The sequence below is a fragment of the Pelatocladus sp. BLCC-F211 genome, from assembly GCF_041928655.1.
In the GTDB taxonomy this organism is placed as follows: Bacteria; Cyanobacteriota; Cyanobacteriia; order Cyanobacteriales; family Nostocaceae; genus Pelatocladus.
Window position 1 is genome coordinate 1 of sequence record NZ_JBHFLM010000146.1, and the last position, 56,087, is coordinate 56,087.

A 56,087-nucleotide genomic window follows, 5' to 3' on the forward strand; every position below is an offset into this window, starting at 1 on the left:
GAACTGTAGTTTTGTAGGTTGAGTGTAGCGACAGCGAAACCCAACATTATAGTCTGGTTAATGTTGGGTTACACTCCGTTCCACCCAACCTACATAATGTCCTTTTTGAAAAACTCCTCTTTTCAAGATGGACGAGGTTTACTTGTATAATTATGAGGTAACTAAGCTCTAATCAGCCACCTATGCAAGCAAAAAACCATCTTTCTCAAGAGCAGAACGAACGAGTAATAAAAACGTTAAAAGAGCATTAAAATTCATCTCTAGGAGATAAGGTTCTGATTATATGATTGATGAATGATGGAAAAACTTATCAGTAAATTAGTAATTTTTTAGATATTGCATATGCAACAGTAGCATATTGGGTAGTTCACGATGATCCAGATAACAAAGATGCGTTTTTGAGATGGAAGATTGATTGAATTAGTTTGGCATTCAGGTTAGATAGATAAAGAGATTTGACTATAAATTCTCAGTTAGCAAAATATGAAAAAACTTATCAACGATCCTCTGAATTTTGTGCGCGAAAGTTTAGAAGGTATGGCGATCGCCCACCCAAATTTAATTAAAGTCAATTTTGATCCTAATTTTGTCTATCGAACTGATGCACCGATCAAAGGCAAAGTAGCAATTATATCTGGGGGCGGTAGTGGACACGAACCAATGCACGCTGGTTTTGTGGGGATGGGAATGTTGGATGCTGCTTGTCCTGGGGAGGTTTTTACTTCGCCTACCCCTGATCAAATGCTCGCAGCAGCTAAGGCTGTCGATGGTGAAGCGGGAATTTTATACATCGTGAAGAACTACTCCGGCGATGTGATGAATTTTGAAATGGCAACAGAATTAGCTAGAAGTGAAGGTATCCAGGTGCTGAATATCTTAATTGATGATGATGTTGCTGTTAAAGATAGTCTTTATACCCAGGGACGTCGGGGTGTTGGAACTACGGTACTAGCAGAAAAAATCTGTGGTGCAGCAGCCCAAGAGGGATATAATTTACGACAACTAGCTTCTTTGTGTAGGCGCGTCAATTTGCATGGACGGAGTATGGGTATGGCCCTGACTTCCTGTACAGTACCAGCCAAAGGAACACCAACATTTACACTTGGGAACCAAGAAATGGAGATAGGTATCGGGATTCACGGTGAACCCGGAAGAGAACGCATGAGTCTAAAATCAGCAGATGAAGTTGTTGAGATGTTAGCGCTATCAATTATTGAGGATGCATCCTATACGCGGACACTACGAGAATGGGACGAAAAAACGGGCGAATGGCAAGAAGTGGAACTGGTAAACGCAAATTTTGCCAAAGGCGATCGCCTGTTAGCTTTTGTTAATAGTATGGGTGGTACGCCGATTTCTGAGTTGTATATCATCTACCGCAAACTCGCAGAAATTTGTCAAAAGCATGGACTACAAATAGTGCGAAACTTGATTGGTGCTTATATTACTTCCTTAGATATGCAAGGTTGCTCGATTACACTACTTAAGCTAGATGACGAGATGATTCGCCTATGGGATGCACCTGTAAACACCACAAGCTTGCGCTGGGGAATTTAACTCAACTATTAAAACTCTTACCAATAACAAATAACAAATGACCAATGAAATTACTCTTTAAAACCTGTATAAAACATTAAAACTCTACCATTACCTGTGTATCTACCAGGAAGTTGATCTTTCATCAGCTTTTTAGTTTGTTTTCCTCGTGTTTCTTCTACCCATATTTGGTAGGTATCATTATCAAAATACGCTTCAGCAACACCAATAAAAGTAGCAGAAGCATTAGTAATACGGAAAAGAGGATCTTGGGGCTTTTGTTCACCAGCAGCATAAACTAGTCCACCCAAAAGTTCAGTTAAGCCGCCGTTTTTAGTTTCAATTTTTGTCTTACCTTGCTCTGTTTTAAAACCGAGAATCCACAATTTTGCTCCATTATTAATTATATTAGTTTCTGAACCACTTTCGGGATTGACTTGGCGTACCCAAATATCTTGAGCAGGATTTAAAAACCTCAGTTTACCCATAACAGCATCATCAATAAACATATCTCCAGTACCGTTACTTTCTAAACTTAGATGACTAATACTGCGATAAACAACAGTTCTCTTCGCCACATTTTTCCATCTCAACTTAGAACCAAAATCAACAAAGAAGTTTTCAATAATCAGTGTTGGTTTAGTCCCGTTATCGGCTACTATTTCTCCTTTGCCATTCATTACTCCTCCTGTACTAGTAAATCTTTCTACTTTACCTCGTAGTCGCAGAGAACCGTCAATTATAAATGTTCCTTTTCCACCAGGTACAACTACTGTTGTGGCGCCAGAATCAATTGCCTTTTGGAAAGCAGCTGTATCATCTTTATTATCGTTGGCAATTGCGCCAAATTTCTCAACGTTAACCCACTTTTTAGGATCATCCCATTTCAACTTAGGAAACTTTTTAATGGGAAGTAGCAGTGACTTTGATGGTGAAGAAAATAGTGAAATTTTGGAGTGGGATGTATATTCTTTCAAATAGGAATGTTTGACTATATTTTGTCCTTCTCTTGTCTTATTTAAAAGAATTTCTTTATATCCAGAAGAGACTACATTTCTAGTATAAATAAAACCAGCCGAAGAAATTCCTGGGAGCTTATTAGCGCGATCGCGACCAAGTAATTTAGCATTTACTAGCGTCAAAGTACTACCAGGATCGACACCCCCATTGGGATCAATACCATTGATAATTGCCGATACAGAATTAATGCTATTAAAACCCTCCAAACTCATTGCTTGTCCATTATTAAAAATACCTGCAAAATTTTGATCGCGGACAGTAATATTCTGCATGGTAATGCCATTAATAGCGTTATTGGTACGCACACCATAATCAAAACCAACAATTTCTACATCCTCAATCAAAAGAGGGCCAACTTCACCATGAGTTAAAGCTAAACCAGTAGTTCCCTTTTTATCTTCAGAGATAATCTTGACGCTTCTGACTGCTCCTTGATTATTAGCAACAAAATTCAATCCCTCTGCACCGGGATTATTTTTTCCAATATTAATAGTCAGATTTCTTAGAGAATTACCAAAACGTTGAGCCGCTATACTTGCTTTAAATTCTTCTGAATTGGGATCTAAATCTGGATCGAATCCTGTGGAAATGACTGGTCGAGGTTTGTTGGCGTCCTGGAATAAAGGAGATTGATCTTGAAGGCGAATAATCACGCGATCGCGACTTTGTCCTTGTAGTGTAGTATATTTATAATCGGAGCGGTTACGCTCTCCAGATGGCCAATGTAGACTATTAGAGATATCATAAATACCGTTTGGTAAGTAAATAATTCGTCCTTGAGCAGGAAATTTATTGAGCGCTTTTTGAATAGCCTTTGTGTCATCTTTGCCATCATTGGGTATAGCTCCATATTCTGGTGCAGTAACATCTATTACCCCTATATTTTTGGGAAAAACAATATTTTCTGGCACACCTGGGCTAGCTTGCGCGATTTGAATCTCAGCATTTTTGGTATATTCAGCACAAGTAGAAGTGACAACAGCCACAAAAATCAAACAGGGAATTTGTTTTAAAATAGAGGCTTTAGCAAAAAACACAAGCTGATGTTCTCTTAGATACTTTACTACTCCCTTTTACATTTGTTAATTGCCAAAACCGTAAAAACTCGGATATTTTTTATGATATCTGCGTTCAGCAGGAGGTATAAAGATGGTGACAACAGAGCAGATTTTGCAGTGGTTACAAAGATTTGCAACAACAGTCGAAGCAAACAAAGACTACTTAACAGAATTAGATGCAGCCATAGGTGATGCTGATCATGGTATCAATATGGAACGTGGCTTTAAAAGAGTAATTACTCAATTGCCAACTGTTGCAGATAAAGACATCGGTAGTATTTTGAAAACGGTGAGTATGACCCTAATCTCCACAGTTGGTGGTGCAAGCGGCCCGCTTTATGGCACATTATTTCTACGAGCAAGTACTATACTAGCTGGCAAACAAGAACTTAGCGAGCAAGATATGCTGGCTATGCTGCAAGCGGGATTAGATGGTGTAATTAGCAGGGGAAAAGCACAACTAGGCGATAAAACAATGGTGGATTCCTTTTCACCAGCTGTAGCAGCTTTTGGACAAGCTGTCACAGGAGGTGAAAATACATTGTCAGCAATGCAACAAGCTGTAGCAGCAGCAGAAAAGGGAATGCAAGATACAACACCTATGCAAGCTAAAAAAGGTCGCGCTAGTTATTTGGGAGAACGAAGTATGGGACATCAAGATCCAGGGGCGACTTCTGTTTATTTAATGTTGCAGAGTTTGCTAGATGTTATTCAGTGACATAAAACTTTCAGGAAAAAATCACATTTCCTACCAATAATGCGTAGTTATTCTCTTGATTTTTGAGCAGCACGCATGTAATATAACTCACAAATCAAAAAATTACTATAAGCCGACCGACTAATAGTAGATTTTATGTAAACGGGGTAAATCGAATGAGTTCGTGGCAGCGTATTATTACAAAATCAAAACAAACCTTATTAAAAATCACTAGTGGGGTGAGAGTTAACTCAATTAAAGGTTTTCTATCACTTGCTTTGGTTGGAGTGAGTCTAAGTGTGGCGATCGCATCCTGTTCTGGCGGTAATGGCAACAATACTGCTAGTAACTCCACAGCTAGTCCTGTTTCAGCAGCAAACAACAAGCAAGACGTCGAAGTAACTCTCGTTTCCTTTGCCGTTACTAAAGCTGCTCACGATGCTATTATCCCTAAATTTGTAGAAAAATGGAAGCAAGAGCATAACCAAAACGTTACCTTTAAGCAAAGCTATGGCGGATCTGGTTCCCAAACTCGTGCAGTGATCGATGGTTTGGAAGCAGATGTAGTTCACCTAGCGCTTGGCTTAGACACTCAAAAAATTGAGAAGGCCGGACTTATTGAACCTGGATGGGAAAAAGAAATCCCAAACAATGCGATCGTCTCTAAGACTGTTGCTGCTCTCATCACTCGCTCAGGGAACCCAAAAAATATAAAAACCTGGGAAGACTTAGGAAAAGGCGACATCAAGGTAATTACTGCTGACCCTAAAACATCGGGTATTGCTCGTTGGAATTTTCTCGCACTATGGAACTCAGCCATTAAAACCGGTGGAGGAGAAGAGAAAGCCCTCGATTTTGTCACCAAAGTCTACACTAACGTACCAATCTTAACCAAAGATGCCCGTGAAGCTACTGATGCTTTCGCCAAGCAAGGTCAAGGAGATGCCTTAATTAACTACGAAAACGAAGTGATTCTGGCACAACAGAAGGGTGAAAAAGTTGATTATGTGGTTCCAGATGTGAATATTTCCATCGACAACCCAATAGCAATAGTAGATAAGAACGTTGATAAGCACGGTACTCGTGAAGTAGCAGAAGCTTTTGTTCAATACCTCTTCACTCCAGAAGCACAACAGGAATTTGCGAAATTAGGATTCCGACCTCTAGACGAAGCAGTAGCCCAAAACAAAGAACTCAAAGCACTTGCCGATAAATATACAAAAGTCAATAATCTGGGAAATGTTCAAGACTACGGTGGATGGGCTGAAGTGCAAAAGAAATTTTTTGCAGATGGAGCAGTTTTTGACCAAATTCAATCAAAAATCAAGCGTTAGTCAATAGTCAAGGGTCAATGGTCATTGGTCATTGGTCAATGGTCATTGGTCATTGGGAAGAGACTTGTTAAATAATTCTCCCTTGTCCCCGATCCCCCTTATCCCCAATCCCCGATCCCTGATTCCCGATCCCCATGACCGTATCCTCTCCTTCATCACCACCTCAGCAAAAAGCTAGAAGTAAGACTCCTGACTGGAAGAAATTTTTGGATCAATTTTTCCATCTTCCTTGGACATGGCGAATTACCTTGGGATATCTAACAGTAATGTTAATTGTCCCGATCGCCGCCATGTTTTTGAAAGCGGCGACTAAATCTCCAGCTGAGTTTTGGCAAATTGCTACTAGTCCCATTGCTTTGTCAGCGTATACCGTCACTTTTGCTACAGCTTTAGTAACAGCTTTACTCAATGGTGTTTTTGGTACTTTGATTGCTTGGGTATTGGTTCGTTATGATTTCCCAGGCAAAAGATTTATTGACGCCACCGTAGATTTACCTTTTGCATTACCAACAGCAGTAGCAGGTTTAACACTAGCTACAGTCTACAGCGATAATGGCTGGATTGGTTCGCTGTTTGTCCCTTTCGGTATTAAGATTTCTTTTACTAGTTTGGGTGTAGCGATAGCGATGATTTTTATCTCGCTACCTTTTATCGTACGGACAGTGCAACCCGTACTCCAGGAAATGGAGAAAGAAATAGAAGAAGCTGCTTGGTCTTTGGGTGCATCCCAATGGCAGACTTTCTGGAAAGTGATTTTACCGCCTTTATTTCCCACAATTTTGACAGGTGTAGCCTTGGGTTTCTCCCGTGCTGTTGGCGAATACGGCTCGACGGTGATTATATCTTCCAACACTCCCTTTAAAGATTTGATTGCACCTGTATTGATATTCCAACGTTTAGAGCAGTATGACTATTCCGGTGCAACGGTAATTGGCATGGTACTACTAGTGATTTCCTTGCTGATATTGCTAGCAATTAATTTTTTACAAAGTTGGGCAAGAAGATATGACACAAAATGAAGAAGCCTCTTTTCCACAGCCCCATTTTCATACAACAGAAGCTAACCCCAACAAACAAAAGCCAACCAAAACAAAGAATTTTGTTCCTGTCATACTAATTGGGGTGGCGCTGGGATATTTAGCATTGATGCTATATATTCCTGCTGTCAACGTTTTTTACCAAGCATTCAAAAATGGAGCTGGGCCATTTCTTTCTAATCTGACAGAACCAAATTTTCTGAATGCGGCAAAGTTGACAGTATTATTGGCTTTAATCGCTGTACCAGTAAATACTATATTTGGTTTATGTGCAGCTTGGGCGATCGCTCGTCACAAATTTCCTGGCCGCACTTTAATTTTGAGTATCATAGACCTACCCTTTTCAATTTCTCCAGTAGTTGCTGGTTTAATGCTTGTGCTGCTCTACGGACGAAATGGGTGGTTTGGGGGCTGGTTGCAAGAACATGGAATCAAAATTATTTTTGCTTTTCCTGGTATGTTACTGGCTACAGCTTTTGTCAGTATGCCTTTTGTGGCGCGTGAAGTCATTCCGGTGTTAGAGGAGTTAGGAAGCGACCAAGAAGAAGCAGCACAAACTTTGGGTGCAAACAGCTGGCAAACATTCTGGCGTGTAACATTACCGAATATCCGTTGGGGTTTGCTTTATGGCTTAATTTTGACCAACGCCAGAGCAATGGGTGAATTCGGCGCAGTTTCAGTAGTCTCTGGAAACATCGCTGGTAAAACCCAGAGTATGCCTCTATTTGTAGAGGATGCTTACAAACAGTATGAAACAGAAGCAGCTTATTCAGCTGCTGTAATCTTAGCGCTGCTTGCAGTCGTAACTTTGGTGTTGAAGGGGATCTTAGAACGGAAAACAGGAATCAAATCATCAAAAGGTCATTAGTCATTTGTTATTTGTCATTTGTGAGGAAGAGAAACTAATGACTATTGTACAGACGCGATTAATCGCGTCTAATAACTGATTAATTAAAAGTGGAACAGGAGAATTCAATATGGCTTCTCACAATACCCTTACCAACAAACGAATTCGCGTCAGAATTCCCAAAGACTATCGTCAGGAACCTGTTATATCTCGCTTAGTTTCTGACTATGGTCTTACAGTAAATATCTCTGCTGCTATTCTCGGAGCTAATGCCATTGGTGATGGTTGGTTTGACCTAGAGTTACAAGGAACACCTGAACAAATTGATGGTGGGCTGAGTTATCTCAAAGAATTGGAACTGGAAATTTGGGAAGACAACAACATAGGTAATTGGTAAAAATAATTGTTTGTTGGTGTTTGGTTGTTGGTTGTTGTGTGTTGATTGTTTCAAACATCAACAACTAACAACTAATTACTGTAAGAGCATAACATTTAAACATTTGGGATGCTCGCTGCGCTCCTGCTATTAACATTTATATTTTCCACTATTTTGTATGACGACCTTTAAATCTAGAACTGCAAAAATACCTCCAGTCCACGTTCGGATTCGAGTTCCTCAGCATTATCATCGGCAACCTGTAATTTCTCGATTAATCTCCCGCTATAATCTCACGGTTAACATTAAAGCAGCTTCTCTCACAGTAGATATTGATAGTTGTGGCTGGTTCGATTTAGAACTTCAGGGTAATCCAGAACAAGTTATTAATAGCCTCTCCTATTTGCAACGAATAGGTGTGGATCTTATGCAAATAGGCATTGTAGGAAATATTCTAACTAGTGAAGACTCTCAGTCTTTTCCAATTTCAGATAATCATATAAATCACAGTGAACATAATGATTTAGTAACAAAATGGGAAGACCAAATCTATCCGCACATCTCCAACAATCAAACCAATATACTACGGTTGCAACTGTGTATCTCGAAAAATCACTACCACACACCTGTCATTTCTGAATTAGTTTCTCGCTATGGAGTAACAGTTAATATTACCGGAGCTTTACTAAAACCGGATATCCAAAATGATGGTTGGTTTGACTTAGAAATTTGGGGAAGACAAGATCAGCTTTTTTCTAGCTTTAGTTATTTGCAAAGTTTTTTTATTAATAATTGATAATATATAGCAATCTTAAAGGAATTTTGAAAATTGAGAAAATCCAAAAATGTTGGATTTTAGATTACCCTGCGCTTCGACACGTAGACGGACGAAGTCCGGCTTCTTGTAGAGTAGTGGCTTCTGTTCCCTGAAAGGGTTCCCGAAGGGTAAGTAGCCACAGAAGCGTCTATGGATTTTAGATTGACTACCAGGATTTATCCGAGAGATTGCGGATTGATTCCAGTGATAAATACGCTTTCTTTTACTCTGCTCGGAATTACCGATTAAATCCCTGACTTTTTGAATAAGTCGGGGATCTCAATAAAAGTCATTATTAAATAAAGAAAATGAGGATATTCAATTATCGCCAAAATCTCAAAAAAACCAAACTATCTCTGTTCGATAAAACATCAAAACACAACACTAATACTCAAATTCGTCTTCGTCTTTATATTCCTCAATGCTATCAAAACCAACCTATAATTTCTCAATTAATTTCAAAATATGGTTTGGTTGTAAATATTACTGGAGCTAGTTTAGAAAAAAATGCAGGCAAAGAGGGATGCTTTGATGTACAACTCAAGGGAGATATATCACAAATTTCCTCTGGGTTAAGTTACTTGGCATCTCTAAATTTAAAAATTATAGGTAAGCCAAATGCTGATGGAGATAGTTGGTATTGTTAGTTGTTAGTTATTATATGCTAGGAGTTTGGAAGCATCAACAATCAATAATCAACAATCAATAACCAACTACCAACAATCAACAACTAAACACTCATCACTAGATACTAATCATACTCCTAGCTAGATTTCATAGTGCCATATCTGTTCTTCTTTCAAGACAATTCGATGCAAAGGTAATCGGGAAATTAATCCTCTTTCCTCTAAATTAGTGAGAACTCTCGTAATCGTCACACGAGTTGAATTCAACATTTCTGCAATATCTTGATGAGTTAAACGTAAATCAATTAATTGTCCAGTTTCTACTGCACGACCAAACTTTTTAGCTAACCAACTCAGCAGTTTAATTAGCATAATTTCTACTGTTTTATAGCTGCGAATCATCATCAATGCTTCTGCTTGTTCTATTTGTGCTAGTAAGATCTCTGTGAGTTCATATGATTGATTTACAGGAAAAATACTAACTTCTACTTTGGTTAAGCATTCTATTTCATATGGTTCTATTTTTGATAAGCTTCTACCAATAACATCTCCTGGTCCCCAAATTCCTAAAGTGACGAGTGTACCGTCTTCATGCCAGGTTAAATTTCGTACTACTCCTTTTTCAATCTTCCAGAGTATATTCGGTGGAAGTGGTATAAAAGAGCGCTGTTTCAAATACCGAGTAATAATTTTATGAGAATAATTTATCAAAGGAGAAGAGGGAGATACCACGGCTTAACTACTGCTCAACGATAGATTAACCGTAGTTTTAAAATATCTCAATTTTGGAGCAATTGATATAGATCAACTTGAAATTTTAGATTTTCAAAGATGATTAGTGGCAAATAACTGATACTATGCATCACAATCAAGATTTCTCAACCATCCACTCAATCGTGTTGTTAGGTGTACTGTTACCTATTTAGAACCAGAATTTTCAAGAACGATTCTCTGGGTCTTCATAGGGGCCAAGGAATCTCTCCCCATTGAAATGAATCATATGATCAGGTTGATCTGCGACCCAAACTTCAGTTTCCCAAGAAATCTCAGCAAGATACCGAGTCATTTCCCTACGGCTTGGAAAAGCAGTAACAAAAACTAGTCCTTTACCACCAGACTGAAACAGATGCCTTAATTCATTGTGACGTTTCAAGTTGACCGGACCATGACTAGTCACAGCTTCTATCAATACAAGCCAATCTTTCCGTTGATAGTGAACTACAATGTCTGGCATTTTACCGTGAGGATCTAACTCAATCCCCATTTCTCGGAATTTCTGAGTTTCATTAATAATGAACTTATCCCCGGCATCGCCCACATAGAGAACTCTACCTCCAGGTGTAAATCTCGCACAGAAGCTTTCCAAAATGTCTTTTATTAGTATATTTTGTCCGCCTGATGATAGTTGAATAGCTTGACCGTCAGGCAAGGTTACGGGAATCATCGGTATATTGCGATTCCTCGCCTGCAATAAATTTGTGACTGAACAGCATAATTTCGACAAGCCTCTTCCCACTGTTCAGAGCCATAGGATTTCAGAAGTGATAATGCTTGTTGATGAAGTTGATAACACCATTTGGGGCTATTAATTGGTCGGTCTGGTCGATCTGGATTCTCAACAACTATCCCCATCTGTACAAACTGGTGCATCGTTTGGCGTCGAACTGTTTCGCGTGTATTTGGTGCGTATTGTTTCCCATAGTAATCGCGAAACCAATCCATCATTTCTGTAATTCCGCGTCTTGGTGCTGTTGCTTGATTCCAAGGTGTTTCAGGCCGAATGTCTGCCAATGCGAGTAAGCAAAGTGCTGATCGTTCGTTCTGTTGCTCTCTTGGAGCAGAAATATCTTTGAGAATTGCAAGAGCCTCCTCAATTCGTTTAGCAGCCCGAACTGCATTTGTGACTTCGCTCATAATCGACAAAGTTTTATGTACAACCCGATCAAGTTGCTCCTGATCAAACTGAGAATCACCAATTTGGCTTCCTAATCTGATTAAATCATCTTTGTAAGGGTACTTAATTCTACGCAAATCTGTTGCATTGACTTGTGTGTGTCCACTAAACTGCCGGAAGTAATTATCAAATAAAGTTGAATTGAGGAATGCTGCTAAACCTCGTGCCAGATCAGGGTTCATTCCCTGACCTTTAGCATGGTAGTAGTTAAGATGATTTTCTATACCTAGCGCTGGCGCGTCTAAAGGAGAACAGACAGCAGCAACAACACGACGCTTTTCCTCCTTAGCAGAAAAACGCTTGATCAAAACGTACCAACCTGATTGAACTAACCATTTACTTGTTTGCTGGTTTTGCTCAATTGCGATCGCCTTACGAGGATTGCTAGGTGGAAATAAAATTTTCCCTGGCTTCACAGTTTCTGGGTACAGTAGTGGAACATTCTGCTCATCCAAGCAAGTTCTTAAAAACGATTTGAGACGAAAATCGACAACCGGACCCGTCGAAACTTCTAAACCCATTTCATCCAAAGTAGATGAGAATTTATCCATTTGCACTCTCAAAGAATCTTCAAGAGAGTTTGTCACAATATGAATAAAACTCTCGGAATCATTGGCTTCAACTACTTTACTGTAAGGAATATATCTTAATTCTGAAAATTCATCTAATTTAGTTTCAAAATTCCTAGTTATTTCTACATAATCAGGCTTAATTTTAGTTTTACTAGCATGAAAAATAATATTTTCTTGCAATACGTTATCCTCTGCAAAAGCTGCTGAACGGCTCTCAAAAACATGAATTTTTTTTAGCGCCATGCTTTCTAGGAAAGTTTTCCGGAAAGGACGAAAATAGGTACCATTACAGAAACTTCTGGGCGTGATTGCAACTATCTCTCCATCTTCGGCAAGCTGTAACATAGTAAGCCAAACAAATGCACTATATAGATTTCCTGTTTCAATTCCAAGCTTTGAAAGGATCTTCTTTTCTATTGATTGGCTGTGAATTTTTTTATAAGGTGGATTCAGAATTGCATGAGTAAATTTGATTGATGGCGTAGTAAAAAGTGGTAAATTTATTTTTTTAAAAGCTTCTATAAAACTTTGTTCATGCAAACAATAATTTGCTTGAATTCCTCTACTCTTTAAAGCTGTACAACACTCTATAAGACATTGCCTCAAAGAGGATATGAAGGCTGATTCAACTTCATATGCTGTTATCAAGCAACTTTTAACCTCGTTAGGATTTGCCAATAACTGCTCTACAAAAGCAGCAGCTAATGACCCAACTCCAGCACCAGGATCTAGAAGATTGATGTGACCCGATAGACTACTAAATTGTCTAGCCATAAAACGGGCAACTGGGGCGGGAGTAAAAAACTGACCCAACTCGCTACGTTGCTTCAGATTTAACCTTGAAGAGAAATGAATCCTAGTGATGTCGGCAGAATCTGTAAGAAACATCGTCATGCAACTATTATACATAATCGGAAAGCAATGGGAAAGCGAGCAAAGACTCTCCTCAGCATGTAAGCTACAAAAAACCGTGGTTATCAGAGGGATAACCACGGTATAAATTACAAAAAATCAGTTTTTCTACTAGATATGCTTAGTCACGACCATTTAGGGCGATCAACAGCCTCAAAATGAAGATGAAAAGGTTGATGTAAGTTAAGTACATCGACAAAGCCGCAGGTAGGTATTGGTCATTGCGGTAGGTGCGTGGCAGGATGTAAAAATCGACTACGGATGCTCCAGCAAACAGAAATACTCCCAAAGCAGAAATGCCAATTTCTAACCACCCTGGAGTATAAACACCGAACAAAGCAAAGACAAATTGCAAGCCTACAACCACGACCAAGGCAATAATACCCAGATTGATGGTTTTTGTCAGAGCCATACCGTCAGTCTCAGAAAGATTTGAACCAATCTGACGAGCGGCGATGAAAGTGATCCCACAACCAAGAGCTGCTATACCAATTCCCTGAATACCCACACCCTCTGTTCTTAGCGCCACAAATACCAAGCCGCTGAGAGTATAGCCAGACAACAGGCTATAGGCTGCTAATAGAGGTAGTGCAACGTTATTTTTGCCCTTTTCAGCAACATTTTGGGCAACAAAGAACAAAATTAATTCCACAATCACTGCACCAATGAAGGTGGGAAAGAACAGTCCGGGATTAGCACGGATCACTCCCAAACCGCCATAAGTTCCCAATGCTGTTAGGATCAGGCCGCCTCCCAGATAAGGTAGAGCATTGGCTATGACATTTGGCCCCACTAGGGCGTGGGTTTTAGCCTCACGGATGGCATCACGGAAGTTGCTAGTATTGCTCATATTTCACAATTCAGTTTTTGAATGACGATATTACTGACTAATTCCATTCTTACCTAGATTTTTAGCTCATAATTGAGAAATGAATCCATAGAAATCCTGTTTTGAAAGCGCTGGGCCATATTTATCAAGGTCTTTGATGACCTTGCACTGCACAAGGATAGATCCAAACTAAAACTTTTTGTTACACAACCATCTCTGCATCTAACAGGTATGGGGACAAAAAATACGTGAAAATACTGATCTACAAAGTGAGACTCTATATAAGTTCAGTGAAACAACGAATGGTGTATCAAAGCGTTACTAAGGAAAATAATTACAGCTTAAGTGAAGTTTACGCAACTCCGTTTTTTAGGGAATAGGAGTTACCAAAAAGGAATTTCTATGGCAACAAGTCAGTCCTCTATGCGGTCTGATGGTATGGAGTTATTGCAGTTATATCATCAGAATCCTTCTATTGAACTTCGTAATCGGCTTGTAAAATTACATACTGGTTTAGTACGGAAAATGGCTCATAAATTTAGCCATCAATGTAATGAGCCTTATGAAGACTTAGAGCAAATCGGTTACTTCGGTTTAATCAGGGCAATTGAGCGTTTTGATCCCAGTCAAGGATACGCTTTTAGTTCCTTTGCTGTTCCTTACATTCGGGGCGAAATGCTGCACTTTTTGCGCGATCGCAGTACTCTGTTAAAGATCCCCCGTCGTTGGCAAGAACTCTACAATGAGGGGCAAAAAGTGCGTAAGGAATTAGCAGAGATTTTAGGGCGTCCCCCCAAAGATTCAGAAATTGCCAAGCAACTCAAGGTATCTGTACAAGAATGGCAAGAAACCAAGTTAGCTGCTCAAAACCGTATGCCTTTGAGTTTAGATGCTACAGTAGTTAACTATATCGATTGTCAAATTACTTTGGGTGAGGCGCTTCCTTGTCCCCGTTCTAGCGTTCAACAGCAACAACAAGAAGAACGACAACAACTACAAGGGGCAATTAGCATGTTAGAAGAAAAGCCCCGTATGGCAGTAGAGTTAGTATTTTTAAAAGAACTTTCTCGCAAAGATGCTGCTAAGAAAATTGGCACTAGTCCAATGACAGTCACACGGTATCTGCAAAAAGGAGTTCAAGATTTGATGTCGATGTTGCAAACACAGGCTTTATCAACAGGCTGAAAATGCATTCACGAGCAAGCAGTAAAGTTTAGGCTGGGTACTATCGGCGAGTCGGGAACTTGTGCCAACGCCTCTTGTACCACAGCATAACCTACTCCCAGACGACAAGAATTTTCCGTCAGATGACGCTTCCAAACTCGACTACCCGGTTGTCCAGCAAACAGTTGCAACATGTGGCGGGTAATTTTGTTGAGCTTCAGACCTTTTGTAACCCAGTAATCAATATAAGAAAACATCGCTTCAGCAACTTCATGGCGAGATGGAGGTTGCATCGCCTCGCCGTAGATTTCACTATCTGCTGTGGCAAATAAGTAGGGATGATCATAAGCTGCACGTCCAATCATCACCGCATCTACCGATTGTAAGTGCTGTCTTACCTGATCTATGTTAATAATTCCACCATTGATTTCAATAAATAGCTGGGGAAATTCTTGTTTAAGACGATACACATCACTGTAACGTAGGGGTGGAATATCACGGTTTTCTTTTGGGCTTAATCCCTGTAACCAAGCTTTGCGGGCGTGGACTGTAAAACGTCGGCAGCCTGCTTGTGAGACAATGCGAACAAAATCTAGCATATCTTCGTAGCGATCGCGATCGTCAATCCCAATCCGGTGTTTCACACTCACCGGGATACGAGTAGCATTGATCATCTCGGCTACACAGTCTGCTACTTTCTCCGGGTGTGCCATTAAACAAGCGCCAAAATTGCCATCTTGGACACGACTACTCGGACAACCGACATTAAGATTGATTTCATCGTAGCCCATATCCTCAGCAATCCGGCTACATTCAGCTAATTCCTTGGGATTATCGCCCCCGACTTGCAATACAAGGGGCTTTTCTTGTGGGGAAAAACCAAGTAGATATTCTTTGTCACCATGCAAAATCGCGGCAGTTGTCACCATTTCGGTATAAAGCAAAGTACGGCGGGTAATCTGCCGCATAAAATACCGAAAATGGCGATCTGTACGATCCATCATTGGTGCAACACTCAGAAGATAAGCACCATGAATCATGGATTGGGGCAAGGTAGCTGGATTTAAATAAGTCATGATCACGAGTCTAGCTTAGAGATAAGCTTTTTTATAAATTCCATCCAGTGATTTGTTAGGTACTGCTCGGATGGGATTTATGTGAATAAACGTATCAACCAGTTGGTGAATCTGACTGCGACATCTGTGTGGGGACGAAGAGCTTGGCTTGTTATTGCTTTTCCTAGAGGATAGCCGGGTTCATCATGCCAAGCAAGATATGTATGAATCACCGCTTTACTAATATGTACTTCTTTGAAAGTTGTGATTTTCCTTCCGTGTGCCTGTTCTACACATTCTCGTGCGAATGTGAGCGATACAGGTTCTGCAAGTTCTGCACAAAAGTCTTCTAACATCCCAGAATCCTGGTTGTTTGGCATGAGCCAAAATCCAAGTTTAGGATTATCTGCAACACTTTCAACTACCGTCCCATCAGCATCAGGAGTTGTCGGAAATGGATAACTGTAATGTTTTAATTTACCTTTTATGCTCTGCCATCTTCCTTCAAGAGAAGGTTTGTCAGCATCAAGCATAACGCCTATTACTTGAGGAGGATTGGGGCGTAGAATTAAAGCATTCAGTCGCTTCAAAACCCCGACATCTGAACCACATTGGTATATACCAAAAGTTTCAGGAACAGTATGAGCGGCACACAAAGCCATAACGACGTGACAATCGTTATCGCCTTCAACTAGCAATACTTTATCTCTATCTTGCCTACAAACATCGCTCATACTACTCACCGCACTTCAACATCCATGTCAATAGCATCAGTGAGTGTCTCAGATGTATATTCTGTTGCCTTGATTGACCCATTCTTGACATCAAGCCTAAAGAAAGCACCTAGTTCAGGATATTTATTCCATATACTCTCAAACCCTTTTATACAATCACGGCTATGTGTTGTGGCAAAAACTTGAACATTAAGCCTTTTTGAGAGCTGAAAAACAATGTCCCAAACTTTAGGTTGCACACTCCAATGCAATCCATTTTCAAATTCATCAATTAACAGAAGCCCGTTTCTAGCATTTACAAGAGCAACAATTATATGAAACAAACGGGTAATCCCATCTCCCATACTCTTGAGAGTTAATGGTTCATCTATTCCTTTAATTTTTACTAAAGGAATACGATTGTCACTTGCACGACCTCTACTAATATCCTCTACAAAGGCGACTCCAGAAACTCGAGTATCAATCAGGCGAAGCGCAGAAATAACCTCCGACTCTAAATCGGTCAAGCTCGTTAAATCCCAAAGAGCAGCTAATTTTCGATTGGGCATATTTTCTGTTGAAACAATTTGCCATGTGTATTTCAACTCAGATTCCTGTCGTTCATAAAGAATTCTAGAGTGACGTCGAATGTCTCTCACATCCCTATCTAACCTAAAAAGTCTCCTAGTTCTTTCGCCTTCTTTTGCTACGAGAAAAACTTCAACATTAGATAGGTCTTCATCAAACTGAACATCAGAAATACGAATTTTCCTGATTGTGCCTTCATTATCATTTTTATTTTGATATGCGGCAACACCAATATGAAGCTTTATGTTTGAGGAGACTTCCCCAAGAGAAATACCTTCTTCTCCTATTTTGGGCAATTCGTGACCGAAGAAAAGATGTCTCACAGGATTACCGAGAAAATTTTGAGAATGTGGTTGAGCTTCACTAAACCAAGTCTGTTGCCTAGACTCTACAAGATCAAGAAGGACGGTAGAAGAAGCATTGCTGGCATAAAGTTCTATTGCTTCGAGAAAAGTACTCTTGCCAGCATTATTTCTGCCAACAAGCAAGTTGACACGACCTAACCTTTTAACTTCAAGGTGTTGAAAGAGCCTAAAGTTATTTATCTGAAAGGACTCCAGCATACAATATCTCCGTAATCCCTTCCAACTAGCTTACAAGATGCCTGACTTACAAGCATTGCTGAAAAATTGAAAGTGTATTTTTAAGGATATCCAAAGGCTAGAGTTAAAAAACAAAATAGCTTAAATAGCTAGGGGCAAAGAACTTGCGATAAAATTCTCAGGTTACAAAAATATATCATCCTATACAATGCAAATTAACTGGCAAAGTGTCAAAACCTACGAAGACATTCTTTATGACAAAGCCGATGGCATTGCCAAAATTACCATCAATCGCCCCCACAAGCGCAATGCTTTTCGTCCTAAAACTATCTTTGAACTATATGATGCCTTTTGTGATGCTCGTGAAGATACTAGCATAGGAGTTGTCTTATTTACAGGTTACGGGCCGCACACAGATGGTAAATATGCCTTTTGTGCTGGCGGGGATCAAAGTGTACGGGGACACGCGGGTTATGTAGATGATAGCGGTATTCCTCGGTTAAATGTATTAGATTTACAACGCCTGATCCGGTCGATGCCAAAAGTTGTAATTGCTCTGGTGGCTGGGTATGCGATCGGGGGTGGACACGTTCTACATTTAATATGTGATCTGACTATTGCTGCTGACAATGCTATTTTTGGGCAGACAGGTCCGAAAGTGGGTAGCTTTGATGGTGGTTTTGGTGCTAGCTATCTGGCGCGGATTGTGGGACAAAAAAAGGCGCGAGAAATTTGGTTTCTCTGTCGCCAGTATGATGCTCAACAAGCGCTGGAAATGGGGTTGGTAAACTGCGTTGTACCTGTGGAAAAATTAGAAGCAGAAGGTATCCAGTGGGCTAAGGAAGTTTTAGAAAAAAGTCCGATTGCGATTCGTTGTTTGAAAGCTGCATTCAATGCTGATTGTGATGGACAAGCTGGTTTACAAGAACTTGCTGGTAATGCAACTTTACTTTACTACATGACTGAAGAGGGAGCCGAGGGTAAACAGGCGTTTTTAGAGAAACGTCCACCTAATTTTAGGCAATATCCTTGGCTACCGTGAGAGGGAAGGCTGACAGGTGTAGGTTTTTTACGCTTTGCCCAAAAAATACTGGTTTTAGGGTGTAAGGGTTTAAGGGTGTAGGAATTTATGAAACGATGATTATTCTGTTAGTTTTACAGTCACCACTCATTGCTTTATTAAAAACCTACACTTGTCAGAGCTTGGGAGAGGGATTTAGGGTGAGGGTAAAAATTCATGCAAGAGGCCTAATGTTCAAAAACCCGCCTCCGATTTTAATCGCAGTCTCATAGCTAAACTCTGCTTCAGCAGACTGTTTGATTTGTTTTTGATTTGTTTTAGTGCGATCGCTTGTTCAAATTCTCTATAATTGTGCAATCGCATTCCCACGCATCAAAAAGCGATCGCACTAGGTATTAAAACTATTTTAAGTTCGTAGTAAGGACTTTAGTCCTTATTTTGAGGACTAAAGTCCTCACTACAAACAAATCGGCTGTAATTGCACTCACACTTATCAAGAAAGCGTCGCAGGGATAATTCCCCGCAATTTTACTTTTATTTCATTTTTTCTAATGCTTGGACTATAACTTCAGCATCTTTGGCAAAAAAACTTTCTTTTTCACCATTACTCCAAATGATGACGCAGGCAAACTGCCAAACCATGTTATAGTTTATCTTCCGAAAGCAAACTTTGCGAGCGTAAGCTAAATTTACAAAGCCTCTGGTAGGTGTTTGGCAAAAAATTGGTTGTGTCATTGCTACAATTTTAAATAATCAAAATGATGAACAGTTGTTTTGAGATAGAGAGGCGCTTGAGATTGGTAGTCGGGAGCGCCTTCTCTATATCTTTAATACTACACTAAAAATTTTTAGTGCGCAAGCTAAAAATTCATAGTTTTTGATAATAAATTACCTGTATTGGGTGCGATCATTTGTTCAGGTTCTCTATGATTGAGCGGTGTTTGGTGACAAGCTGCTGTTTAATTAAAATACTGAGGATTATTAAAGTAAACAACCCTAAAATCCTTACCAATGACTAATGACTAATGACGACCCCAACAAGTACCAGACTTTCGTATTTCGCGTCTGGTACATTTGTGCTGAGTTGTAATAAACATCTTGCCTATACCAACAGAATTTAATTTAATGCAAGTATGTAAATAAAAAGACCTGAGTCAGGTTACAAATATGAAGTATTTTTACAGTCTTTCATCTGTATTGATAGGCGCGTCTATTGTGTTGATGCAACCATACATCGCAGTTGCTTTATCTTCTCAAGAGGTAGAAAACATAGGTAGAGAAATTACAGTCCAGATTGTGGATGATCAGACTCCTCCTGCTACGGGTTCGGGAGTGATGATTAGACGTTCTGGTAATATTTATACAGTCTTGACTGCTTATCATGTGGTCAAAGAGAGTAAAAAATACCAAGTAATTACACCAGATCAACAAAGTTATGCAGTTACCAACGTCAAACACTTGCAAGGATTAGACTTGGCAATTGTCGAGTTTAGTAGTAGCAAAGCTTACAATGTTGCCAAAATCGGTAACTCTGATCAAGCGACAGCAACCACAACTGTATATGTAGGTGGGTTCCCAGCCAAAACAGCAGCTATTTCTAATCCCTACTTTTCTTTCAACAAAGGACAGGTAAACGCTAACGGTGCAGCCCAGCGTGATGGTTATAACTTAATATATGAAAACAAGACGCTCAATGGGATGAGTGGTGGCCCTGTACTCAATGAAAAAGGGGAATTAGTAGGTGTTCATGGTAGAGCTGATGAGCAAGAAGTTGGTATAGGTACAACCATCAACGTTGTTTTGCAAAAAATGGTAGCAGTTGGGATCGATGTCGGAGGACGTTCATACAGTAGAAATAGTACTACTCCGACTGCGCCGAAAGCAGATGACTTTTTTATCAAAGCTTATGATCTTTATCGCAATCAAGACTATCAAGGAGCGATCGCCAATTATACTGAAGCAATTCGCCTCAATCCCAAATATGCTAATGCCTACTATAACCGGGGTATAGCCCGCTCTGATATGGGAGATAAACAAGGAGCGATCACTGACTATACTCAAACTGTCAAGCTCAACCCCAGACATGACGATGCTTACTACAATCGGGGTTTAGTCTATTATGAATTACAACAATACCAAGCAGCGATCGCTGATTATAACCAGTCGCTCAAAATTAAGCCCAACGCAGAAGATGCTTACCTGAACCGAGGTTTAGCACGCTATGAATTAAAAGATACACAGGGGGCGATGAAGGATTATAATCAAGCCCTCAAGATTAATCCCAACTATGACAAAGCTTACTATAATCGGGGTTTAGCTCGCTCTGCATCCGGTGATCAAAAAGGAGCGATCGCCGACTATAACCAAGCGATCAAGCTCAATCCCAACTATGACAAAGCTTACTACAACCGGGGCTTAACTCGGTATCAATTAGGAGACAAACAAGGGGAGATTGATGATTACAGCCAAGCAATCAAGATCAATCCTAGCTATGCTCTTGCGTACTACAATCGGGGGGTAGCTCTTTCTGAAAAGGGAGACACTCAAAAAGCGCTGGATGATTTCAATCAAACGATCAAGCTAAAACCCGATTATACCGACGCCTATATTTATCGAGGTTTAACCCTTTATGATTTGGGAGATAAACAAGGAGCATTTAATAATTTTAATCAGGCGGTCAAGCTCAATCCCAATTATGACAAAGCTTACTATAACCGGGGATTAACCCGTTATGAATTGGGAGACAAACAAGGGGCTATCACTGATTACAATCAAGCTATCAAGATTAATCCGAACTATGCCAATGCTTATCTTAACCGGGGTTTAACTCGCTCTGATTTGGGAGATAAACAAGGAGCGATCGCCGACTATAATCAGGCTATTAACTATAAACCAGGTTATGACAAAGCTTATTATAACCGGGGTATAGCCTACTTTGACTCGAAAAATTTGCAACAGGCACTTGCTGATTTTAATCAAGCTATCAAAATTAATCCGAACTATGCCAATGCTTACTACAATAGAGCGCTAACACGTCGCGATTTAGGAGATAAAAAAGGCGCTCTTACTGATTTTAAACAAGCCGCAGAGCTTTATCGGCAACAAAATAACAATAACTATTACGAGGATACACTGATTCAGATTAGAAAATTAGAATAGTAGAGCTGTTTCCCAATACTGCAAGGGATAGGATTTTCCGTCATAATTTTGGATATGTAGAGACGTGCCATGGCACGTCTCTGGTGAGTTTAAATGTCAAGCGATTTGTCTTATCCGAGCAGTATTGAGCTGCTTCGCAAAATTCAAAACAATCAACAATCAACAAACAAAAATCACTCCTTTGATAGAGGAGCGATTTTTGATATATATCAAGGTTGTTTTTAGACCCATAATCATGAAAAAGCAAATTTTATCTTCTAATTAGCAAAGCTCAATCCTCTGCTGTTCATTTTTTCTAAACCATTATCCGAAAAGTTGACTGTAAAGGGGTCTGAGTTTCATCTTGCCTTGATGGATGTATAAAAACTATAGAATTTATGCTTCTACTACTTGACTGAATCCCAGATCAGTAGTCAAAAGCTAATGTATCATAACTTTTGCTTTTGTATGTTCAGAAGTACAGCTAGCTACTTCGTTTGTAAGAGTTGCAGATTTATTCATATCTGAAATTAAGACTGGGGTAGCATCTGGTAAACTCCAAACATCTTCCAATTTTTCCCAAGAGGGAGCAAATGGTGGTAGCGCAAAGGAACAAGCTTTCCAAGAAGCTTGTACTGGCGCTCCTAACTGTTGACATATACCACCACGACGCCCTTCTGGCTGGTAATAACGACAATATTTACAAGCAGAAGTTAAGTATTTAATGTTTTTCATATATTATGGTGCCTTCTAAGGCTTATTCACATGATCTAATTTTGCATACACCTATCAATGCTGTTTTGTACCAAAAAGCATATTTATATATGGGTTATAGCGATCCCCAAGAGAGATTTTGCTTTAGGTTTTTTTTATCTTCGTGTTATGTTTGTCAATATATTTAGTTAACAATACGACACACAATAATATAAATTGACATATGCCTAATTTTAGATAAAACAAGTTGGGGATCAAGGCTAAAATAAAAACTATTGAGGCGTGAAGATTTTTAATTTAGCAGCAATATATATACCATAAGATGATTTTTGTATATATTCTGGCATAGGAGATAAATAGAAAACGTAGCATAAATAACCTTTGAGGACATGGGTAGTTTGTATGCACTCAAAGTGTCAGCTTAGATATTGAATAACGAGGAGGATTCTAACAGATCTTCGGGACGGATTTTCCCCTACACCCTCACACCCCTACACCCCAGCAGGGGTTTGTTTCAATTCAATTTGTGAAGTTTTACGTAATTAAAGCTGTTTGTGCTGAAATAGTCCTTTGAATGCTTATGTAGAATTTTAGTAACCGCTCAATAATGATTATTGAGCGGTTACGAATTTTACAACTACTACATATTAATGTGATGTATTAAACCAGTACACGCCTTACGCAATCAATAAACGAGGGTGATATGCCAGAAGAAGACCGCAGCGCCAAACTAGGAGGGAGTGCTGACAGCAGTGCAATTATTACTGGAGATAGCAATACTACTACTATCACTATCATCAACTACAATTATTACCATGAAAATACAACGGTAGTACCTATTGAATCTACAGATGCTGCTGACGAAAATCTTCCCTGTCCCTATCGCGGTTTGTTTCCCTTTGGTCCGAATGATGCGGAGTTTTTCTTTGGACGTGAGGTATTTGTAGAAGAACTATTCGCGGCGACTCAAAACCGTAATTTTATACCTGTGTTAGGTGCGTCGGGAAGCGGTAAATCTTCCGTGGTGTTCGCGGGATTAGTGCCAAAGCTGCAAAAAGAAGATTGCTGGAAGTTTACGTATTTTCGTCCGGGTTCAGAACCATTCCATGCTCTGGCTGAATCGCTGGTTCCCCTTTACGAGCCTGATAAAAATGCTACCGAACAAATGCATCAAGCTCGTCAGTTAGCTGAATACTTTGTTAATGGTTCTGTTCCTCTTCAAGATGTTTTCTCCAAAATTCAACGGAATTATCCCAATCATCGGGTGTTGCTGATTGCCGACCAATTTGAAGAACTTTATACTCTGTGTGCGGATCAGAAAACTCGCCATAGTTTTTTAGATATCTTATTAGCCAGCTTTCAATCTTCCCCTGGCAAGTCTAATGTGTTAGTTGCAACCATGCGGGCGGATTTCTTGGGAAATGCTCTGTCATATCCCGCTTTTGGAGATGTATTAAAAACTGATATCAAGCTCAGGTCGATGAATCATAATGAACTTTCACAGGTGATTGCAAAGCCTGCTGAAATGTTGGGGGTGACATTTGAAGGGGGACTGGTGGAACGCATTTTGGATGATGTGCAAGATGAACCGGGGAATTTACCTTTTTTGGAGTTTGCGTTAACCCAATTGTGGAAGCAGCGCCAGGGTAAACAGTTAACTCATGCAGCTTATCAGCACATAGGTAAGGTACAAGGTGCGTTGGCTCGTCATGCAGATCACAATTATGGTAAGTTGAGCGCAGCCCAGAAAGAACAGGTACGGCGGATTTTCATCCAATTAGTGCATCCGGGTGAAGACAGACAAGATACGCGACGAGTGGCGACGAAAGCCGAATTGGGTGAAGCAAGCTGGAAATTGGTGACACAGTTAGCGGATGATCGATTAGTCGTTACCAGTCAAAATGCAGCTAACCAAGAAACTGTCGAAGTTGTTCATGAAGCGTTGATTCGTAATTGGGAAGAACTGCGACAATGGATGAATGCAGACCGTAGTTTTCGCGCTTGGCAAGAAAGGCTGCGGTTCTCAATGCTGCAATGGCAAAAAATGCAACGGGATGAAGGGGCATTGTTGCGGGGTGCAGTGTTAAAGGAAGCCGAAGAAAAGCTGGAACAACGCCGAGAGGAACTGAGCAAAGGGGAGAAAGAATTTATCCAAGCTAGTGTAGCCCTGCGTCAACGTAGTAAGCAGCAAATTTACTGGAGTTTAGGAGGGGTTGGGAGTATCCTTTTACTGGCGCTGGGGATTTGGGGGTGGTTGAATTATACAAGTTGGGGGCAATTGACTCAAATTCGCTGGGAATTGACTGATGTGAGTCAAAAGGTAAGTGATCAGTATCAATCAAAAGCGGCTGTTGCCTTTCTTAAGGATGAAAATTCTGCTCAAGCCTTGAAACTTATCAGCCAGATTCAGGATGCAAATGCCTTAAGAGCCATAGCCGAAGCCTATGGCAAGCTGAACCAACCAGAAAAAGCCGCCCCCTTGCTCGATAAAGCGATCGCCTCTGCTAACCAGATTCCGGAAGCCTTAAGAGCCATTGCGGTCGCCATTGGCAAGCTCAACCAACCCGAAAAAACCGCCCCCTTGCTCGATAAAGCGATCGCCTCTGCTAACCAGATTCCGGAAGCCTTAAGTGCCATTGCAGTCGCCTATGGCAAGCTCAACCAACCCGAAAAAGCCGCCCCCTTGCTCGATCAAGTGAACGTCTCTGCTAACCAGATTCCGGATTCCCCATACAAAGCCCATGCCTTAAGTGTTATAGCCGAAGCCTATGCAGAGCTACAACAACCCGAAAAAGCCACCCCCTTGCTCGATAAAGCGCTCGCCTCTGCTAACCAGATTCCGCATTCTTCTAACAAAGCCTCTGCCTTAAGAGCCATAGCAGAAGCCATTGGCAAGCTCAACCAACCCGAAAAAGCCGCCCCCTTGCTCGATAAAGCGATCGCCTCTGCCAACCAGATTCCGGATTCCTATTACAAAGCCGATATCTTAAGAGCCACAGCCGATGCCTATGGCAAGCTCAACCAACCCGAAAAAGCCGCCCCCTTGCTCGATAAAGCGATCGCCGCTGCTAACCAGATTCCGGATTCCTTTAACAAAGAATTTCCCTTAAGAGCCATTGCGGTCGCCGCAGCGAACCTGAAAAACTGGGGACAGGCACTGAAAGCTACGCAACAATGCCCCAGTGACGATTGTAAGGTAGAATCGCTGGCGAAGGTTTTAACGGTTCATGCCGAGCAGCAGCATCCTGAGTTGAAGGAGGAGAAGGAGGAGAAGGAGGAGTAAATCATTCGTAGTCCCAACAAGTCGGGTTTCGACTTCGCTCAACCCTCAGCCGTCGAGGGTTGAGCGAAGTCGAAACTCGGTTTATTGGTAGAAACCTTGAAAATGGTGCGTTGCGCGACAACACACCCTACTGGACTAGCTTAATGTTTGCAACCAAGAAACACCCGTCAGATTGCTATCGACTGTAGCTAATTTCAAATTGTAGTGAACTGCTGTAGCTGCAATAAATCTATCCGCTGGGTCTTGCTGCGGTAGTTCAATATGGCGACTTAAAATAGCAATTTGATAAACAAGGGGAGCCTCAAGAATTTCTAGAGTTTGTAAGGCTAAATCGATCCATGCAACTGCATCAGGTTGTAAAGAGATTCGTCCTTTTTCTGCTAGGATTAACGTTTCCCAGATACTAATAGGACTAAGCCAAAGCTCGGTTGTTTCCTCTGCAATTAAGGTTTGGAGGTTGGTAGATAGACGTTCGTCACCCAGGAGATACCAAAGCCAGATGTGGGTATCTAGTAAAAGTTTCACTGAAGCACTTCCCAAGTCCTAAGGGAAACTGCTGGAGTTATTAAATCTCCAAAAATTTCTCCGCTTCCTTTCATTGCTCCAAAATTTGCACGTTTGGGTTGAGTTGTCGCAGGAGATATAATTACTAATGGTTTGCCTTCATGGGTAACAGTTAAGGGTGTTTTAGTACGTTGTACTTCTGTTAATAGTTTCTGGAGATTTTCAGGTAATTCGTTGGTACTAATTTGTTGCATTTTGGGTCTAATAGCTTAGTTTATCTTTTTTATCCCCTTTCTATCTGTATGGTACTGCAAAAATCCTCTCCTTAATTTCCTGCAACACATCACCATATCAAATAACACTGTGAAAAAAATCCTCATCCTCTCCGCCAACCCTAAAAACACAAGTAATTTGCGCCTAGATGAAGAGGTGCGGGAAATCAAAAACACACTGCAACTCTCTCCAAATCGAGAGGAATTTCAAATCATCACAGAATCTGCGGTACGAGTGGATGATTTAACTCGCTTTTTGTCTCACCATCAACCAACAATTGTTCACTTTTCTGGACATGGCTCTGGTACTGATGGATTAGCTTTAGAAGATAATTCTGGACACATACAACTTGTCAGTACACAAGCCCTGGCAAAGCTATTTGATTTGTTTGAGTCACAGGTTGAGTGTGTTTTACTCAACGCCTGCTACAGCGAAGAACAAGCCACAGCAATTCACCAACACATTGATTGCGTGGTGGGGATGAATCGGGCGATTGGAGATAGGGCGGCGATTAAGTTTAGTGTAGGATTTTATACAGTTTTGGCGGCGCTCAGGAATTATGAAGATTGTTTTCACATGGGTTGTACCTCCATTGATTTGCAGGGGATTCCAGAATCTTTAACCCCAGCAATCAAAATTAGGCGACGGCGTTATCAGACAGTACAGACAACAAATCCAGTAAAATCTGACAAGGATAATGGTGTGAGTAACGAGAACAAAGGCGGGCAAAACCGCTCAGTTTCGATTGGGGGTAGTGTCACTGGTAGCGCGATTCAAACAGGAGACAACAACACTGCAAACGTCAATTTTCAACAAGTCAGTTTACCCGCACCTGAAAGCGTCAACATACAAGCAGAACTCAACGCCTTACGTGAGATACTGGCGAAGTTAGAAACCTCAGACCGTCGTAAAATTGATCATGCCTTTGAAGATGCCCAGGAAGAGCTAAATAAGCCACAGCCAGATAAAGATGAGGTGGGTGATGCATTAAACCGAGCCTTAAAATATGCCAATAAAGCCCAAGGGTTTGCCTCTGCGATCGCCAAACTTCAGCCACCTCTGACTAAAATTACTGCATGGCTAGGTGCTAATTGGCACGAGTTGTTAAATTTGGTGAATTTAACAATTTAACTTTTAATTTAACTTTTAACGAGAAAACTTTTTAGCAGCACACAAACAACAAACACCCCAACGTTGGAGTTCACCGGGGGGTGTGGGACATTCACATTGAGGACAAAGGGGTAAATGGTGCGATCGCGCTTGTATTGCCACTGCCCAATCTGCAAAACTCGTATTAGCATCAGGAGCATTGCAGTTGACATCATCATCATTTTCCGTAGCGATTTCTTTACCAAGGTAGCTTGGATGCTGGGGATTTACAGATGAGTTTGGTTGATGAGCAACTTGTTTGCTAGAGTGCCACTCAGCAGTCGAAAAGCGAATATCTACTAAAGGAGTAGGTAGTACTGCATTTAACTTGATAAGTAGCCGTTGACGTTCAAAAGTCAAGTTCTGCGCCCAAGCAGCACTAGAAGTTGCCACCCATAAAACGTTACGCTGAATTGACAATGGACGAGTATGAGCTGCTACTGCTGTTCCTACAACTTGAGACCAACATTTGAGCAAACGTTGAAATGGTTGCTCTTGTAGTTTAGTCTCTAGTTGGAGAACACTTAAGATATCATTAACAGATTTAAACGACATCCTAGTATATGGCCGTCACAATTAAATTTGGTTGATGCATCAAATTCAAATATATGTAAATGTACGATAGTGTTGGTACAAAGACATTTTGAATCAATAGAACAATTGGCGATCGCAATTGGCTTTTTTAGTTTACTCTGGCAGTCTAGGTTTGAGGCAGATAGGCAATGAGTCAAAACCCTGTGATAGATTCGGGTGCAAAATCCTCCAAAACACCTGAGTTAAAGCCAGTACTTGCAGCAGCACTGGCGAGTTTAGAAGTACAACTGGATCAAGAGTTGGCACGTTATCGGCGTACACGATTTACATACAAGACACTTAGTCAAACTCGTATGGGTAATCCCATCAGTAGTAAATTTCAACAGATAATTGCCACTTCTACAACTGAAGTCACAACCCAATCACCAGTCACTAACAGTACTAACAGTACTGAGGAAATATCCTTATCACAGTTTTCCACCACCGCACCACCAACATCTGAAGCAGATACCGAAGAACAAGAACAAGTACCAACGCCAATCAAGGAAGAATCTACACAGCAACAACACACTTCCACCATTCCCTCTCCACCTGCACCAAATTTCGCTAGTATTGTGCCTGCGTTCATTAAAACAGATGAGAGTGAGAATCTTGTCAAACCAGACGATATCCCCAAACCACCTGATGAATATTTAGAATCGTCAGAAGCACTGCTGCGAAGTTTAACAGAAGAACAATCACCGACCCAGAAGCGTAATAATTCTAATGACAGTCTGCTCTCACCTTTGGGTATAGGCTCAATGCTACTGCTGTTGATGGCAAGTCTGAGCCTGAGTTATGCAGTATTCAATCTGAAAAATTTGCCGAATTTGGGTTTCGGCGGTTTATTTAAAAAAAATACCCCTAATAACCAACCAACAACAAACAACCAACCAACAACAAACAACCAAGCAAAAATTACCGCAGTCGCAGAACCAGAACTTACACCCATACCTAAAATTCCCAATCTAGAGACGGGCGAATTTCCAGAAGTTAAAAATCCCAATGATGTTGTTGGTTTAACACCAAAACCCAAGCCAACACCTGTAAAAGAATCTAGCCAAGTTGCTCAAAATCCGACAATTGCACCTGAGACGACTACAGAAGCACAACCAACATTCTCGCCGATTGCATCACCAACTGTTGCTGCTAGTGTGATTCCTAACACGCCAAAAGCAACACCAAGTCTACAAAATATTGATGATCCAAGAATAAAACCATCGACGGATGGATTTTTTCACATTATTACAGATAATCAAGATGAAAAAACCTTCACTACAATCAGGCAAGCAGTTCCTGATGCTTATTTATCAAAAGATAAAAAATTAATTTATCTGGGAGCTTTCAAAACTAAAGAACAAGTCAAAAAACAGATGGAATTTTTACAAAGTCAGGGAATTACAGCCAAAGTGGAGTAGCCAATACGGTTTGGTTAAAGAGAAAAGGGTAAGTGTTAAATACATCCTTACTTCTGCAAGAAGTCTATTCAGGATAGGGTGTAGGAGAATAGGAGAAAGGTAAGTCACGCATTCAAAAGTAAAAAGAATATTAATTATTTCTTTTTACTTTTTGCTGGTTTGGCTTTTGAACTACCCCTAAAACGTAGATGGAGGGCGAAATGGGACTAATTGATCGGATTGGGCGGGTAATTCGTGCTAACATCAACAGTCTGATTGGGTCTACGGAAGATCCAGAAAAAATTCTGGAAAAAACCGTTTTGGAAATGCAGGATAATTTGGTACAACTGCGACAGGCGATCGCCGCTGCGATCGCTAGCCAAAAACGTACAGAACGTCAAGCAGCGCAAGCCCAATCCGCAAGTGAAGATTGGTATCGTCGCGCCCAATTAGCATTACAACAAGGTAACGAAGCTCTAGCACGCGAAGCCCTCACTAAACGCCGTGCTTACGAAGCAACAGCCACAGGGCTTTATAATCAAGTAGAAGAGCAAAGTAGCGTTGTCGGTCGGCTCAAAAAAGATATGCGATCGCTAGAGCTAAAGATTACCGAACTGAAAACTAAAAAAGATATGTATATTGCTCGCGCTCGTTCTGCGGAAGCTAGCGTCAAACTTCAAGACTTGCTAGAAGGCGTTTCTGGGACAAGTAGCTTGAGTGCTTTTGAGCGCATGGAAGAAAAAGTTCTCCAATTAGAAGCTCAAAAAGAAGCAATTGCGGTTACGGGAACAGATGAATTGGAGAAACGATTTGCAGCTCTTGAATCTGAAGTAGATACCGAACTGTCACAGATGAAAGCAAAATTACCTAGCAGTACGGAAAATACACAATCAACACCACAGCAATTACCCCAAGGTGAGAATTAAGCGCGATTGGGCAATTTGTAAATTAAAAGCATATCTTAAGAATAAGGGTTTATTAAGGATTAAGGATGAAAGGGAAAGGAATAAGGATGAAGGGTGAAGGTTTAAGGGTTAAGGGTTAAGGGGAATGAGAACAGAATTAGTCTGAAAAGATTAAATTTAAATAAGTAGTTTTCATGAACTGCGTACGAATAAGAATATGACTCCAAAAATTTCTACCCTAATTCCCCTTTCCCCTTTCCCCTTTCCCCAATCCCCACTTTCACATCCAGCTAATTGCCAAAGTCGCGCGTAAATCTTTCAAAGGAAAAACAAAATTATGGGATTATTTGATCGTATTAGGCGAGTAGTCGGCGCCAACCTCAATGATTTAGTCAGTAAAGCCGAAGATCCCGAAAAAATGCTGGAACAAGCAATCCTGGAAATGCAGGAAGACTTAGTTCAGTTGCGCCAGGGAGTAGCTCAAGCGATCGCGGCTCAAAAACGCACTGAAAAACAATATAATGACGCTCAAAATGAAATCAATAAGTGGCAACGTAATGCCCAACTTGCACTGCAAAAAGGTGACGAAAATTTAGCACGCCAAGCTCTGGAGCGCAAAAAGACTTTTACCGAGTCAGGAAACGCTCTCAAAGCCAGCTTAGAGCAGCAAACAGTTCAAGTTGACAGTCTCAAGCGTAACCTAATCCAGCTCGAAAGCAAAATTTCCGAAGCTAAAACTAAGAAAGAAATGCTTAAAGCTCGGATTACTGCTGCTAAAGCTCAAGAGCAACTCGAAGGTATGGTGCGAGGTATGAATACCTCCTCAGCAATGGCAGCTTTTGAGCGCATGGAAGAAAAAGTCCTGATGCAAGAAGCCCGCGCCCAATCAGCAGCAGAGTTGGCTGGTACAGATTTAGAGCATCAATTTGCGGCTTTGGAATCTAGTAGCGATGTAGACGATGAATTGGCAGCTCTCAAAGCTTCCCTTGCTCCTGCTAGTCCCCCCAATCAACAAGCACTACCACCCCAAGAATCTACCACTAACACCCAGCAACCAAACACTTCTAAATCTAACAATGAAGTGGTTGATGCTGAGTTAGAATCGCTACGCAAGCAACTAGACCAGATGTAACACTTTGATCATACTTTTGAAATTGATCCCACACCTTTATGGATGTGGGATTTTGCGTCAGGTGATTTGTGGAAATCGGGGAGCGGGTATTGGGGACAAGGGGAGCCAGTGCGTTGCGGAGGTTCCACGCCACCTGCTTTATGCCGGGGAACCCGTCCACCGCAGTGGCTCCTCCGTTGTAGCACCTGGCGTGGACAAGGGGTTAGAAACTGTAACTTAATCCCTACCCAACTCTACCCATTGCTACTCATTTTTGGGTAGATTTTCTCTTGCCATACGTTCTATAACATCACTCAGGCTTGATGCTTTCATATCTAGTTGTTTTTGCTCAAGCCATTTAATAGCTGTTTGTGTCAATGTCATGGTGAATCTTCTTTTTTCTTCTGAGTAAATTTTCTTTCTAGCCATGTTGTCAATTTTCAATAGCTCATATATAATATGAGGATAACAACATTGTAAGGTCGATGCAATGCAATTAGTAGAAAAATACGTGATTAACCAACAACATAAGTTTTGGAAAGAGTGCGATTATTTAGCTTTACAGTCTAAACATCTTTACAATGCTGCCAACTACATCCAAAGACAATACTTTTTTGAAACCAAGAAGTACTACAACTCTATTGATATCTATCATCAAACTAAGAGTTTAGAAGCTTATAGATATTTACCAACTAAAGTTAGTAAGCAGATTGTACGTAGAGTATCAGAAGCTTGGAAGGGATGGTTAGCAGCGTTAAAAGATTGGTCAAAGTATCCTGAAAAATATTTAGGTAAGCCAAAAATACCTGGATATAAACATAAAGAACGTGGTAGAAATGTTGTTATTTATCCAATAGACGCAATATCTAAACCTGCATTGACCAAAGGAATAGTCAAGCTTTCTCAAACCTTAATTGAGTTAAAAACACAAGCGAGAAATGTAGACCAAGTACGGATTGTTCCTAAGCTTGACCATTATGTGATTGAAGTTGTTTACACAGTAGAAGATGCTATGAAATCCAATGGCAAATACTCTGCTGGTGTAGACCTTGGTTTAAACAATTTAATGGCTATAACATCCAATCATCCCGGTATAAAACCGTTGTTGATTAATGGTAGACCGCTCAAAAGTATTAACCAGTTCTTCAATAAACGAGTAGCCAAGGCACAATCAATTGAAGCTATTAGACAAATCAAACAGCTAAATAGCAAGCGGGATAGAAGAATTGATAACTACCTCCATACTGTTAGTCGTAGAGTTATTGATTGGTGTCAAATCAATGATATTGGTCAATTAATTATCGGCAATAACCAAGGATGGAAACAGGAACTCAATATTGGTAAAAAGAATAATCAAGAATTTACCAAGATTCCTCACGCTAAGTTAATCAATCTGTTGACATACAAAGCACATTTAGCTGGTATTCAAATCGTTTTAACTGAGGAGAGCTATACCAGTAAAGCGAGTGCCTTAGACGGTGATAAACTCCCCGTTTATCAATCCAAAGCTGAAATTAAACTTGTCTTCACTGGAAAGCGTGTAAACCGTGGTTTATACAAAACTTCCATCGGTAGAACAATTAATGCTGACACCAATGGAAGTCTGAATATAGCTCGTAAAGTAATCCCAAACTTTATGGATGGGATAGTGGGATTGCCGTTTATCCCTGTGGTTTTAGGACTTTGGACTAAGATTACAAACGTGGGTGTCTAGCTTTGTCTACTCTTGGGTAACTTTGTCTAGGTTTCTATGAACGGTAAAGAATTTAAAATTATTAGTATATTGGTTTAATGCATATATTGTTGTAATTGTCAATATTTATTTGTTGATAATTACAAATAGTTTATAGTGGTAATAATTATTAACTATTGACTATAGATGATTGACTAGTTTGGGATAGAGTAATTTTGTGTGTCAACTGATAACGATACCACCATTAGGAGACGGGAATGAGTAAGGGTGTCAAAACCATAACTGATGCTGAGTTTGAAACCGAAGTTTTGCAAGCCGAGGAGCCAGTATTAGTTTACTTTTGGGCTTCTTGGTGTGGTCCTTGTCAATTGATGGCGCCACTAGTGAACCTTGCTGCTAATACTTATAGCGATCGCTTAAAAGTAGTAAAAATGGAAATTGACCCTAATCCAATTACTGTTAAGCAATACCAGGTAGAAGGGGTTCCCGCCCTCAGGCTGTTCCAAGGTGACAATATCTTGGCATCTGCGGAAGGAGTTATCGGTAAAGATAAATTAATTAGTTTCTTAGATACTCACTTAAACTAGTCATTGGTCATTGGTCATTGGTAGACGCGATTATACTCTTACCTTGAAGCCGCTCTTACGAGCGTCTACGCGTCTGTATTTTAGACAAATGACCAATGACCAATGACAAAGGACAAATATTCAGATGCAATTTGCCAAACGTTTACAGCCCTTACAATTTAATGTATTTGCCGATATGGATAAAGCCAAGGCGAAAGCTTTGGCTACCGGACGGCAATTAATAGATTTATCATTGGGATCTGCGGATCTGCCAGCTGCCTCACATGTAGTAGATGCGATCGCTCAGTCTCTGTATGATCAAAGTACCCACGGCTATTTGTTATTTCACGGTACTCAAGCCTTTCGCCAAGCTGCGGCGCAATGGTACGAGCAAAAATTTGGCATTGCTGTAGACCCAGAAACAGAAGTACTACCACTGATTGGTTCTCAGGAAGGGACAGCCCATTTACCCTTAGCTATCCTCAATCCAGGGGATTTTGCTCTGTTACTTGATCCGGGTTATCCTTCCCATGCTGGGGGAGTTTACTTAGCTAGTGGTCAAGTTTACCCCATGCCACTACACCCAGAAAATGATTTTTTACCCGTATTTGCTGACATTCCCACACCCGTACTAGCACAATCACGGATGATGGTGTTGAGCTATCCACATAATCCTACCAGTGCGATCGCACCATTATCTTTCTTTCAAGAAGCAGTCGCCTTTTGTCAGCAGCACAATCTTGTTCTAGTTCACGATTTTCCCTACGTTGATTTAGTCTTCGAGGAAAAAGAAAAAGAGAATCCAGGAGAAACCCCCAATCCAAAATCTATCGCCCCCTCGATTTTGCAAGCAGATCCCCAAAAAACCGTCTCGATAGAATTTTTCACACTTTCCAAATCCTACAACATGGGCGGTTTTCGGATTGGCTACGCCATTGGGAATGCTGAGTTAATTCTTGCTCTGCGTCAAGTCAAAGCAGCAGTTGATTTTAATCAGTATCGTGGTATTTTAAACGGTGCGATCGCGGCTTTGGTTGGGCCACAAGATTTAGTCAAAGCCTCCGTTGACAGATTTCGTCAGCGTCGGGATGTCTTTGTTAATGCTTTACATCGCATCGGTTGGCAAGTTTCTACACCCAAAGCCACAATGTATGTTTGGGCAAAATTACCGGAACCGTGGAGTCAGAATTCTATGGAATTTTGTACCCAACTAGTAGAAAAAACAGGGGTTGCTGCTTCTCCTGGTGCTGGTTTTGGCAAATTTGGGGAAGGTTATGTTCGTTTTGCTTTGGTACATGAGCCAGCCATCTTAGAAACTGCTGTCAGTAGAATTGCTGAGTTTTTGTAGCAAAATTAAGAATAAATTAAACTATATTAAGTTCGTAGTAAGGACTAAAGTCCACCCTATGGGAAGCCGCTCTTACGAGCGTCTACACTACAAACCATCTTCCTTGTCCCTTGTCCCCGATCCCCTAAAAAGGTAAAAACTGGAGTAACACTGAAGTCACACTTCCAAAAAAGTCCATAAAACTGGGTTTTCCACGATCTAGCTGTGCTGTTTGGGGTGTTTGTAGTTGTTTAATAAAAACTTGTGCTGTTTGTATTCCATTACCATCATTTTGATTTGTAAATAATTTTTCTGCCGCTTGGGCGTCTTGGAAAGCACCTTGTTTATCGAATAATTGGTAACGAGCCACAGCACGAGCCAAATAAGCACCAGCATAGTCTGGTTTGAGTGCGATCGCTTGATTAAAATATTCTAACGCCCGCTGCTGATTGCCTTTTTGCGCTTCGGTAACACCCCAAGCATAAAACTCTTCTGGTTTGGCAATTTGCAACGGGATACCATAAGCACCTTGCAAGTTGGCGCCGTTGAGATTTACTCCTGTCAAATCTGCATTGATGAGATAAGTATTTCTCAAGTCTGTACCCATGAGAATTGTCCCAGTCAACTTAGCACCACTGAGGTTTACGCCAAACAAACTAGCACCACTCAAGTCTGCACCAGCTAAATCAGCACCACTGAGGTTAGCACGGCTAAGATTCGCACCACTGAGGTTAGCTCCTTTGAGATTTGCATTGCTCAAATCAGCCATTACCAACCCTGCACCGCTAAGGTCACAGTTTTCACACTGTTTACTGGCTAATAACTGTCTGATGTGTTCTGAATTTGCAGCTAAAACAGTTTGATTCCAGCTGATTGTAGCTATAAATGTGGCTATGGCTAGGATTTGGCTTTTCATTGCTTATACTGAATTCTCAACCTTACCGTAGACACATTTATACTCCAACTAAGATTTTTCAGCCAACCCCGCCTTTGGAATTAAAAATTAAAAATGTAAAATTAAAAATTTGTTCAATATTCATGTAGAGACGTAGCATTGCTACGTCTCTACAATGTCCAATGCTATTAGAATCACCTATTAATTCCCCGATGGATGAGCAGCATGAACTAAATCTGGTTCTTCTTCGCTGGCTGGAATTTGAATTACCTGTTGGCTGGTTGGTCTTGTTTTTTCTGTAAACTCATGGAGTTCTACAGTTTTACCTGTTTGTGCCGATGCAAGAATGGCACGAATAATACGAACATCCGCTAAACCTTCCTCTCCTGATGGTTCTGGGTCTTGATCATTCAGTATGCAGTCTGAAAAGTAAACAATTTCGGCAGCAAATTGATCACCAGCAGGATAAGATTGCTCCTGAGTTTGGTTATCAATAGTAATTTGTTGCTTCAGTTCTCCTTGATAGGAATAGGCGGAATCCATTCGTAGATTGCCTTTTGTTCCTAATATCTGCAAAGTAGAAACTGGTGCAACACCAAAACTAGAAGTAAAAGTTGCCAATTTATCATCAGGAAAACGTAGAATTGCACTTGTCATTTCATCAATTTCTGCAAAGCGTTGCTCACCATTATTTCCACAAAATGCAACTACTTCTATGGGTTCATCTTGAAAAAGATAACGAGCGGCATTTATGCAATAAATTCCCATATCATAAACTGTACCGCCACCATGAGAAATTGGCTTTAAACGCACATTACCTTCGGCTACTTGCTGAGAAAAGACAGAGTTAAAAATGCGGGGGTTGCCAATTTTCCCTGATTTCACTATTTCTACTGCTTGCATGTTGGCTTGATCAAAGTGCAAACGATAGGCAATCATCAATTTGACATTATGATTACGGCAGGCATTAATCATTTCTTCACATTCTTGTTCTGTGACTGCCATAGGTTTTTCACAAAGTACATGTACTCCTGTATTGGCAGCTTTCACTGTGTATTCACAATGTAAATGATTAGGCAGAGCAATGTAAACTGCATCCGCAGCCCCGCTTCTCAGAAATGCTTCGTATTCTTCGTAGGTAAAAGCGGGAACATGGTACTTTTCACTCAGATCATGACGCTTAACTAGGTCATCAGAAAATAATGCGACTAATTCAGAGTTTTTTGCATTTTTAAAAGCAGGTAAAACTGTTTCTTGAGCAATCCAACCCAGCCCAATTACAGCATAACGTACTTTGCCATTTTTCTGATTTGGAATAGATATCATAATCTTTGTCTCCGTTTGATTATATTGATGGTCTGTTATTATGCTTGTGTTTTATTTTTGATAATGCGTTAATAGTTATCTAAATGCAAATATTGTAGGGATGAATTATTTAAATATTTTCTATTTTTTCTATTTTATTTATGAATCAATCGGGTTCAGTTAAGTCCAACATTATTTGTAGAGATACGCCATGGCGCGTCTCTACATATCAATTTTTGGTACAAAATCTTATCTGAACCGTATTTGTTAATGAATTATGAAAATTAAATTTTGACTAATTCGATAATTGAAGAGGAACAGCTTTAGATAAATATTTCAAATCCGCTTTAGTCTCCCTCACCCATACCAAAAAAGAGAAGACATGTGTAACGGAAACAATATCTCAAGCCGTCCCTATCAGTTAATCTTTATTTCCAATAACTAATGATGAATATGAATTCATCGTTGGCGTTCAAATCAACTACCACCAAATTCTATTGCCATTTTCATCAACTCTTGCTTGGCGAATGACATCAGAAATTTCTTCAGCATCCTTAACGTGATGGAGTGCCTTTTTTTCTCCATCTGGTTCTTCCACTATAAAGTAGGTAGGAACAGTTATTTGGTCTCCTGTAATGTCAGGAGAATCTACAGCTACTTGTTGACTTTTTTCTTCGATTGTTTGAGGTTCATCAGCAATGCGATCGCCAGGATTTGCTGTTAAATTTCTTTCTTTAACGTTTGGCTCGTCTTTGGAATGCCAATCTTTACTTACTGGTTGATTAATTTGATTTTCTTGTTGGTCTGTCATAGTAAAATCTCTTTCGTTTTTAATTGATTCGTTACTAGGACTACTTTAGTCAATCAAAACCTTGATTTGCTCCTTCGTCAGGAGTAATCTCGGTTTATGTATATTGATATAAATTTCAGAGACGATAGTTAAGAGTGAATGATTAATTGCCCGTTATTGCTTGATTCTTCTCAACAGATATCAGCGATAAACTAATCTCTTCTATACAGAGTGGTTTATCCATGATTTTTCCTGGTGCAATCATGAGATAATTACTAAAATCAATCTCTTTTAACTAGCAACTAGCAATTCAATTCTCCAAATCAAACAAACAAATAATAAAGATTGTTTATCCTCATTCTAAAGATAGAAGATTTTGTCATAAAATCTGAATCGTTAGAGATACACTTAAATTAAAATATTGTATATTTTACAGATATATAAAAATGCCCGACTTTGAGCAGCCCCGACAACCGCTAACGGATGAGAAATTGTCTCAGCAGCCGCAGGTATCTGAACTATCTACAACTACAATGGTAGCAAATCAAGAGCAGGCAATGCTGCTTCAGCTTGTTGATGGTCGTATCCAGGCTTGTAATCCTTTATCAGAGCGGATTTTAGGACTCAAAGCAGAGCAACTAATCGGGCGTAGTTGGCTGGATGCATCCTGGCGAACCATTAGTGAAGATGGTTCTCCTTTTGCTCAAGAAAATCATCCATTTATGGTTGCCCTAACCACAGGTCAACCGTGTTTGAATGTGGTCATGGGATTATATCAGCCCCATGGTGAACTTGTCTGGCTACTCGTGAACTCAGAGCCTTTGTTTTTACCAGGAGCAACTATACCCCATACTATAATTACAACTTTTACTGAGATTACAGCCACATCAAATCTAGCATCGGTTTTTGAGCAGAATGAAGTTGCTTTGGCAACAGCACTGAAGGAAAATCCTAATTTAGTTCAAACAATTGCGAGTAGCAGCTTAGGTACGCTGTATATTTATGACCTTGTTGAGCAGGGTGTCATTTACATTAACAATCACGTGACTCAGATCCTGGGTTACACTCAACAAGAAATTCAAACAACAGGTTTGCGATCGCTTTTGCAACGAATGTACCCTGAAGACTTTGCTCGACTTCCCACTCATTATGATCGCCTCAACTGTGTTACTGATGGTGAAGTAGTAAGCTTTGAATTTCAATATCGACACGCAAATGGTGAATGGCGCTGGTTACGTTGCTATGATACGGTGTTGCGGAGAACAGCTGAAGGTTTAGCACAGAGGGTTCTGGGTTTCTGTGAAGATATTACTGATCGACGGCTGACAGAAACCGCCTTACGGCAGAGTCATGAACGGTTTGAGCTAGCAGCAGCAGCCGTGAACTGTCTAATTTATGATTGGGATATCAAAAATGATACTGTACAAAGAACTCAAGGTTTGACAGAGCTTTTGGGTTATACACTAGAAGAAACTGAACAAACCCCCGCATGGTGGCGATCGCACATCCATCCTGATGATTGGCTACAAGCCAATAAAGACTTTGCAGAAGACATAGCTAAAGGAGACCGTTTTTGCATTCAATATCGAGTTCGTCACAAAGATGGTTACTATCTGTGGGTGGAAGATCGAGGATTAGCAGTACGAGATCATAAACATGATATTACTAGAATAGTTGGTGTCACGACTGACATTAGCGATCGCAAACAAACAGAAGCAGACTTACGCGAAAGTGAAGAACGCATCCGCCTAGCCACCGCCGCCGCAGAATTAGGGATGTGGTTTTGGGATCTCACCACCAATGATTTAGTGTGGACAGCAAAATGCAAGCAACTGTTTGGACTTGCAGCCAACACAGAAATGAACTACGAGGTATTTTTAAATTCTCTGCATCCAGATGATCGCCAGTTTACTCATCAAGCAGTCATGCAAGCTCTGGAAAGCAAGGTTAATTATGATGTGGAGTACCGTGTCGTTTGGCCGAACGGGAGTGTACATTGGATTGCAGCCAAAGGTCGATGCTTGTACGATGACAACGGCAAAGCAGTGCGAATGATGGGTACTGCCCAAGATATTACCGAGCGCAAGCATACAGAGGAAGCACTATGTCAAAGTGAAGAACGCTACAGAATGCTGAGTGAAGCGATTCCCGAAATGATCTGGACATCAAATGCAGCAGGCGTCACTGATTATACAAATCAGCAATGGTGTGAATATTCGGGACTAACTCTAGAAGAAACTGTGGGAAATGGTTGGCAAAAAATACTGCATCCAGATGACTTGGAACCTACCATCCAACGCTGGCAAGAATCTTTACAAAATAGAATTCCCTTTGAAAACGAACAGCGTTACAAAAGAGCAAGTGACGGTACATATCGTTGGCATTTAGTCAGAGCTTATCCTTTCAAAGACAATCAAGGAAAGATTATTAAATGGTTTGGTACTTGTACTGATATTGACGATCAAAAACAAATAGAACAACAACGCGCTCGCCTGTTAGAGTTAGAACAAGCAGCTCGGGCAGAAGCAGAAACCGCTAATCACATTAAAGATCAGTTTTTAGCTATTCTTTCTCACGAATTGCGATCGCCCCTCAACCCCATCTTAGGTTGGGCAAAATTACTCAGAAGCCGCAAGTTAGATCCAATAGCCACAGATCGCGCCTTAGATACTATCGAGCGGAATGCCAAATTACAGATTCAACTAATTGATGATTTATTAGACGTTTCCCGCATTCTCCGAGGTAAACTCAGCCTAAATTTAGCCACTGTCGATTTGACAACAGTAATTAATGCCGCATTAGAAACTGTGCAATTAGCTGCACAAACTAAAAAAATTCAACTTGAGTATATACCCACTTCCCCTATCTTTGTTCAGGGTGACTCAAATCGTTTGCAGCAAGTCGTAAGCAATTTACTTTCCAACGCCGTCAAATTTACACCCGGTGGCGGTAAGGTGGAGGTGCGATTGTCTCAGGTGGTGGCGACTGGAAATGAGGGACAAGGGGGACATGGGGAAAGTTCCTCCGATGCTCAATCCTCAATTACGAACTATGCCCAAATCACAGTTACAGACACAGGTATGGGTATTGCTGCGGAGTTTCTACCCTACGTATTTGAATACTTTCGTCAGGCAGATAGCAGTACTACTAGAAAATTTGGTGGCTTGGGATTAGGATTGGCAATAGTGCGCCACTTGATCGAATTGCATGGCGGTGTAGTTACAGCAGATAGTCCAGGAGAAAACCAAGGAGCTACATTTACTGTCAAGCTGCCTCTCATAGAACAACAACCAAGTGTTGAGGAAACAGACACAGAAAAAGAAACAGATAAATTTAGCTCGTCGTACTTAGCTGGAGTGCGGATACTAGTAGTTGATGATGATGCCGACACACGGAATTTTCTGGAATTTTTATTAAAAGAGTATGGAGCGACAGTAACTGTTGCCAGATCAGCAACCCAAGCTCTCACAACTTTAGCACAGTTGCAGCATGACTTATTAATCAGTGATATTGGGATGCCTGAAGTAGATGGCTACGGTTTGATTGAGCAAATCAGAGTCATATCTCCCGAACAGGGTGGAAATATCCCAGCGATCGCCTTAACTGCTTACGCCGGAGATAGCGATCGCTCACGGCTATTAGCAGCAGGTTTTCAGACCCATATTGCCAAACCAGTCGATATAGATCAATTACTCCTAGCGATCGCAGATTTATGTAACAAAAGACATAGTCATTGACTTTTATCTTCAAATATGCTATTTTAACGCTGATAAAATAACTAAAATTTCAAATAATAGGGTGAATATATCTAAACCACAAAAAAAACCGCGTGTCTTATCTTGGCAAGCGGTTTTCTCGCTATTAATGTTTGTATTCATGTACCTACCAATCTTGGTACTTGGATTTTATAGCTTTAATAATTCACCTTACAGTGCTGCATGGCAAGGTTTCACCCTAGATTGGTATCACCAACTCTTGAGTGATGAGCAAATTTTGTTGGCTTTAAAAAACAGTTTAATAGTTGCTTTGAGTGCTGTAGCTATCTCCGCAGTGCTGGGAACCCTAATGGCGGTAGGTTTGGCGCGCTATCAATTTCCGGGTAAAGCACTATATCGCGGAATTTCTTATCTACCGTTAATTATTCCCGATATTGCGATCGCAGTAGCTACCTTAGTGTTTCTTGCAGCAATTGCTATTCCCCTACTTGGCATTTCTTTGAGTATATGGACAATTGTCGCAGCCCACGTAGTATTTTGTCTTGCTTATATCAATCTAGTTGTTTCAGCGAGATTGACTAACATCGATCCCCACTTAGAAGAAGCCGCCTTAGATTTAGGAGCGACACCAGTACAGGCTTTTCTTCAAGTATTATTACCTCAATTAATGCCTGGTATTATCGCTGGTTGTCTGTTGGCTTTTGTCCTGAGTTTAGATGATTTTCTCATCGCCACTTTTACAGCTGGTAGCGGTTCTAACACTCTACCAATGGAAATTTTCAGCCGCATTAGAACAGGAGTCAAACCCGATATTAATGCTCTCAGCGTCATCTTAATCTTAATCTCAGCAACAGTCGCCTTGATCGCCGAATTAATTCGCGCTTCTTCAGAAAGAAATAGGCAATAGTCATTGGTCATTTTCCCCAATCCCTGATCCCCGATCCCCAATATTACCGCTTGACAAGAGCGATCGCTTCCGTTATTATCCTTCTCAGAACGGAAAACCGTGCGCTCATATTTATTTATATTTAAAAGGTTCTCAGGTACAGATAAACAAATAAATAAAGGATTTCTTCATCTGTATGACACTTTGTGTGAGCAATATCACAGATGAGAGAATTTTGGTGCTTATTTGTCCACACATCTGTTTTCAATATAGATAGTATTGGGCCTACTCTCGAAAAGATGTAATATCTGGCTCGGCTATGCTAATCTGCCAAAATCCCAGTTGCTCAAATCCCTTCAATGCTGATGGCAATAGGTTTTGCATTAGTTGCGGACAAAGCAACTTTGGCGAATTTTTACGCAACCGCTACCACGTATCGAGATTGTTAGGCGAAGGTGGGTTTAGCAGAACTTATGCAGCAGAAGACGTCGATAGACTTAATGCTCCCTGTGTCATTAAGCAATTTTTTCCCCAAGTTCATGGTACATCGGAACGCACCAAAGCCGCAGAATTATTTAAAGAAGAGGCTTTTCGGCTGTATGAACTAGGAGAAAATCACCTACAAATTCCGAGATTACTAGCTTACTTTGAACAAGGTACAAGTTTGTATCTAGTACAAGAATTTATTCCCGGAAATACTCTTTTTGCAGAAGTTTATCAACTAGCTTTTAATGAAGAAAAAATCCGAGAAATTTTAACTGACTTATTACCTGTTCTAGATTTTATCCATTCGCGTAACGTCATTCATCGCGATATTAAGCCAGAAAATATTATTCGTCGTCAAGACGATGGCAAACTAGTATTAATTGATTTTGGTGGTGCCAAACAAGTCACACAAACAAGTTTAGCCAGACAAGCTACAGTTCTATACACACTTGGTTATGCACCCAGCGAACAAATGGCCGGATTTGCCTGCCATGCGAGTGATTTGTATGCTTTAGGAGTGACTTGTGCGCGGTTGCTCACTGGATGTTTACCTGTCAGGGATGCTTACGGTCAGATTTATGATCGCCTGTTTGATCCGATGACTTGTAAATGGTTATGGCGACAAATCCTAGAAGAAAAAGGCATTACAATTAGCGAAGATTTAGGAAATATTTTAGATAAATTGCTGAAACATTTAGCCTCAGAAAGATATCAATCAGCAGCAGAAGTTCTCAAAGATTTAAATCCCCAAAAATCATTTTCTCCATTACCTGTTGTATCTGCGACAACCCAAATTTTCACACCCTATCCTACCCCATTACCGACAACCATACCACAATTAGTTACACCTGGATTTCCAGTCCTGGAAGCTTTTGAATTTGACACAGTCACCGTAGACTCTAGAGGTAGGGAAATTAAGCGCGATCGCCACATTGCCAATTACTATACAGAAGAGTTGGGAAATGGGGTGACTATGGAAATGGTAGCTATCCCCGGTGGTAGTTTCTTAATGGGTGCTACTGAAGAAGAAGGAGATGCTGATGAACGTCCACAACATCAAGTCACCGTCGAACCCTTTTTTATCGGAAAATATCCTGTCACCCAAGCACAATGGAAAGCAGTTGCAGCTTTACCTAAAGTCAAACAATCTTTGAATCCTTATCCCTCTAAATTTAAAGGTGCTAATCGACCAGTAGAAAATGTATCTTGGCATGAAGCAGTAGAATTTTGTGCGCGCTTGTGGAAAAAAACAAGGCGACATTATCGCTTACCCAGCGAAGCGGAATGGGAATATGCTTGTCGTGCTGGGACAAAAACACCTTTCCATTTTGGTGAAACAATTACTTGTGAGTTAGCTAATTGTAGTAGCGGCGAATCTCCAGAAATCAGAAGTAAATACCGCAAAGAAACAACACCTGTGGGTAGTTTTGGTGTGGCAAATGCTTTTGGTTTATATGATATGCATGGGTTAGTCTGGGAATGGTGTGCTGATCCTTGGCATAAAAATTATGATGGCGCTCCCAAAGATGGAACAATATGGGAAGTCGGTGGAGATATGCATCGTCGGGTATTGCGGGGTGGTTCTTGGAGTTTTAGTCCAGAACTTTGTCGTAGCGCCAGTCGCAGCTGGAACGAAGCGGATGGGGGATTACGGATATGTGGTTTTCGAGTTGTGGCGACTTCTTTTGGATAGAATCCTGGAAAATCAAGTTTGCACAGCAAATTCTGCTGGTGTAACTCCCCAATTCGCCCAAGTAATGGCTTGTTGTGCTGATTGTACATCAGGTGGTACACGTAACACATGAATATATCCTGTGCTGGGACAACTCATTTTTAAGAGAAAAATAGGTTCTACATCGACATCGTTCTCTATTTTTAATAATGTATATTCTTGATGTTGATCTAACTCAGTTGCTTGTAATTGTTCGATCATCCGAGCATAGCCGATACCCTGAATTAATACCCGTCGTAGTTCGGCGTTCTCTTCCTGTAACAACCATTCTGCTTGCCATTGCTGGGGGTGTAGCTTACCGTATTTTTCTGGTAAGGTGACACCGTGATAGGCGTAAAGTTTATATCCATCAGCAAATTCGATCGCAGCTTCACCTTCTGCATGGAGGTGGTTATCGCTATCAAAGCATAATTTGGTGGGGCGATCGCACACTACCGCTACTTTTTTATAAGGAAAAATCCAACCACAAGATTTAGCTAAAGATTGAAATAGCTGCAACAACTCTTGCTCGCCAGTGTAATTTAATGCAGATTTCCAAAAATCTAGCCAACTACAGTAGCTACAAAAGGTAGCAGCAGGTATGAAGTTACTATCATATTGTTCACCCAATTCAATTTGTAGTTGGTGATATAGTTCTGATAAGTTGACTTCAATTTCTAATTCTGTGAGATATCCTAAATCGACTTGGAACTGCTGTTCTAAAGATTTCATGTATGAAATAAATCGATAATATAATGTCGTATGAATGTGTACATTCACATTATCGGGTCTTTCAATAGCAAGATGATTTTGGTGAAACCTTGCTTGTTCGGGAAATAATTTTAATATACTTAAACGCAACTGCAACAATCTTTGAATTAAGGGTGAAATAATTAAAGACTCAGAGCTTGGTAAAGTCTTACTCATAGCCTCATAAGGGCTTTCAGAAAATATTATTTCTGGCATGGCAAGACCACAAAAAGCATAAACTTCTTTAACTGTCTCCGCAGCTTTTTGTCGGTCAATTCGCTTAGTTGAAAGAGCAATATTTTTCCACTTGTGTTGATAAAATTTAATTAAATTCTCTTGTTCTGGACTTAGTTTTGTAAATTGGTATGACATACTACAATCAGTTTTGTTGATAGATTTTTTATCTTCTCAAAATAACTTCAATCTTCCAAATCTGCCACAGTGCTTGTTAATCTCTCATTTTGTAATATTTACAATCACCCACCCAAAAAATCAGGAATGTTGTTACGAAATTAGTAAAATGCACATTCTCTATTGCAAATTAACACATCAAGGAAGATGATGTGTAAAACCAAGTTTTGTAGACATGATAGATAATCTGAATGTTTATGTCACACAGGCATATCTTCAAAAATCAGAATAATTGTTACTATTGTCCAGCTAATTTTAGAGATAACATTAATAATCATGAGAAGACAATATTTATGCAACAAGAATATATATCTTGAATCAATCTTTATCTATCTATACATAAATAAATCTAAGCCATTTTTTAGTATAAAAGGTTTCTTTGAGTTAAATTTAGTCTAAGACTGCTACAGTATAGCTCCCCTGTATAACAACTGTCAGGTACTTCACTGTTTATTTATAAAATTAAAGTATTTTTTTATACTATTATTCAGAGAAAAACTTTTGGGTTTAATTATGTAACGCCGCAAATTCAAACTATAACATTCCTATATGATTTGTGAGAATCGAAATCCCAGATCCCCTACTTCTTGGAGAAGTTGGGGATCTTGTCTCTCACGAATGATTTAGGAATGCTATAGCCACATTTCACTTACCACAACTTGTGTACATTCTGCTCCCAATTTGCGCCATCAAAAGGTACAATTTCAAACTTTGTCACTACATTACCATCTAAGCAACGGATGTTAACATCAATACTGTCGGGATGACTGCGAGGAATATAAAAAGAGTGTATTCCACAAATGCGACAAAATTTATGCTGGGCAACTCCTGTATTAAATGTGTAAGTTGTTAATACATCATCGCCTTGTAGTAAAGTGAATTTATCTTGTGGCACAATTAAATGCAAGAATCCTTTTTTCCTGCAAATAGAACAGTTGCAATCATCTGCTTTGTGTCTATCAACTATAACTTGAAAACGTACTGCGCCACAATGGCATCCACCTTGGTAAGTAGCTGATTCTGGGATATTGACTGTCATGTGATGTAGATAAATGCTAGGTTTCAGGCATGTAAATTGGCTTGTTCTTGTAACCAAGAATCTACAGGTTGTCCATCTTTGCGTCGCAATTCAATTTCTACTACCATGACTTCTTTGGAGCCTGGAGGAGCTGGTTTTTTGTGGAAAATAATTTCATAATCAGCAGGGTTATGATTACGCTCTTTCAACCATTCTTGTACTTTAGTTGTCGCGAAAAATGATTGTCCTTGTTCAAACATCTGGGTGATTTGCATTTGTAAAGAGTAAGGATTTAGACGGCCCATTTTCTACCACCTTGTTTAAGTAATGTTAAAGTTAGGACTTTGCCTTACTTTATGTTATCTGGTGTTGCTAACTTGATCAGATACATTAGTCGAATACTAACGTGAGGCGATCGCATTCCATATCTGTTCGTCAACGCAAACATCCTAGCTAACCAATACCAACATAATGAGAGAGTTCGGTAAACCTCATTACCGATAGTTTATCAAGAGTAAACAAAGTTAATCTATCTACAGAAAAAGGCTGTAAACTCATTGGTACGGCAACCTGCAATACTCAGTTGAGATTGGCGATCGCTAAAATTGAAGCAAGAAAGTGAATAAAGGAGTCACCAGGATGCACGTAACATACAATTCTGATAAGCGCAAATTGCTATCATCTCTGTGTCATGGGGCAATTTTTTTTAGTACAGCATTATTTTCGATTGGGGTTCCCATTGTCATTAACTTAATATCCGATGACCCAGTTGTGAAAAGCAATGCCAAAGAATCAATTAATTTTCACTTCAATGTTTGGTTCTGGGCAACAGTAATTGGAGTACCTATTGGGATTCTATCTTTTTTGACCTTTGGTATCGGCGGAATTTTGTTTTTCCCCGTTGTTGCTTTTGGTTTTTTACTGCACTGGGGACTAACAATTTGGGCTTTGTTAAAGTGTTTCAGCAATCCTGATCAACCTATCCGGTATCCGTTTATTTTCCGACTGTTCTAGTACTGGTTAATTTTTAGAACATAGGTGGCGTCAAAAACCATATAGTAAAAGCGATCGCTTGCTTGGATAGCATTTATCTGCTGAGTCGGGCGATTTGCTTTGTCATGTTCGCCTTCATATTATTCATTCTGTGCTAGCAAATACGTCCTTGGCTGAGATTCATATAAATCAGACTTTTTAATAATTGCATCACTTCGATGAATATTATGTTCTCTTTCGTACGTATCCCAACAGACTCTTTTGTTCTAGTTTTAGGATATTTAGTGTAATTATTAACATACTGAGCTTCATTCAGGTTAGTAATTTTCCCATAACTTAATAAAGGTTCCATTACCAAAGCAAGATGTTCACTAAAAAGTTGTAGCTGCTTGACATCGTCTTTTGTAAATTGGCGGGAACCAAAAGTACCAACATGAAGGACACCGTTTATTTGGTTTTTAAGTACCAGTGGAACACCAAGTATTGAGCGGATTCCCCTGTGACGCAGAATTGGACTCACTACTTCTATTTTTGACAAGTCGTCTACAATCGTATACTCGCCCCTAGCGGCGATTTTACCTGCAAAACCAGAACCAAGGGGAATTCGGATTCGTTCTAAAATTTCCTCTTCTAGACCAATGGTGGCATATACACCTAATTGCTGACCATTTTCTGTTGGCAAGAGAATTGTAATCGTGTCTACACTCATGAATGTGCGTATGTTCTCAAGCAACGCCCGCATCAGGTTTTCAGGAACCAAATCAGTAGGCGCAGTATCGTTGATGCTGAGGTGCTGAAAGTCCATCCAAGGACTATTATTAACCGTGCTAAGGTCTGCACTAGGTGGAATGAAAAGATCACCGCTGTCTTTGTAAATGTATTTCTGATCTGGTTCCTTACTATTGTGACTTTTGACTATCACATCAAATAAACGTAACCCGTGATTACCAATAATCCTCAGTTTTCTGACTTGAGTCTGGTTATTGTCAGTCTGAACAATGGCGCGGAACAAACAGGTACTATTTTCTCCAACGTAGTCGGTAAACTTCTGGATTTCCTCTTCACTCATTTCAAGTACAATACAATTTGATGCGTTCTCAGTGATTTTATCGGGATTGCGAGCCTCCAAAATTTTTGTTAGGTGAGCGTGCAGATACTTAGACTCATGATCGTTGAGGGAAATGCAGTTAAGTCTATGAATCAAGCGGTTTGCTTCAGAAACTTCAGAAACCTGAGTTGATGATTTGACATAGTGATCTTGGCGCGGATTCCCCTTTTGAAACCAGATTAGTAAACGGGTTAAGCTGAGAAGAAATTCATGAATCATAATTTCAAATCCATTTGAATCTGTTTCAAATTTCTATATGCTTCTAAAGGATTTAAATTTTTACTTTTGGTCACAGTATTTACTATAGCAATCCAAACTCATTAAGTGAGATACTTGGAAATAATTGGGCTAATAAAATTCACTACTCAATAAAGAAAGTCCACCTACGTGGACTTTCTTTAAATAACCAAATAAAGCAGGTTTTGGCTATTTAGCTGATATTCATAATTGCCGTAAATGAATTAAAGTTTACTTCTCGATGAGATTCTATTACTAAATATTCTCTGGAAAATTAACTTGATAGCTTATAGAATTTTCGCATTCATGTTATTTATTTTGATAATGATCTGAAGTCTTCTGAGCATATATCTTGCTGCTCTCAAGTTTGGCTGTGAGATTCTCTGACTTAACAGCAAACCGAGTCTTCACATGATCTGCCAAGCGGATTGCCAAAGCGATAATAGTCAAGGTGGGATTGGCGTAACCTCCTGTTGGGAAAACCGAACTACCTGCGATAAATAAATTCGAGATCCCGTGAACCTGACAATTTGCATCGACAACACCCTGTTTGGGGTCAATATGCATCCGCGTTGTTCCCATATTATGGTGCGTACTAAAACCCAGAACCACCGGAAGTTCTCCATCACGTTCAATCTGCAATTCACCGAAGCCTGCACGAGCAATCTCTTCTGCTAAAATTGCTTGCGATCGCTTGATGCTGCAAATGTCTATTTCGCTCCATCGATAAGTTAAATGTGCTTGAGGACAACCAAGTTTGTCAAGTTTAGTACCAAGCGTCACCCGATTATCAGGATTTGGGACTTGTTCGGTTTGGCTCAAGACTTCAAACTTGACATATCTGTCTTCGTTACCTTCGTGCTTCGACCATCCGCCATAACTCAAATCAGGGAACAAATATTCCCGTTTGATTTGATATTTATACCAATCGCTCACCAGCTCATCAATATGCGTGATCACATTACCCAAATGTTGAACAGCATTTTTGGGAAGCTGTCCACGGCGAATTGAAGAAAACAAAGTTTTTACGGAAGCCTTAGCCGCCGATTTATACTTGTGATCTCTGGGAAACAGGATAAAACTCATATTGAGTAATTGCTCACGCTGTATCACTCGTTCACTCAAGTGAAGTTTTCCCATGACTGGTACATTATTAACTCGGCGTAAATCATATAAAGCTGTCGAATTGAACATTTTTCGGCTAGAAGGATAAAGCATACCAGAGCGAAGAATCGGATGATCCATAAAAAATCTGCCGACAACATCATTCTGATTAGCTAATCCAGTCTTTTGAATTTTGTTAGATAGCAGTAACAAACGTGCATTTTCGATCCCACCTGTGGCTAAGATAAACATTTTGGCGGCTATCCAAAATTGATTACCGTCGAGACAAGCTAGGCGTACACGAGTGACATTCTTAGCTGTTTTGTCAGTCTCAATTTCTACGACGTTTGCATTTAAATAAGTAGTAATATTAGGAGATTGATCAATTTGTTGGCGATATTCCTTGGTGAAAATATCGCGAGGCCCAAACTGAAACATGCTGGTAGTTACGCGATCGCCAATGAAAGGTAACTGAGGAGATTGAGCATCCTCCCAACTCAGCGCGTCATAAGCAAAGGGGCCAAGTTTGCAGACTTCATGAGCGCGCTCGTAGTAAGGATCTAGGTAAGATTTTCTAAAAGGCCAACCACTGTATGGCACACAATCACGTTTTTCAAAGTCTATCTCGTCCAAGGTCATATGCCTCAGACCACGTTGATTTTGATTAATTTCAACATTCCAAACATTAGCATGTCCACCAAACTGACGATGACGCATATCTTGTAAGTTTGGAAAAGGCTCACCAACAGTTTCACCCTCACTTAGAGATTGCGTCTGTTGATTAAATTCTAGATCGCCACTTTCTACTAAACATACTCGAAAGTCTTGCCCAATCAATTCTCGCGCCAGTGTAATCCCCGCAGGCCCAGCACCAACAATACAAACTTCTGTTTGAATAACTTCATCTTTTGGTAACTTCCGGCTATCAATAAACATCAATGTTAATCTCCTGTTATATTTTCTAGATACCTATAGCAATATCCCTACACATAGCAATATTTTTTGGTAGGTCACTGGCGTTTTCTATCAGTCATAGTTCTTAAAGATTAATCAGAATGTAAAAATATTTTCCAAAATAGACATTTTCTCCTGATACGAAAAATACCGTTAAAGTAAAGACATGCGAACGTAACAGTATTTCTCAGCATGAGATACTGCTACCCTCTGATGGTGTGATGGATTGATTGTTTTCCAATTACATAAAATATTTTTCGTAAAAAGTTAGATATTTATGAATTTAGATGGCTTGTATGGAGGCCAATTGATATTAAGCTTATAAGTTAATTTTCTGATACTGTATTTAGAAATCAAAAAAATAGACTCATCTGTGTAAAGATATGACAAAGTTTCATCTCTCTAAAGTATGAGTTTGTCTCCAGTACGGTTCAGTTAAGGGTATCAGTGCTGATGATGCCTAAAAAACTGGAGTTTAGGCAACCTAGTCATACTTTTTGTACTCTCAAAAATTTTTTCTCACTACCCCTTGACTCTCCAGCAAGATGGAGATTTCAAAATAGGATTAGTTCATTAATTAAATAGAGTACATCAAATGACACTTCAACTTAAAGTTCCTAACATGGCTTGTTCTGCCTGTGAAGAAAGCATCACAAAAGCGGTGAAAACTGTCGATCCAGCCGCAACTGTTCAGGCTGATACCAAAACTAAGCTTGTCCAGATTGAAACTCAAGCACCAGAAGCTGCCATCACAGAAGCAATTACAGCCGCAGGTTATACCGTTAAGAGCCACTAAATTCTTTAAAAAGCAGTTCAGGACATCGTTAGGAGGTTTGACAATGGAAAACACAAATCTGAAACTGCGGGGTATGAGTTGTGCCTCTTGCGCTAAAACAATTGAAGATGCAATTCGCTCCGTCAGGGGTGTGAATGAGTGTAGCGTTAACTTCGGGACAGAGCAAGCCACTGTCACCTATGACAAGAGAAAAACTGACCCAGAAGCAATTTGCGATGCGGTAGATGCGGTGGGATACTCTGCAATACCCGTACAAGACGATGATTTATTTACCGCAGATGATGTAGAACAGCAGGCACGCCAAGCAGAAAATCGAGCGTTAGTTAGAAAAGTTTGGGTTGGCAGCATGATCAGCGCCATTCTAGTCATTGGTTCGCTACCAATGATGACAGGGTTGTCCATTCCCTTTATTCCCATGTGGATGCACAATCCTTGGTTACAGTTGGTACTGGCAACACCTGTGCTGTTTTGGTGTGGCGCATCTTTCTTTATCAATGCTTGGAAAGCTTTGAAACGTCACACGGCAACAATGGATACACTGGTGGCGATTGGTACAGGCGCCGCTTATCTGTATTCTCTCTTCCCCACCTTCTTGCCTGGGTTCTTCACTGAGCGAGGATTACCGCCTGATGTTTACTATGAAGCAGCTGTAGTTATTATCACTTTGATTTTGCTGGGACGACTGCTTGAAAATCGTGCTAAAGGACAAACTTCTGAAGCAATTCGTAAACTTGTAGGCTTGCAAGCTAAAACCGCTCGTGTGATTCGCGATCGCCAAGAGGTAGACATCCCACTCGCTGAAGTAATTGAAGGCGATATTGTTTTAGTGCGTCCGGGTGAAAAGATTCCGGTGGATGGGGAGATTATTGATGGTTCCTCGACTATTGATGAGGCCATGGTAACAGGTGAAAGTGTACCTGTGAAGAAGCAGCGGGGTGATGAAGTGATTGGAGCCACCATCAACAAAACTGGTAGCTTCAAATTCCGAGCAACACGAGTGGGTAAAGATACATTTTTAGCGCAGATTGTCAAGCTAGTGCAGCAAGCGCAAGGTTCAAAAGCACCGATTCAGCGATTAGCTGATCAAGTTACTGGCTGGTTTGTACCTGCTGTAATTGCCATTGCGATCGCCACCTTTATCATTTGGTACAACATCATGGGCAATGTGACGATGGCACTGATTACCACTGTAGGTGTGTTAATTATTGCTTGCCCGTGTGCGCTTGGCTTGGCAACGCCGACTTCGATCATGGTGGGAACAGGCAAGGGTGCAGAAAATGGTATTCTCATTAAAGGGGCAGAAAGTCTGGAACTCGCGCACAAGCTTAAGACTGTTGTTCTGGACAAAACAGGTACAATTACGCAAGGTAAGCCCACCGTCACTGATTTTGTAACCGTCAACGGTACAGTCAATAGCAACGAGCTAAATCTTCTGCGCCTTGCAGCATCTGTCGAACGCAATTCAGAACATCCTTTGGCTGAAGCAGTTGTGCAGTATGCCCAATCTCAAGGTGTGCAGTTAACTGATGCACAGGAGTTTGAAGCGATCGCTGGTAGTGGTGTGCAAGGATACGTGTCAAATCAATGGGTACAAATTGGCACCCACCGTTGGATGAATGAGTTAAGTATTAATACAGGTGCATTGCAAGAACATTGGGATCGCCTGGAGTATCTTGGTAAGACGGTCATCTGGATTGCGGTAAATAGCAAAATCCAAGGGATTATGGGCATTGCTGATGCGGTAAAACCATCTTCCGTGAACGCGATTCGAGTATTGCAAAAAATGGGATTGGAAGTAGTGATGTTGACTGGAGACAATCGCCGCACTGCCGAAGTTATTGCTCGTGAAGTGGGGATCAAGCGAGTTTTTGCTGAAGTTCGTCCGGATCAGAAAGCCGAGACTGTCGAGAAAATTCAGTTAGAAGGCAAAATTGTAGCAATGGTCGGGGATGGCATTAATGATGCACCGGCCCTGGCTCAAGCTGATGTCGGGATGGCAATTGGCACAGGAACGGATGTAGCGATCGCGGCTAGTGATATCACCCTCATCTCTGGAGATTTACACGGGATTGTCACCGCCATTCAACTTTCTCGTGCCACGATTGGCAACATTCGTCAGAATCTCTTTTTTGCCTTTATCTATAACATCGCTGGTATTCCAATTGCAGCAGGAATTCTTTTCCCCTTCTTCGGTTGGCTGCTCAGTCCAATTATTGCAGGTGCAGCAATGGCGTTTAGCTCCGTGTCAGTAGTCACGAATGCACTGCGTTTGCGTAATTTCCGAACCAAAACAATTGGTTGAATAAATCACAAGGAGTAGAAACGATGCTCAAGAAAGTAACATTTTTTGCAACTTTAGCAGGATTTGGATTTTTGCTAGGAGCTATTTTTGGCGCGTTAGCGTAGCTTGCAATCTAGTTACATTCGCCAACGGAGACGTTTAAATAATGAACAAAATAGCAATCATTGGCAGTGTTGCGAGTTTGGGATTGATATTTGGAATTGCTTCTAACAAAGCAGTTGCACAAATGTCCCACGAACAGATGCAACCATCTCAAACACAGCAAACAAGTCAGTTCCGTCGCATCGAACAACCCATATGGGCAAAAGCAGCCGTTACTGCTGGTGGATTAGGATTGATAGGACTGGAGTTATGGTGGTTTCTGCTGAGTAAGCCAAAATCGCAAAAAGCACAATCAAAGCAGGGCGTCCAGGAGGTAACAATTACGGTTGATGGTGGGTATGAACCAAGCCAAGTTGTAGTTAATGCAGATCAAAGAGTGCGGCTCAACTTCTACCGCAAAGACCCCAGCAGTTGCCTTGAAGAAATCCGATTTCCTGATTTGCACATTGCCCAAGAGCTACCCCTAAACCAGGTTACTACGATTGAGTTCACTCCCAAGCAACCAGGAACTTACACCTTTACCTGCGGCATGAATATGTTTCGCGGTGTGATTGAAGTAGAGCCATCCAACACTCTTCGCACACAGCAGTTTTCTACGCAGATTTCAGCATGAAAACCGAGAGCATCTGCGCCCAGCATTAGATTTATAACTAGCAAGCAACACCTTTGTCTAGAATACCTTCCCCAACGCTGGGCACACTTTCTTGTACAAATTTCTAATACAAATGAGAGAGATACAGAGTTAAAGTAAAACTAAATGATAAAATTGCAGCAATCGAATACCAAATCGAACAGCTACAAGTATTGAAGTTAGAGTTAGAAGGACTGCTTTCAGGCTGGGAAAGAGTTTCTGAAATACTTGAAAATACCATCTGTCCAATTATCGATCCAACTTAAAAAATCAATTCTGTAATGAGCAGGATAATCTGCAATTTTTGATTCTCAAATAGCTTGATTCTCTAGTTAACTAGAGAGCTTAATATGCTCCCAGTTGTAAGGTGGCTCTACCACTATATAGCTAGATACTGACCTTACAAAAGATGAGACTAACCCCAATACGGTTCAGTTAAGAAGAAATGTAGGTTGGGTTGAGTGCAAGCGAAACCCAACAAAGCCTTGATAATGTTGGGTTACTCTGCGAGAAGCCGCGCAGGGCGCGTCTACGTTCCTCAAACGCCAGGTGCTACAACTC

48 protein-coding genes are annotated in these 56,087 nt (G+C 40.5%); 26 read left to right on the plus strand and 22 right to left on the minus strand.

The window, feature by feature from the left end:
• Window positions 1-483: 483 nt before the first annotated feature.
• Window positions 484-1,557, plus strand: a complete 1,074-nt coding sequence (gene dhaK, locus ACE1AT_RS18120) for a dihydroxyacetone kinase subunit DhaK (protein WP_374870775.1) — start codon at window positions 484-486, stop codon at window positions 1,555-1,557.
• Window positions 1,558-1,607: 50 nt separating this feature from the next.
• On the opposite strand, the gene ACE1AT_RS18125 is transcribed toward dhaK, so the two are convergent.
• On the minus strand, window positions 1,608-3,593 hold the full coding sequence (locus ACE1AT_RS18125) for a glycosyl hydrolase family 28-related protein (protein ID WP_374870777.1): 1,986 nt from the start codon (window positions 3,591-3,593) through the stop codon (window positions 1,608-1,610).
• A 112-nt stretch (window positions 3,594-3,705) separates the two neighbouring features.
• On the opposite strand from ACE1AT_RS18125, the gene dhaL reads away from it, so the two are divergent.
• The 7 genes from dhaL (at window position 3,706) to ACE1AT_RS18160 (ending at window position 9,369) form a co-directional block, all read left to right on the plus strand.
• Window positions 3,706-4,332 (plus strand): dihydroxyacetone kinase subunit DhaL, encoded by a 627-nt coding sequence (gene dhaL, locus ACE1AT_RS18130; RefSeq protein ID WP_374870779.1) that lies wholly within the window; start codon window positions 3,706-3,708, stop codon window positions 4,330-4,332.
• A 155-nt stretch (window positions 4,333-4,487) separates the two neighbouring features.
• Window positions 4,488-5,645, plus strand: coding sequence for a sulfate ABC transporter substrate-binding protein (locus tag ACE1AT_RS18135; protein ID WP_374870781.1), 1,158 nt, complete (start codon window positions 4,488-4,490; stop codon window positions 5,643-5,645).
• Window positions 5,646-5,779: 134 nt separating this feature from the next.
• A complete protein-coding gene (gene cysT / locus ACE1AT_RS18140) occupies window positions 5,780-6,664 on the plus strand; it encodes a sulfate ABC transporter permease subunit CysT (protein ID WP_374870783.1) in 885 nt (294 codons plus the stop codon).
• Entirely contained in the window at window positions 6,651-7,550 is a 900-nt protein-coding gene (gene cysW / locus ACE1AT_RS18145; protein WP_374870785.1) for a sulfate ABC transporter permease subunit CysW, read from the plus strand. Before cysT ends, cysW begins: the two co-directional genes overlap by 14 nt.
• A gap of 109 nt (window positions 7,551-7,659) precedes the next feature.
• Window positions 7,660-7,926, plus strand: a complete 267-nt coding sequence (locus ACE1AT_RS18150; protein ID WP_374870787.1) for an NIL domain-containing protein — start codon at window positions 7,660-7,662, stop codon at window positions 7,924-7,926.
• A gap of 157 nt (window positions 7,927-8,083) precedes the next feature.
• Window positions 8,084-8,701, plus strand: coding sequence for an NIL domain-containing protein (locus ACE1AT_RS18155; protein WP_374870789.1), 618 nt, complete (start codon window positions 8,084-8,086; stop codon window positions 8,699-8,701).
• 329 nt (window positions 8,702-9,030) lie between these two features.
• The gene (locus tag ACE1AT_RS18160; protein WP_374870791.1) at window positions 9,031-9,369 is read left to right on the plus strand and encodes an NIL domain-containing protein; all 339 of its coding nucleotides are present in this window, start codon (window positions 9,031-9,033) and stop codon (window positions 9,367-9,369) included.
• Window positions 9,370-9,489: 120 nt separating this feature from the next.
• Here the strand turns inward: ACE1AT_RS18160 and ACE1AT_RS18165 are convergent, their stop codons facing one another.
• From ACE1AT_RS18165 to ACE1AT_RS18180, 4 genes are all read right to left on the minus strand, one after another.
• Entirely contained in the window at window positions 9,490-10,080 is a 591-nt protein-coding gene (locus ACE1AT_RS18165) for a Crp/Fnr family transcriptional regulator (RefSeq protein ID WP_374870792.1), read from the minus strand.
• Window positions 10,081-10,285: 205 nt separating this feature from the next.
• Entirely contained in the window at window positions 10,286-10,792 is a 507-nt protein-coding gene (locus ACE1AT_RS18170) for a BsuBI/PstI family type II restriction endonuclease (protein ID WP_374870794.1), read from the minus strand.
• Window positions 10,789-12,768: an Eco57I restriction-modification methylase domain-containing protein gene (locus ACE1AT_RS18175; RefSeq protein WP_374870796.1), complete on the minus strand. Its 1,980-nt coding sequence runs from the start codon at window positions 12,766-12,768 to the stop codon at window positions 10,789-10,791. The genes ACE1AT_RS18170 and ACE1AT_RS18175 overlap by 4 nt, the downstream gene beginning before the upstream one ends.
• A 139-nt stretch (window positions 12,769-12,907) precedes the next feature.
• Window positions 12,908-13,636, minus strand: coding sequence for a Bax inhibitor-1 family protein (locus tag ACE1AT_RS18180; protein ID WP_374870798.1), 729 nt, complete (start codon window positions 13,634-13,636; stop codon window positions 12,908-12,910).
• Window positions 13,637-14,017: 381 nt separating this feature from the next.
• Between ACE1AT_RS18180 and ACE1AT_RS18185 the strand changes: the two genes are divergently transcribed.
• Window positions 14,018-14,800, plus strand: coding sequence for an RNA polymerase sigma factor SigF (locus ACE1AT_RS18185; RefSeq protein ID WP_374870800.1), 783 nt, complete (start codon window positions 14,018-14,020; stop codon window positions 14,798-14,800).
• Between the two features lie 8 nt (window positions 14,801-14,808).
• Here the strand turns inward: ACE1AT_RS18185 and dusA are convergent, their stop codons facing one another.
• From dusA to ACE1AT_RS18200, 3 genes are all read right to left on the minus strand, one after another.
• Window positions 14,809-15,855 carry a tRNA dihydrouridine(20/20a) synthase DusA gene (dusA, locus tag ACE1AT_RS18190; RefSeq protein WP_374870802.1) on the minus strand — a complete coding sequence of 349 codons (1,047 nt, stop codon included), beginning with the start codon at window positions 15,853-15,855 and terminating at the stop codon, window positions 14,809-14,811.
• A gap of 77 nt (window positions 15,856-15,932) precedes the next feature.
• Window positions 15,933-16,568 (minus strand): DUF3226 domain-containing protein, encoded by a 636-nt coding sequence (locus tag ACE1AT_RS18195; RefSeq protein ID WP_374870804.1) that lies wholly within the window; start codon window positions 16,566-16,568, stop codon window positions 15,933-15,935.
• Window positions 16,569-16,573: 5 nt separating this feature from the next.
• Complete coding sequence (locus tag ACE1AT_RS18200; protein WP_374870806.1) at window positions 16,574-17,698, minus strand: ATP/GTP-binding protein; 1,125 nt, start codon at window positions 17,696-17,698, stop codon at window positions 16,574-16,576.
• Between the two features lie 187 nt (window positions 17,699-17,885).
• On the opposite strand from ACE1AT_RS18200, the gene menB reads away from it, so the two are divergent.
• Entirely contained in the window at window positions 17,886-18,719 is an 834-nt protein-coding gene (gene menB / locus ACE1AT_RS18205) for a 1,4-dihydroxy-2-naphthoyl-CoA synthase (protein ID WP_374870808.1), read from the plus strand.
• Window positions 18,720-19,232: 513 nt separating this feature from the next.
• Here the strand turns inward: menB and ACE1AT_RS18210 are convergent.
• Window positions 19,233-19,433 (minus strand): hypothetical protein, encoded by a 201-nt coding sequence (locus ACE1AT_RS18210; protein WP_374870810.1) that lies wholly within the window; start codon window positions 19,431-19,433, stop codon window positions 19,233-19,235.
• Window positions 19,434-19,865: 432 nt separating this feature from the next.
• Here ACE1AT_RS18210 and ACE1AT_RS18215 point away from each other — a divergent pair, with 432 nt between their 5' ends.
• On the plus strand, window positions 19,866-21,857 hold the full coding sequence (locus ACE1AT_RS18215) for a tetratricopeptide repeat-containing serine protease family protein (RefSeq protein WP_374870812.1): 1,992 nt from the start codon (window positions 19,866-19,868) through the stop codon (window positions 21,855-21,857).
• Window positions 21,858-22,277: 420 nt separating this feature from the next.
• Here ACE1AT_RS18215 and ACE1AT_RS18220 read toward each other — a convergent pair whose 3' ends face one another.
• On the minus strand, window positions 22,278-22,571 hold the full coding sequence (locus ACE1AT_RS18220) for a hypothetical protein (RefSeq protein WP_374870814.1): 294 nt from the start codon (window positions 22,569-22,571) through the stop codon (window positions 22,278-22,280).
• A 682-nt stretch (window positions 22,572-23,253) separates the two neighbouring features.
• Here ACE1AT_RS18220 and ACE1AT_RS18225 point away from each other — a divergent pair.
• Window positions 23,254-25,833, plus strand: coding sequence for a tetratricopeptide repeat protein (locus tag ACE1AT_RS18225; RefSeq protein ID WP_374870816.1), 2,580 nt, complete (start codon window positions 23,254-23,256; stop codon window positions 25,831-25,833).
• Window positions 25,834-25,968: 135 nt separating this feature from the next.
• Here ACE1AT_RS18225 and ACE1AT_RS18230 read toward each other — a convergent pair whose 3' ends face one another.
• A complete protein-coding gene (locus tag ACE1AT_RS18230; protein ID WP_374870818.1) occupies window positions 25,969-26,358 on the minus strand; it encodes a type II toxin-antitoxin system VapC family toxin in 390 nt (129 codons plus the stop codon).
• A complete protein-coding gene (locus tag ACE1AT_RS18235) occupies window positions 26,355-26,591 on the minus strand; it encodes a type II toxin-antitoxin system Phd/YefM family antitoxin (RefSeq protein WP_374870820.1) in 237 nt (78 codons plus the stop codon). Before ACE1AT_RS18235 ends, ACE1AT_RS18230 begins: the two co-directional genes overlap by 4 nt.
• A gap of 109 nt (window positions 26,592-26,700) precedes the next feature.
• On the opposite strand from ACE1AT_RS18235, the gene ACE1AT_RS18240 reads away from it, so the two are divergent.
• Window positions 26,701-27,741, plus strand: coding sequence for a CHAT domain-containing protein (locus ACE1AT_RS18240; protein ID WP_374870822.1), 1,041 nt, complete (start codon window positions 26,701-26,703; stop codon window positions 27,739-27,741).
• Window positions 27,742-27,756: 15 nt separating this feature from the next.
• Here ACE1AT_RS18240 and ACE1AT_RS18245 read toward each other — a convergent pair whose 3' ends face one another.
• Window positions 27,757-28,314, minus strand: a complete 558-nt coding sequence (locus tag ACE1AT_RS18245; RefSeq protein WP_374870824.1) for a DUF721 domain-containing protein — start codon at window positions 28,312-28,314, stop codon at window positions 27,757-27,759.
• A 167-nt stretch (window positions 28,315-28,481) separates the two neighbouring features.
• Here ACE1AT_RS18245 and ACE1AT_RS18250 point away from each other — a divergent pair, with 167 nt between their 5' ends.
• The 3 genes from ACE1AT_RS18250 to ACE1AT_RS18260 all read left to right on the plus strand — a co-directional run bounded on the left by ACE1AT_RS18250 (window position 28,482) and on the right by ACE1AT_RS18260 (window position 31,766).
• A complete protein-coding gene (locus tag ACE1AT_RS18250; protein ID WP_374870826.1) occupies window positions 28,482-29,750 on the plus strand; it encodes a hypothetical protein in 1,269 nt (422 codons plus the stop codon).
• 200 nt (window positions 29,751-29,950) lie between these two features.
• Window positions 29,951-30,655, plus strand: a complete 705-nt coding sequence (locus ACE1AT_RS18255) for a PspA/IM30 family protein (RefSeq protein WP_374870828.1) — start codon at window positions 29,951-29,953, stop codon at window positions 30,653-30,655.
• A gap of 316 nt (window positions 30,656-30,971) precedes the next feature.
• On the plus strand, window positions 30,972-31,766 hold the full coding sequence (locus ACE1AT_RS18260) for a PspA/IM30 family protein (RefSeq protein ID WP_374870830.1): 795 nt from the start codon (window positions 30,972-30,974) through the stop codon (window positions 31,764-31,766).
• Window positions 31,767-32,009: 243 nt separating this feature from the next.
• Here the strand turns inward: ACE1AT_RS18260 and ACE1AT_RS18265 are convergent, their stop codons facing one another.
• On the minus strand, window positions 32,010-32,174 hold the full coding sequence (locus ACE1AT_RS18265) for a hypothetical protein (RefSeq protein WP_374870832.1): 165 nt from the start codon (window positions 32,172-32,174) through the stop codon (window positions 32,010-32,012).
• 61 nt (window positions 32,175-32,235) lie between these two features.
• Here ACE1AT_RS18265 and ACE1AT_RS18270 point away from each other — a divergent pair, with 61 nt between their 5' ends.
• From ACE1AT_RS18270 to ACE1AT_RS18280, 3 genes are all read left to right on the plus strand, one after another.
• The gene (locus tag ACE1AT_RS18270) at window positions 32,236-33,459 is read left to right on the plus strand and encodes an RNA-guided endonuclease InsQ/TnpB family protein (RefSeq protein WP_374870834.1); all 1,224 of its coding nucleotides are present in this window, start codon (window positions 32,236-32,238) and stop codon (window positions 33,457-33,459) included.
• 236 nt (window positions 33,460-33,695) lie between these two features.
• The gene (locus ACE1AT_RS18275; RefSeq protein ID WP_374870836.1) at window positions 33,696-34,025 is read left to right on the plus strand and encodes a thioredoxin family protein; all 330 of its coding nucleotides are present in this window, start codon (window positions 33,696-33,698) and stop codon (window positions 34,023-34,025) included.
• 124 nt (window positions 34,026-34,149) lie between these two features.
• A complete protein-coding gene (locus ACE1AT_RS18280; RefSeq protein WP_374870838.1) occupies window positions 34,150-35,352 on the plus strand; it encodes an LL-diaminopimelate aminotransferase in 1,203 nt (400 codons plus the stop codon).
• A 124-nt stretch (window positions 35,353-35,476) separates the two neighbouring features.
• On the opposite strand, the gene ACE1AT_RS18285 is transcribed toward ACE1AT_RS18280, so the two are convergent.
• From ACE1AT_RS18285 to ACE1AT_RS18295, 3 genes are all read right to left on the minus strand, one after another.
• Window positions 35,477-36,247 carry a pentapeptide repeat-containing protein gene (locus tag ACE1AT_RS18285; protein ID WP_374870840.1) on the minus strand — a complete coding sequence of 257 codons (771 nt, stop codon included), beginning with the start codon at window positions 36,245-36,247 and terminating at the stop codon, window positions 35,477-35,479.
• A gap of 180 nt (window positions 36,248-36,427) precedes the next feature.
• Window positions 36,428-37,552, minus strand: coding sequence for a Gfo/Idh/MocA family protein (locus ACE1AT_RS18290; RefSeq protein WP_374870842.1), 1,125 nt, complete (start codon window positions 37,550-37,552; stop codon window positions 36,428-36,430).
• Between the two features lie 460 nt (window positions 37,553-38,012).
• On the minus strand, window positions 38,013-38,342 hold the full coding sequence (locus ACE1AT_RS18295) for a hypothetical protein (RefSeq protein WP_374870844.1): 330 nt from the start codon (window positions 38,340-38,342) through the stop codon (window positions 38,013-38,015).
• A 425-nt stretch (window positions 38,343-38,767) separates the two neighbouring features.
• On the opposite strand from ACE1AT_RS18295, the gene ACE1AT_RS18300 reads away from it, so the two are divergent.
• From ACE1AT_RS18300 to ACE1AT_RS18310, 3 genes are all read left to right on the plus strand, one after another.
• Window positions 38,768-42,058 carry a PAS domain-containing protein gene (locus ACE1AT_RS18300; RefSeq protein ID WP_374870846.1) on the plus strand — a complete coding sequence of 1,097 codons (3,291 nt, stop codon included), beginning with the start codon at window positions 38,768-38,770 and terminating at the stop codon, window positions 42,056-42,058.
• A gap of 61 nt (window positions 42,059-42,119) precedes the next feature.
• A complete protein-coding gene (locus tag ACE1AT_RS18305; protein WP_374870848.1) occupies window positions 42,120-42,944 on the plus strand; it encodes an ABC transporter permease in 825 nt (274 codons plus the stop codon).
• Window positions 42,945-43,242: 298 nt separating this feature from the next.
• Window positions 43,243-45,102 (plus strand): SUMF1/EgtB/PvdO family nonheme iron enzyme, encoded by a 1,860-nt coding sequence (locus ACE1AT_RS18310; RefSeq protein WP_374870850.1) that lies wholly within the window; start codon window positions 43,243-43,245, stop codon window positions 45,100-45,102.
• A gap of 12 nt (window positions 45,103-45,114) precedes the next feature.
• On the opposite strand, the gene ACE1AT_RS18315 is transcribed toward ACE1AT_RS18310, so the two are convergent.
• The 3 genes from ACE1AT_RS18315 to ACE1AT_RS18325 form a co-directional block, all read right to left on the minus strand.
• Window positions 45,115-46,242, minus strand: a complete 1,128-nt coding sequence (locus ACE1AT_RS18315; protein WP_374870852.1) for a DUF6745 domain-containing protein — start codon at window positions 46,240-46,242, stop codon at window positions 45,115-45,117.
• Window positions 46,243-46,930: 688 nt separating this feature from the next.
• Window positions 46,931-47,320 carry a GFA family protein gene (locus ACE1AT_RS18320; protein ID WP_374870854.1) on the minus strand — a complete coding sequence of 130 codons (390 nt, stop codon included), beginning with the start codon at window positions 47,318-47,320 and terminating at the stop codon, window positions 46,931-46,933.
• Window positions 47,321-47,343: 23 nt separating this feature from the next.
• Window positions 47,344-47,604: a hypothetical protein gene (locus ACE1AT_RS18325; protein ID WP_096675179.1), complete on the minus strand. Its 261-nt coding sequence runs from the start codon at window positions 47,602-47,604 to the stop codon at window positions 47,344-47,346.
• 334 nt (window positions 47,605-47,938) lie between these two features.
• Here ACE1AT_RS18325 and ACE1AT_RS18330 point away from each other — a divergent pair, with 334 nt between their 5' ends.
• The gene (locus ACE1AT_RS18330) at window positions 47,939-48,313 is read left to right on the plus strand and encodes a DUF4870 domain-containing protein (protein ID WP_374870856.1); all 375 of its coding nucleotides are present in this window, start codon (window positions 47,939-47,941) and stop codon (window positions 48,311-48,313) included.
• Window positions 48,314-48,446: 133 nt separating this feature from the next.
• Here ACE1AT_RS18330 and ACE1AT_RS18335 read toward each other — a convergent pair whose 3' ends face one another.
• Window positions 48,447-49,619 carry a GAF domain-containing protein gene (locus ACE1AT_RS18335; protein WP_374870858.1) on the minus strand — a complete coding sequence of 391 codons (1,173 nt, stop codon included), beginning with the start codon at window positions 49,617-49,619 and terminating at the stop codon, window positions 48,447-48,449.
• Between the two features lie 327 nt (window positions 49,620-49,946).
• A complete protein-coding gene (locus tag ACE1AT_RS18340; RefSeq protein ID WP_374870860.1) occupies window positions 49,947-51,677 on the minus strand; it encodes a GMC oxidoreductase in 1,731 nt (576 codons plus the stop codon).
• Between the two features lie 613 nt (window positions 51,678-52,290).
• Here ACE1AT_RS18340 and ACE1AT_RS18345 point away from each other — a divergent pair.
• The 3 genes from ACE1AT_RS18345 (at window position 52,291) to ACE1AT_RS18355 (ending at window position 55,508) form a co-directional block, all read left to right on the plus strand.
• On the plus strand, window positions 52,291-52,491 hold the full coding sequence (locus ACE1AT_RS18345) for a heavy-metal-associated domain-containing protein (protein WP_374870862.1): 201 nt from the start codon (window positions 52,291-52,293) through the stop codon (window positions 52,489-52,491).
• Between the two features lie 43 nt (window positions 52,492-52,534).
• The gene (locus tag ACE1AT_RS18350; protein ID WP_374870864.1) at window positions 52,535-54,793 is read left to right on the plus strand and encodes a heavy metal translocating P-type ATPase; all 2,259 of its coding nucleotides are present in this window, start codon (window positions 52,535-52,537) and stop codon (window positions 54,791-54,793) included.
• A gap of 145 nt (window positions 54,794-54,938) precedes the next feature.
• A complete protein-coding gene (locus ACE1AT_RS18355) occupies window positions 54,939-55,508 on the plus strand; it encodes a cupredoxin domain-containing protein (protein WP_374870866.1) in 570 nt (189 codons plus the stop codon).
• Window positions 55,509-56,087 lie beyond the last annotated feature (579 nt).

Coding starts and splice junctions, on each gene's coding strand:
- dhaK (WP_374870775.1), top strand. CDS start 484: ATGAAAAAACTTATCAACGATCCTCTGAATTTTGTGCGCGAAAGTTTA.
- dhaL (WP_374870779.1), top strand. CDS start 3,706: ATGGTGACAACAGAGCAGATTTTGCAGTGGTTACAAAGATTTGCAACA.
- ACE1AT_RS18135 (WP_374870781.1), top strand. CDS start 4,488: ATGAGTTCGTGGCAGCGTATTATTACAAAATCAAAACAAACCTTATTA.
- cysT (WP_374870783.1), top strand. CDS start 5,780: ATGACCGTATCCTCTCCTTCATCACCACCTCAGCAAAAAGCTAGAAGT.
- cysW (WP_374870785.1), top strand. CDS start 6,651: ATGACACAAAATGAAGAAGCCTCTTTTCCACAGCCCCATTTTCATACA.
- ACE1AT_RS18150 (WP_374870787.1), top strand. CDS start 7,660: ATGGCTTCTCACAATACCCTTACCAACAAACGAATTCGCGTCAGAATT.
- ACE1AT_RS18155 (WP_374870789.1), top strand. CDS start 8,084: ATGACGACCTTTAAATCTAGAACTGCAAAAATACCTCCAGTCCACGTT.
- ACE1AT_RS18160 (WP_374870791.1), top strand. CDS start 9,031: ATGAGGATATTCAATTATCGCCAAAATCTCAAAAAAACCAAACTATCT.
- ACE1AT_RS18170 (WP_374870794.1), bottom strand. CDS start 10,792: ATGATTCCCGTAACCTTGCCTGACGGTCAAGCTATTCAACTATCATCA.
- ACE1AT_RS18175 (WP_374870796.1), bottom strand. CDS start 12,768: ATGACGATGTTTCTTACAGATTCTGCCGACATCACTAGGATTCATTTC.
- ACE1AT_RS18180 (WP_374870798.1), bottom strand. CDS start 13,636: ATGAGCAATACTAGCAACTTCCGTGATGCCATCCGTGAGGCTAAAACC.
- ACE1AT_RS18185 (WP_374870800.1), top strand. CDS start 14,018: ATGGCAACAAGTCAGTCCTCTATGCGGTCTGATGGTATGGAGTTATTG.
- dusA (WP_374870802.1), bottom strand. CDS start 15,855: ATGACTTATTTAAATCCAGCTACCTTGCCCCAATCCATGATTCATGGT.
- ACE1AT_RS18195 (WP_374870804.1), bottom strand. CDS start 16,568: ATGAGCGATGTTTGTAGGCAAGATAGAGATAAAGTATTGCTAGTTGAA.
- ACE1AT_RS18200 (WP_374870806.1), bottom strand. CDS start 17,698: ATGCTGGAGTCCTTTCAGATAAATAACTTTAGGCTCTTTCAACACCTT.
- menB (WP_374870808.1), top strand. CDS start 17,886: ATGCAAATTAACTGGCAAAGTGTCAAAACCTACGAAGACATTCTTTAT.
- ACE1AT_RS18210 (WP_374870810.1), bottom strand. CDS start 19,433: ATGACACAACCAATTTTTTGCCAAACACCTACCAGAGGCTTTGTAAAT.
- ACE1AT_RS18215 (WP_374870812.1), top strand. CDS start 19,866: ATGAAGTATTTTTACAGTCTTTCATCTGTATTGATAGGCGCGTCTATT.
- ACE1AT_RS18220 (WP_374870814.1), bottom strand. CDS start 22,571: ATGAAAAACATTAAATACTTAACTTCTGCTTGTAAATATTGTCGTTAT.
- ACE1AT_RS18225 (WP_374870816.1), top strand. CDS start 23,254: ATGCCAGAAGAAGACCGCAGCGCCAAACTAGGAGGGAGTGCTGACAGC.
- ACE1AT_RS18235 (WP_374870820.1), bottom strand. CDS start 26,591: ATGCAACAAATTAGTACCAACGAATTACCTGAAAATCTCCAGAAACTA.
- ACE1AT_RS18245 (WP_374870824.1), bottom strand. CDS start 28,314: ATGTCGTTTAAATCTGTTAATGATATCTTAAGTGTTCTCCAACTAGAG.
- ACE1AT_RS18250 (WP_374870826.1), top strand. CDS start 28,482: ATGAGTCAAAACCCTGTGATAGATTCGGGTGCAAAATCCTCCAAAACA.
- ACE1AT_RS18255 (WP_374870828.1), top strand. CDS start 29,951: ATGGGACTAATTGATCGGATTGGGCGGGTAATTCGTGCTAACATCAAC.
- ACE1AT_RS18260 (WP_374870830.1), top strand. CDS start 30,972: ATGGGATTATTTGATCGTATTAGGCGAGTAGTCGGCGCCAACCTCAAT.
- ACE1AT_RS18265 (WP_374870832.1), bottom strand. CDS start 32,174: ATGGCTAGAAAGAAAATTTACTCAGAAGAAAAAAGAAGATTCACCATG.
- ACE1AT_RS18270 (WP_374870834.1), top strand. CDS start 32,236: ATGCAATTAGTAGAAAAATACGTGATTAACCAACAACATAAGTTTTGG.
- ACE1AT_RS18275 (WP_374870836.1), top strand. CDS start 33,696: ATGAGTAAGGGTGTCAAAACCATAACTGATGCTGAGTTTGAAACCGAA.
- ACE1AT_RS18280 (WP_374870838.1), top strand. CDS start 34,150: ATGCAATTTGCCAAACGTTTACAGCCCTTACAATTTAATGTATTTGCC.
- ACE1AT_RS18285 (WP_374870840.1), bottom strand. CDS start 36,247: ATGAAAAGCCAAATCCTAGCCATAGCCACATTTATAGCTACAATCAGC.
- ACE1AT_RS18290 (WP_374870842.1), bottom strand. CDS start 37,552: ATGATATCTATTCCAAATCAGAAAAATGGCAAAGTACGTTATGCTGTA.
- ACE1AT_RS18295 (WP_374870844.1), bottom strand. CDS start 38,342: ATGACAGACCAACAAGAAAATCAAATTAATCAACCAGTAAGTAAAGAT.
- ACE1AT_RS18300 (WP_374870846.1), top strand. CDS start 38,768: ATGCCCGACTTTGAGCAGCCCCGACAACCGCTAACGGATGAGAAATTG.
- ACE1AT_RS18310 (WP_374870850.1), top strand. CDS start 43,243: ATGCTAATCTGCCAAAATCCCAGTTGCTCAAATCCCTTCAATGCTGAT.
- ACE1AT_RS18315 (WP_374870852.1), bottom strand. CDS start 46,242: ATGTCATACCAATTTACAAAACTAAGTCCAGAACAAGAGAATTTAATT.
- ACE1AT_RS18320 (WP_374870854.1), bottom strand. CDS start 47,320: ATGACAGTCAATATCCCAGAATCAGCTACTTACCAAGGTGGATGCCAT.
- ACE1AT_RS18325 (WP_096675179.1), bottom strand. CDS start 47,604: ATGGGCCGTCTAAATCCTTACTCTTTACAAATGCAAATCACCCAGATG.
- ACE1AT_RS18330 (WP_374870856.1), top strand. CDS start 47,939: ATGCACGTAACATACAATTCTGATAAGCGCAAATTGCTATCATCTCTG.
- ACE1AT_RS18335 (WP_374870858.1), bottom strand. CDS start 49,619: ATGATTCATGAATTTCTTCTCAGCTTAACCCGTTTACTAATCTGGTTT.
- ACE1AT_RS18340 (WP_374870860.1), bottom strand. CDS start 51,677: ATGTTTATTGATAGCCGGAAGTTACCAAAAGATGAAGTTATTCAAACA.
- ACE1AT_RS18345 (WP_374870862.1), top strand. CDS start 52,291: ATGACACTTCAACTTAAAGTTCCTAACATGGCTTGTTCTGCCTGTGAA.
- ACE1AT_RS18350 (WP_374870864.1), top strand. CDS start 52,535: ATGGAAAACACAAATCTGAAACTGCGGGGTATGAGTTGTGCCTCTTGC.
- ACE1AT_RS18355 (WP_374870866.1), top strand. CDS start 54,939: ATGAACAAAATAGCAATCATTGGCAGTGTTGCGAGTTTGGGATTGATA.